Origin of the sequence: Prescottella equi, from assembly GCF_020171745.1 — a bacterium.
Taxonomy (GTDB): domain Bacteria; phylum Actinomycetota; class Actinomycetes; order Mycobacteriales; family Mycobacteriaceae; genus Prescottella; species Prescottella equi_A.
The window spans coordinates 1-55,464 of the sequence record NZ_JAIVAH010000030.1; the positions used below are offsets into that span (position 1 = coordinate 1).

Here is a 55,464-nt window from a genome sequence, read left to right on the forward strand (position 1 = left end):
GTTTTGCGCACTTATCGCGAGTCCCAGCACGGGAAACACGCGACAAGTGCGCAAAACGCGAGGGGTGAGGGGCGGGAACTCGGGTCAGGAGCCCTGACGCAGGATGTACCGCTGGACCTTGCCACTGGGGGTCTTGGGCAGCTGCGGGACGAAGTGCACGGTGCGCGGGTAGGCGTGCGCCGCGAACTTCTTCTTCACCAACTGCTGCAGGTCCTCCTCGAGCTCGTCGGTGCCCTCGACACCCGGCCGCAGCACGACGAACGCCTCGAGCACCTCGCCGCGCAGCTGGTCGGGCATGCCGACGACCGCGGCCTCGACGACGTCGTCGTGCATCACCAGCACGCTCTCGACGTCGAACGGGCCGATGCGGTAGCCGGCCATGATGATCACGTCGTCGTCGCGGGACGAGAAGAAGAACCGGCCCTGCTCGTCGACCTGGCCGGCGTCGCCGGTGATGTACCAGCGGCCGTCCGGCGTGAAGCGGGCCGCGGTCTTCTCCGGGGCGTCGCTGTAGCCGGTGAACCACATGAGCGGGCTGGCATGGGTGTCGATCGCGACGCGGCCGGGGGTGTGCGGCGGGGCGATCTCGTCGGCGTCGTCCGCGAGGACAGCGCAGCTCCAACCGGGCAGCGGACGGCCCATCGAGCCGGGGACGACGTCCTCGCGCAGCCCGTCGGCCCACGCGTTGATGATGAACATGCCGTGCTCGGTCTGCCCGTACTGGTCGCGGACCGTCACACCCAGCTCCGCCTCCGACCACGCGATGACATCGGGCGTGAGCGGCTCGCCGGCCGACGACGCGCGGCGCAGCTGCACCGATTCCGGGACGGGCGTCTCGTCGGCGCGCAGGCTGCGGTACACGGTGGGCGCGGCGGCGAAATTCGTGACGCCGAACCGCTCCATCACCTGCCACGTCAGCGGCGCGGAGAACCCGGCGTGCAGCAGGATGCTGCGGGTACCGGACGCCATCGGGCCGAGCAGCGCGTAGTACAGCCCGTACGCCCAGCCCGGATCGGCGGCGTTCCAGAACACGTCGTCCTCGCGAACGTCGAGTCCCCACTCGATGTAGGAGCGGAACGCGGCGAGCGCGCGGATCGGCACCGGAACACCCTTCGGGGAGCCGGTGGTGCCGCTGGTGAACAAACGAACGATCGGGGCGTCGCCGCCCAGCGCCACCGCCGCACCGCGCGGATCGTCGGCGGAATGCTGCGCGAGCAGGTCGGCGAACCGCAGGACGCCGTCGCCGCCGCCTTCACCCGTGACGACGACCTGCCACGACGGGTTCACCGGCATGTCGTCGCCGGGCGCGAGCTTGTCGAGCTGGTTCTCGTCGGAGATCACGACCTTGGCACCGCTGGCCTCGAGCCGGAACGCAATCGCCGGCGTCGCGAACGCCGTGAACAGCGGGACGTGGACGGCACCGCGTCGCCAGATACCCAGCAGTGCGACGACGAGGTCCGCGGACTTGCCCATCAGCGTGGCGACGCAGTCACCGGGCTCGACCCCGAGGTCGGCGAGGGCAGCCGCGAATCGCGTCGACTGCTCCCGCAGCCAGCCGTACGTCAGATCCGTCGAGGACAGGTCGGACTCGACGACGGTGAATGCCACCGCATCGGCCGGGTGCCGGTCGCACAGCAGTTCCGCCGCGCAGGCCTGCGGGGTGTCGTACAGCGCCAAGAGTTCGCGCACGCGGGCGGTGGTGTCGACGGTCATCGTCACTCCTCGTCGTCGGGGCCCGGTTCACCCCCGGGCCGTCGTGCTCCCTATGCTGCAAGTCACAGCCTCGAACCACTACCCCCGGAAAGGGGTGAAGAGGATGCCGACCGACAGCACGGCCCTGCTTCGACCACGCGACCGCGACGCCCTGCGCACTGAGCTGCGCAAAGTCGCCGGCGCCGGCATCGTTCCCGTCGTTTTCGGCGGCGAGGTCCACGACGGCACCCTGCATCTCGACGAGTTCGTCGGCACCCACACCGACGGCCTGCGCGGCCTGGCGGTGTCGGAGAGTTCGGGCCTCGGCGGACACGTCGTCGCCCGCCGCAACCCCGCGGCGGTGCACGACTACGGCCGCGCCCGCACCATCACCCACCACTACGACGGGCCGGTCCTGGCCGAGGGACTGTGCTCGGTGCTCGCGATGCCGGTCGTCGTCCGCGGGAACTCCCGTGCCGTGATGTACGCCGCGATCCGCGAACGCGTCCAGCTGGGCGACCGCATCGCGGACGTCATGATGCAGGCCGGCCGCCGCCTGGCGAACGAGATCGCGATCCGAGACGAGGTGGACCGCCGGGTGGCGCTGCTCGACGCCGCCGCGGCCGAGGCTCCGGCGCCGGGCGGGGCCGATGCCGAGGAGATCCGCGACGTACACGCGGAGCTGCGCAGCATTGCGCAGACCGTCGACGACCCGGCGCTCCAGGAACAACTCCGCGCATTGTCCAACCGCCTCGCCGGCATCGGGTCCCCGGACGAGACCGAACGCCCCGCGCCGTCGGTCGTGCTGTCCCCGCGCGAGGTGGACGTGCTCAGCCATGCCGCACTCGGCTGCTCGAATGTCGTTATCGCCGAACGCCTGTCGGTGAAGCCCGAGACCGTCAAGAGCTACCTGCGCAGTGCCATGAGCAAGCTCGACGCCCATTCACGTCGCGAGGCCGTGGTGTCGGCGCGGCGGTTGGGGTTGCTTCCGTAGCCGTCGGCAGCTTCGCCAGGAACCTGAACTAGAAATCGAAGCTACCGAAGTCGCCTCCCCCGAAGTCGCCTCCCCCGAAATCGCAGTAGCCCGGACCGGTGAACGACGGCGAGACTCCGTGCTCGCGGTGCTCGTCGATCCACACGGCCGAGACCACGACGTACACTGCCACCAGCACCACGGCGATCGAGCCTCCGATCCACAGCGACACCTGCCCGAGCCTCCGGACCCGGTTCGACGCGCGGCGCGCCCCGTCGCGGTCGCCGTCGGCCCACAGCGGATGCACGTTGAACGCGTGCGTGAAGGCCGCGAACGACAACGGCCAGAAGAAGAGCAGCGCCGCGACGGCCCAGCCGCCGTGGACGGGCGGCCGCCGTTCCGCGAGCGCGTCGGCACCACCGTTCTCGTCATCGGAGCCGTCGAACTCGGTCGAAGCAGGCATTTCGGTCATCGCCGCAGCCTAGGGGTCGGGCGGCCGCCACACCGCATAATTCTGGAACACGTTCCACCTCTGTGCCATACTCGCGACCATGTCAGCGACGCCGATCGAGACGACCACGATCATCCGCACCACCACCGCACAGGAGTTGCTCGATCTGGCGCGGCAGTCCCCCGCCGCCGTCGCGGCGCACGACAAGAAGGCCTGGCTGGAGCTGTTCGCGGACCGGCACGTGGTCGAGGACCCGGTCGGCGGCCGGCCCGTCCTGGGCGGGCTGTACGACCGTCGCAGCCACGTCCGCGGCGGCGATCCCCTCGCGCGTTTCTGGGACACGTTCATCGCACCGAACGACATCGTCTTCCACGTCGAGAACGAGGACATCGTCAGCGGCCTCGATGTGATCCGCGACGTCACGATCGAGACCCGCCTCGGCGGCGGCGTCGTGGCGAGGGCGCCGATGCACCTGGTGTACGAGACCACGCTCGACGAGGGCGCGCCCCGCATCCGACGAATCGCCGCGCACTGGGAAGTGGCGCCGATGTTCGCTCAGGTCGCCGGTGTCGATCGTGCGAAACTCGCTGTCGCAGCGGGTATGAGCGCCCGCATGCTGAAACTGCAGGGCCTCGGAGGGTCGCTCGCGTTCGGTCTCGCGGTCCGCAGCGTCGGCGAACGCGGCAAGCGATCGGTCCGGCGTCTGGTCGCCGACGCCAAGCGGGGCGACCGCACAGCACTCGACCTGCTCGGCGGCCAGGTGGTCGACGACGTCACCAAGGCCATCGCGGCCGGCGACACCGTCACCGCGACCTGCACCGTCGACGGTGAGCATGCGGTGCTGTTCTGCTACCTGAACCGGAAGACGATGCAGGTAGCGCGGGCGGTCGTGTACCGGTAGCCAGGAGCTTCCCTACATGCCGCCCAATACCTCCATCATATTGATTACCGCCGGGCCCAAGATGACGATAAAGATGGTCGGCAGGATGCAGGTCATCAGGGGGAAGAGCACCTTCACCGGGACCTTCATCGCCTTCTCCTCGGCGCTCTGACGGCGCTTGAGGCGCATCTCCGACGCCTGGGTGCGCAGGACGTCGGCAATCGCGACGCCGTATTCGTCGGCTTGGATGACGGCTCGAAGGAATCTCCGCAGGTTCGGCGCCTTCGTTCTGGCCGCAAGGTCGAGATACGCGAGGCGTCTCGACTGCCCCATCTGGATGTCCTGCAGGGTCCGAATGAATTCCTCGGCCAGCGGCCCCCTTCCGTTCTTGGCCGCACGCTGCATGGCCGACTCGAACCCGAGTCCCGCTTCCACTGCGATGGTCATCTGATCGAGAGTGTCTGCCAGTGCGAGTTCGATGGCCGCCTGACGCTCCTGACCGCGGCTGTGCAGGAGTAGTTCGGGAACGAAATACGCCAGTGCGACCGCGGCGACGGCAAAGAGGACCCGCCCGATGCTCTGTGACGAACTCACGGCGACAAGCGCCAGCAAGGCGGCACCTGCCGCGAGGACTAGCTTCATCATCGCTGCCCGCTCGGGAGCCCACATTGCAGGGCGACCGGCAAGAACATGCAGGCGTTCCAGCCTCGCCATCGTCCCTGGCGGCGACAGCAGCTTGGCGAAGCGTGCCGGCGAGATCGAAGGAGCAGTCCCCGACACAGGACTCGGCAATGCCAGCTGTGACTGCAGATTCTGCAGGGCCGGTCCTCGCTCCGAGTCCCGGGCGCCGAGCATCAACCACACCAGCATGCCCAACGCCGCGCCCACCGACAGAGCGGCCACGAGCACCAGTGGTGGAATCACAAACACCTCCCGAAGACAGAGCAGCACTAGAACTTGACCGAGACAACCTTGTTCATCCAGAGTCCACCGGCAGTCAGCATGACGAGACCCACACCGATCATCACGTAACCAACGACGTTGTCGGTCAGCCTCGACAGGTACTCAGGGTTCGAGACCATCAGGAACGCGGTGAGTCCGAAAGGTAGTGCCATCAGCACGTAGGCCGACATCTTTCCCTCTGCAGCAAGGGCTTTCACTTGACGACGGATCTGATTCCGTTCCCGAATGGTGTGGCCCACCTGGTCGAGGACTTCGGCGAGGTCTCCCCCGACTTCCCTGTTGATCGCGATCGCCTGGGCAATCCAATTGAAGTCCTCGCTCTGCATGCGCCGAGCGACGTCGTCGAGCGAGTCACCGAGATCACGTCCCACGCGCGTCTCGTTGACGATTCGAGCGAACTCCTCCGACGTGGGACTCTCCGCTTCCCTCGACACTGCATCGAGTGCTCGCAGCATGCTGTGGCCGGCCCGAAGGTTGCTGGCGAGCAGCTGAAGCGAGTCGTCGAGCTGATCGGCGAAGGCTGCCCGTCTGCGACCCGCCATCACCCGGAGATAGACCTTCGACAACCCCGCGGTAATCGCCGCGAGCAAGAGCGCCAACAGAATTCCCGACACGAGTAGGCCTACTGCCGCAGCGGTCACCGCAGCGGCGCCGACCAGAGCAATGTAGTCACCGGGACGAAGCTTCAGGCCCGCCTCCTGGAGCGCCTGGGTCCGGGCTGCAATGCGCCCGCGTCGACGCAGGTTCTGGTCGATCCACTGCACCAATCGCTCCGCGAATCGGGACAGGACCGATTCCCGGCCCTCCTGCCGACCCCGCCGCTCCGCCGATATCCTGGCGGGCGCTTTGCCGACCACGGCAAGTGCGCCACCTGCAAGTGCCAGATAGCACGCCAGCAGCCCGATCACCATTCCTGTCGAGGACGCTAAGAACCCATGAGCCGCCGAAGTATCGGTCGGTGGTGTCGACGCCGCCGCGGGCAGCGTCACCGGGAACGGGTCACTCACCCGGTGCGCCATTCCGCTTCGCACACTCACCACCACCTGGGTGTCACCGCCGACCTCCGAGCGATACCTGACGACATAGAGGTTCCCCAGCGCGCGGGCCGCCGACTGGTAGATCGCGCCGAGCGCCGCGGTGTCCTCCGCAGTGGCGTACTGACCGCGCGACTCCCGGGCAATCTGCTGCAGCAAAGCGGAATTCGTCTCCGATGTCGACATCTGCACGGTATACAGCGACGCGTGCGACCGGCTCAGCACGGTCGGTATCTCCGACATCGCGTGTGCACTCGACGTGTCGGCGCCGTCGGTCAACAACAGCAGGATGTTGTTGGGTGCTTCGCCCCGATCGAGCATCTCGGCGGCCGCGACCACCGAGTCGGCAATCGCACTGTTACCTCCCGCCCTCAGTCCGTCGATTCTGCGGAGCAGATCCTCGGTGTCCGTCGTCAGTTCCGAGATCACCTGCGGTGTCGAGGAAATCGCGACGACGCCGATGTGCGCTCCGGTCGGCGCCTGCCGCACGAAATCCGAAGCGGCCCGCTTGACGTCGTCGAGTGCCGGGCCGGACATCCCGCCGGACACATCGATCGCGAGGACAATGTCCTGCTCGGATCCCGGCTGCTGTCGGACCTCGATCTCTCGCGGCACGCCGCCCTCGGTGAGCGCGAATGTATCCGGTTCGATGGGCTGCCCCGCGAGACTGGGCGGCGCGAGGATGGAGACCTCGGCGTCGGGCAGTCGGGTGGTGTCGACGGCTGCGACCTGGACTGCATCCGGATCGGCATCGTCCGCACCGGCAGGAATCCCCAACAAACCCACTCCGAGGGCGAGCACCACGGCCACCACGAACCGTCTCATGCCCGCCCCCGGAAGGGCTCTCCCACCCCGAACACACTCGGCGACAGTGCAATACCGAGATCCCGGAACTTGTCGGTGAACCGTGGCCGCACACCCGTGGGCTGAGGTTTGCCGAGGAATCGCCCGCGCGCATCGACCCCGGCGCTGTAGTCGAACAGGAACGCGTCCTGCAGGGTGACGATCTCACCCTCCATGCCCTGCACCTCGGTCACATGGGTGACCCGACGCGTACCGTCCCGCAATCGGGTGAGCTGGACGATCACATCGACCGCCGAGGCGATCTGCTCCCGGATGGCCCGCAACGGCAAATCCATACCGGCCATCAGCACGAGCGTCTCCAGCCGGGCAATGGCGTCGCGCGGCGAGTTCGCATGCACCGTCGACAGCGAGCCGTCATGGCCGGTGTTCATGGCCTGCAGCATGTCCAGACTCTCGCCGCCGCGGCACTCGCCGACCACGATCCGGTCCGGGCGCATACGCAGCGAGTTCCGGACCAGGTCACGGATCGTTACTGCGCCCTTGCCCTCGATGTTCGGCGGGCGGCTCTCGAGCCGCACCACATGGTCCTGCTGGAGCTGGAGCTCGACCGCATCCTCGATCGTGACGATCCGTTCTCCCTCCGGGATGAACGACGACAGCACGTTCAGCAGCGTGGTCTTGCCCGTACCGGTGCCGCCCGACACGATGACGTTCAATCGGGCCTGCACACAGGCGTCCAGCAACTCGGCCATCTCGGGCGAGAGGGTGCCGAACGCGACGAGATCGTCGACCTGGAACGGATCCTTGGAGAACTTTCGGATCGTGAGCGACGAGCCGTTGAACGCCAACGGCGGGATCACGGCATTAACGCGGGAACCGTCGGCCAGACGGGCATCGACCAGCGGCGAGGATTCGTCGATACGACGACCGACCGCGGCCACGATCCGTTCGATCACCCGACGCAGGTGTGCCTCGTCTGCGAACCGGGCGGAGCTGCGGGTGAGGGTGCCGTCACGTTCGACATAGACCATGTCGTGGCTGTTGACCATGATCTCGGTGACCGACGGGTCGTCGAGCAAACGTTGCAACGGACCGTGGCCCAGCACCTCGTCGCCGACCTCGCGTAGCAGTCGCTGCCGCTCGTCGAAGGTGAGCGGCGTCGCCTCCTGCTCGACGATCATGGCTAGTTCCTCACGCACCAGGGTGTGGAGCTGCTCCTCGCTCAACGAGGAATCGTTGAAGCGCGTGCCGATCCGGGTGTACAGGGCCGCACTCGCACGGTCCTTCAATTCCGCTAGCGCGTCCGCCGGCGGCGGGGACGCCTTGGGCCGCACCGGCTTTCCGACTGCGGGCGGTGCGGCGGCTTCGGTGGGTGCAGCACCGCGTACGGCCTCCAGCCGTTGGGACAGTCTCACTTCGCGCCCACCGCCTCCGCTGCCCGGTGGCGCGCACGCTTGCCCTTGGCCGAAGCCGGAACCGGAGCCGGAGCCGGATCGATGCGGCCGACCAAGCGCCACAGCTCTTTCGCGGTGCGGTCCCTACCAGGGTTCTGCAGCAACGGAACACCCCGGTTAGTCGACAGCGCAACGGATTTTGATCGTTTGAGGACAATATCGGCGGGGATCCCGATCGTATTCTGGATGTCCTGGACGGTCAGTCCCTCGCGCCGGTCTGCGAAGTTCAGCACGACGTGCCGCGAGGCCTGAACCAGATTCAGTTCGGTGAGTATCTGCAGTTCCTTGTGCATCCCGCGCACGCTCGGCACGTCCATGCCCGATACCAGCACGACGTCGGTGGCGAGATCGAGCGCCGCGACGGTGTGCTCGAGGAGCCCCGGGGCGGTGTCGACGATCACGTACCGGAACTCGGCCGCCAGCTGGGTCAGGAGCGCGGTCACCTGCTCGCCAGTGATGCTGTCCCCCGCCGCCGGCGAATCGGGTCCGCACAGCGCGTACAGCCCGGTCGAGTGTGGCGTCAATTCGGTTTTGAGGACGATCGAGTCCTGGCTGGCCGGACCCGAGACCGCGTCAGCGAGGCTGTGTTCCGGAACCAGCTGGAGTGCGCTGGCGACGTCTCCGAACTGCACGTCGAGATCGACCAGCACCGTCGAGTGCGGCGCCGCAGCAGCGAGCCCGACAGCCAGATTGGTGGCGACGGTCGTCTTCCCGGTGCCACCCTTCGGGGAGGCAACCACGATGATCTTTCCCTGCACCACCTGCCGCTCCGGAGATGTGCTCGTGCCTTGGCGGCGCGCCAACGCCGCCAGCCCGGCGCGTTCGAGGACCACCCGGATGTCGGAGATCTCAGCTTCCGGCGACATCACATCGCGCACCCCAGCACGCATCGCAGTCAGCCAGACGTCGGTGCCCGCATCACTGGCCAGCACCACCGTCGTGCCAGGTGTCGACTGGTCGATCCGGCTGGCCAGCGAAAGACCCTCCGCTCCAGGAACGTCCGGACCGAGGATCAAGACATCCGGCTGCTCGGTCACACCAAGCCCGGCGAGCTGCATCGGACCGTGAGGAACCGGTTGCGCCGGCAGGACCATCAGGTTGCCGTCCGCTGCGTGATACACGCGGCGAGCGAAATCATCACGGGTGGTTAACAACACGACACGGCTCATCGGAACACTCCTTCCGGGGTGATGATGGATGCCCCCGCCTCGTTGGCGCTGAGCGGTTCGTTGGAGAGCCAAATCGTCCCGTACTCCGCCGCAAACAGGACGCGCTCCGCCATCGGGACATCGACGGCCAGCGACACGAGGAACGCCTCAGTCGGGGCAGGACTCGGCGCCGAATCTACTGCGCTCGAATCCTTCTCGCTAGCCTTGGCCAATGTGCCCTGTACACGCGTCACGCGAACCTTCTGAAACCGCAGGTGCGTTTCGTAGTTCTTGACGGGCGGCGAGAAGGACATGAAGACACCGACGGTGTCGCCTGGCGCGATGTGGCCGCCGAGGGCACGCTGAGGCTCGAGCAGGACCGTCACCTCCTGCATCCCCTCGGGCATACCGCCCTGATCCTGACTGCGGGCCGTCGCGGGATCGGCGAAGCGTGCAGACACCAACTGTTCGCCAGCCAACAAGTCGGTGAGCGCGACCTTACCGGCCAGTTGGTCGAGGCTCGTCACCCGCTCCGGCAGCACCGCCATCTCCGGAAGTTTCTTGACTGCAACCATTCCCACGAGAGACTTCGCGGGAGTGTTCTTGGGAATCGTCTGGGTAACGACGAGCACGTCGACGGTCCGGGTACCCTCGAGCGCGCGAGCATCCGCTCCGCGCACGTACGAGATCAGGGCAATTGTCCCGACGACGGCTAGAACGACCGCACAGACCGCAGCGATGACTCGGGTTCTCAAAGAGGGCTCCTAATCGAGCAAACTGATCGTACTCACGCCGAAATCGTTCCCTCCCGGCGTCAGATCCGAATCGAGACTGACTATTTTCACAAAGGTGCCGATGATTCCACGGCAACTGCCGGTACAGCTGAGAGCACCGTGAACATCGTTGTTCCAGTTGAACTCCGGATTGCCACTTAGCCGATAACCTTGAACCTTGAACGCCGCTAGCCCGACGATGTGGAACCAGCCACCGCTACCGGTTCCGCCTGCAACGTCGTAAATCGGAACCCGGACAACTGCGTTCTGAAACTGCTTGATCGTGTCCTTACAGGGTCCAGGGATGTTGTTGCCGGTGTCGCCCGGGGTCGCGTAGACTGTCGGGTCGATCTTCGCTGGGCAACGGCCATTCGAGCCCTGCAGCCAACCAAAGTTGCCGGGCGCCGCATTTCCCGAGGTTCCGTTGCAGCGCGGGGCCGTGACGTTGTAGGCAACAAGGATCTTCACGTCCAGACTCTTCGAGTCGTCGAAATGACACTTGTGGAACGTGAGCGGCAGTTCAGCCGTCCCACCTAGAGGAAACACACAGCTTGCGGTCGCTGACGCCGATATCTCGCTCCGGTCGAATCCGAGGACCGGAGCGAACACATTCCTCCGACCGGTCAGCCCGTCATCGCCCACCGCCGATGCAGTGACCTTGACCTTCCGCTTCACGCCATCGATCACGGCCGTACTCGCGGCCGACGAACTGTTGACGTTTGCTTGGACCAAGCGAGACACAGAGGGTGTCGAAGGCGTTACCTCACAGTCCGATTCTTGAGCAACAGCAAGTGCTGCCGCGTCGGCCCCATTCTGTAACTGGCGTTTGACAACGTAATTTGCGCCGATATCGATCGATATGGCGGCACAGCCCAAGAGTACGACCACGAGGATCGCGACGAGAACCGCAACCACGCCGCGCTCGTCACCGGATAGTCGAGCCGTCACCCACCGCATCGCATGACTCCCGTGCCGGTCAGTGTCGGCTTACCCGGGAATAGCCCCGTCAAGTACTCGAGTGGATAGCTGATCGTGAGCGTCACGGTGCTTCCACTGGGACAGGACGTGGCCGAACAGCCCTGCGTGCCAGAAGTACTGATGCAGATCTCCGCGTCGGTGATGCCCGGGCTGAACACGCCAGCACCCTTCACGGCAGTCCGAGCGGCCGTTGCGTCCTTCTTGATGGCCATCACCCGGACGCCCTCACGAGCAGCAGCACTGACGGCGTTCTGGACGTTGTACCCCCGCCCGAACTCGATAATGCCCAGGACAAGCGTAATCAAGATCGGCACGACAAGAGCGAACTCGACTGCGGCAACTCCAGAATCGGAATGAAGGCGTTTCATGATCACCCCTTGCAAGTCCAACGATGTCGGCGGCCCCCACACGGGAACCGCCGACATCATCCGTTCGACCAGAGTGACCTAGGTAGCCGGCTCGTCGAAGCTGAAGCCCTCGAACAGGCCACTGATCTTTTCACCGAACGCGAAGACGGCGATGATGATCACCATCGCGATGCCGGCAACCATCAACCCGTACTCGACGGCGGTGGCACCCCGGTCTTCACGGGTCAGACGGTCCTTGGCGTCTAAGCCCATGAGGTACAGGTTCGCGAAGAAGAGGTTCATGAGAGCTCCTGATTTTGGTAGGGGAGAGGATCTCTGTTTGGAGTTTCGAGCGATGTGAAGCAGATCACCTTTCCAGGTAATCTGATCGGCAACTGTAGGGCTTCAAAACCGTACTGGACACCCTTCAAGGTCACGGTTTCATCACGATCATCGGGTCTAGTGAAACACCTGGAACTGGTCTACGATTCAACAAGTCTTCGGCGAGATCGACTGCGCCCCAACGAAAGTATTTTCAACAGCAGGTCGATCGCCCCGATTCCCGGCCCCAGGATCACAAGCGAGATCACCGAAAGAGAGCGCAAACTGACAGTCACAGGTGATCAAAGATGATCGTCGCCACGGGGGCCGCAGCCGCGGCATTGGGCATCCTCGCCGGTTCGCTCGCGAACAGGGCGATCGACCGGGTTCGCTCGGAGACTGCGCAAGTCGAATCGGCCGAGACGTCCACGGACCCAAACCCGTCCAACCCCTCCCCCACACCTGTGACGTCCACCCGGATCGCTGTGGTCGACACGTTCACGCCAAACCGCGACGTCGGCGCACGCAGGATCCTCGTCGAACTCTCCACGGCGCTGCTGTTCGTAGCGGTCACAATGCGTCTCGCAACCCTGGACATGCTCCCGGCAGCTCCGGCGTATCTGTGGTTCACCGCGGTCGGCGTCGCCCTCGCGGTCATCGACATCGACTGCAAGCGCCTGCCGAACTTCCTTGTCGTGCCGTCGTATCCGATCGTATTCGTCTGCCTGACAGCAGCTTCCGCGATTCTGGACGACTGGCCGGCCCTGCAACGCGCCGCGATCGGAGCGGCCGTGCTCTTCGGGTTCTACTTCCTGCTCGCCTTGATCTATCCCGCTGGCATGGGGTTCGGCGACGTCAAACTCGCCGGCGTCATCGGCGCCGTCCTCGCCTATCTCTCCTACGGCACGCTGCTCGTCGGGGCGTTTCTCGCCTTCCTGGTGGCCGCGCTCGTCGGTGTGGTCATCCTGGTGACCCGGCGCGGCCGCATCGGAACGACGATTCCGTTCGGGCCGTACATGATTGCGGCCGCCCTGATCGCGATCCTCGCCGCCGACCCTCTTGCGCGCGCGTATCTGGACTGGGCCGGCGCGGCCTGAACCGGATCAGTCGAGCAGGATCGTCGCGAAGGTCGCAACCTGCGTGAAGCCGACCGTCGCGTACGTGCGACGGGCCCGCTCGTTGTAGGCATTCACGTAGAGGCTGGGTACCCGTCCCAATGCGGTCACGGCGGCCGCCACGGCCGCGGTGCCCGAAGCGCCGATGCCCTCGCCACGGCGCGACGGAGTGACCCACACACCCTGGATCTGTCCCACGGAGGCGGACATGGATCCCACCTCCGCCTTGTACAGCACCTCGCCGTTCTCGAACCGCGCCCACGCACGCCCGGACGCGATCAGGTTCGCGACGCGGCGCCGGTAGTTGCGGCCGCCGTCGTTGGCCCGGGGATCGATGCCCACCTCCTCGATGAACATCGCGATCGCGGCCGGCAGGTACGACTCGAGCTCGTCCATGCGCACCTGACGCACGCGCGGATCGGGCCGTACCGCCGAGTCTCCGTGCAGCGCGAGCAGCGGCTGATCCGAACGGATCTCGCGCGCCGGACCCCATTCCGACTCGAGCATCTCCCACAGCGGCAGGGCCAGCGACGCCCGCCCGACGATCGACGAACACATACGCGGAAACCGGGTGGCCCGGTCCGCGAACGACCTCAGATCATCGGTGTCGCCGAGCAGCGGCACCAGGTTGGCGCCCGCGAAACACAACGACTCGGTGGGCCCGCCACGACTCCACATCTCGCCCTGGAGTGCCCGCGGATCGAGTCCGGACTGCTGGACCCGCGCCGCGACCATGCAGGCCGCCACCGGGTCGGCTTCGAGGACACGCAACACCTGGGCGGTGTCCCGACCACCCAGTTGCCTCGCTCCGAGAAGCTTGAGCACTGACGCACCCCCTTGTGCAGTGGGACCGCTCGGCATGAGTTCTGTCAGCGTCGAACTGTCAGTGCCGGATCTGGAACCCACATTGCCATGAACATGCGCCGGGGTGGAAGGATTTCAGCTGACGGTGACCACCGGCGCGCCGCCGGCCTCCCCGCCCTCCATCTCCTCCGCGATCCGCATCGCTTCCTCGATCAGCGTCTCGACGATCTGCGCCTCCGGGACGGTCTTGATGACCTTGCCCTTGACGAAGATCTGGCCCTTGCCGTTGCCGGACGCCACACCCAGATCAGCCTCGCGGGCCTCGCCGGGACCGTTGACGACGCAGCCCATCACAGCGACGCGCAGCGGGATCTCCATGCCCTCGAGACCTGCGGTCACCTGCTCGGCGAGCGTATAGACGTCGACCTGGGCGCGGCCGCAGGACGGGCACGAGACGATCTCGAGCTTGCGCGGGCGCAGGTTCAGCGACTGCAGGATCTGCGTGCCGACCTTGATCTCCTCCGCCGGCGGCGCCGACAGCGACACTCGGATGGTGTCGCCGATGCCCTCGGACAGCAGCGCACCGAACGCGACCGCGGACTTGATGGTGCCCTGGAACGCCGGGCCGGCCTCGGTCACGCCGAGGTGCAGCGGGTAGTCGCACTGCGCCGCCAGCTGCCGGTACGCCTCGACCATGATCACCGGATCGTTGTGCTTGACGGAGATCTTGATGTCGCCGAAGCCGTGCTCCTCGAACAGGCCCGCCTCCCACAGCGCCGACTCGACCAGCGCCTCCGGGGTGGCCTTGCCGTACTTCTGCATCAGCCGCGGATCGAGCGAACCGGCGTTGACGCCGATCCGGATCGGGATGCCGGCGTCACCGGCCGCCTTCGCGACCTCCTTGACGCGACCGTCGAACTCCTTGATGTTGCCGGGGTTGACGCGCACGGCCGCGCAACCGGCGTCGATCGCCGCGAAGATGTACCGCGGCTGGAAGTGGATGTCGGCGATCACCGGGATCTGGCTCTTCTTCGCGATCGCCGAGAGCGCGTCGGCGTCCTCCTGACGCGGGCACGCGACGCGGACGATGTCGCAACCCGACGCCGTCAGTTCGGCGATCTGCTGCAGGGTCGCGTTGACGTCGTGGGTCTTGGTGGTGCACATCGACTGCACCGACACCGGGTAGTCGCTGCCGACGCCCACGTTGCCGACCATCAGCTGACGGGTCTTGCGTCGCGGTGCGAGAACCGGGGTATCGCTGGGAGCACCTGGCATGCCCAAACCGACGGGGCTGGTCACGTTTCGCCTTCTTTCGTTGGTACGGGGCAAGTCTATCGTTCGACCGGAACGTCGAACCGGGTCACGGGAAGAGCTTGATCGGGTTGACGATGTCGGCCGTGAGCGTCAACAGCATGTATGCGCCACCGATCACCACCACGACGTAGGTGATCGGCATGAGCTTCATGTAGTCGACGGGGCCACCGGCCGCCAGACCGCGCATCTTCCGGATCGAGTTGCGGATCTTCTCGTAGATCGTCACCGCGATGTGCCCGCCGTCGAGCGGCAGCAGCGGCAGCAGGTTGAAGATGCCGAGGAAGAAGTTCAACGTCGCGAGCAGTCCGATGAAGACGTCGATGTAGCCGCGCTCGGCCATCTGCCCGCCGATCACGCTCGCCCCGACCACGCTGATCGGAGTGTCGAGGTCGCGCTCGCCACCGGTCACCGCGTCCCACAGGTCGACGACCTTCGATGGCATCTGCGTCAGCGCGTGCGCGGTCTGGACGAAGATGTCGCCGGTGTACACGATGCTCGCCGGGATCGCGGCCGGCAGCGAGTACTGCACGGTGGTCGGCTGCGCGCCGACGCCGATAGCGCCCACCTCCTGCGAGACCGGCGGCAGCGGCTTCTCCGGGGTGGACCCCGGCGGATTGACCCACCGCTGCACCTGCTCGATCTGCACCGGGATCACCAGCGTCTGCCCGTCCCGGTCGACGGTGAACTCCGCCGTCCCCGACAGCGGTTGCGTCGCCTTCACCACGTCGCCGAACGTCGCCGTCTCCTGGCCGTTCACCGCGGTGATCACGTCGCCGGCACGGATCCCGGCCGCGGCGGCCGGACCGTCGCCCACGCACTCGGAGAGCTCGTAGCCGCCGTCCGGGCCGGCCTGCGTCGGCGACGCGCACACGGTCTTCTCCACCACGGCGCGCGTCTCCGGGTTCGGCAGACCCCAGCCGACGGCCAGCACCACGAGCAGCACGAACCCGAGCAGGAAGTTCATCGCGATGCCGCCCGACATCACGACGATCCGCTTCCACGCCTTCTGCTTGTACATCGCGCGGTCGACCTCGTCGGGCGCGAGCTCGTCCACCGCCGTCATGCCGGCGATGTCACAGAAGCCGCCCGCCGGAATCGCCTTGAGGCCGTACTCGGTCTCGCCGCGGCGGAACGAGAAGATCTTGGGACCGAAGCCGATGTAGTAGCGCCGGACCTTCATGCCGAGCGCCTTGGCGGTCCACATGTGCCCGGCTTCGTGCAGCGCGATGGAGGCGCCGATACCGAGGGCGAAGAGCACTACTCCGATAGCGAAGACCATGCGGTTCTAGCCCTCCTGTTTCACGAACTCGCGCGCGCGGGCTCGGGCCCACCCGTCGGCGGCCAGTACGTCGTCCACGGTAGCGGGCGGCGCGGCCCACTCGCCGCCGGCCGCGAGGACGCGCTCGACGGTACGCACGATCTCCGGAAAACGCAGCGAACCAGTCAGGAAGGCCTCCGCGGCAATCTCGTTGGCAGCGTTGTAGACCGCGGTCATGCAGCCGCCCGCCTTGCCGGCCTGCCGGGCCAGATCGATCGCGGGGAACACCACGGAGTCGACCGGTTCGAACGTCCACGTCGAGGCGGTCCCGAAGTCGCATGCGGCCGCAGCGCCCGGGACCCGGTCCGGCCAGCCGAGCGCGAGCGCGATCGGCAGCTTCATGTCCGGCGGGCTCGCCTGCGCGAGCGTCGAGCCGTCGGTGAACGTCACCATCGAGTGCACGATCGACTGCGGGTGCACGGTGACGTCGATGCGGTCGTAGTCGATCCCGAACAGCAGATGCGTCTCGATCAGCTCGAGCCCCTTGTTCACCAGCGAGGCGGAATTGAGCGTGTTCATCGGGCCCATCGACCACGTGGGGTGGGCGCCGGCCTGCTCCGGGGTGACGTCCTCGAGCGCCGCCGCGGTCCAGCCACGGAACGGGCCGCCCGACGCGGTGAGAACCAACCGGTCCACCTCGTCGGCGCGACCGCCCCGCAGACACTGCGCGAGCGCCGAGTGTTCGGAGTCCACCGGGACGATCTGACCGGGCGCCGCCGCGGCGGTGACGAGCGGACCGCCGGCGACGAGCGACTCCTTGTTCGCGAGGGCCAGGCGTGCACCGGATTCCAGCGCCGCCAGCGTCGGCTCGAGCCCGAGCGACCCGACGAGCGCATTGAGCACGACGTCCGCCTCGGTCGTCCGGACCAGCTCGGTGACCGCGTCCGGACCCGACAGCACACCGGGCACCTCCAACCGGGCCGCAGCGGCGGGGTCGGCCACCGCAACACTGGTCACACCCGTCTCGGCGATCTGACGGGCGAGCAGGTCGATGTTCCCGCCCCCGGCCGCGAGTCCCACCACCTCGAACTTGTCGGGGTTGGCGGCGATGACCTCGAGGGCCTGGGTGCCGATGGAACCGGTGCTGCCGAGCAGCAGTACGCGAGTCGGTTGGGTGTCAGCCACGGATCCATTGTTCCTGACCGAAGCTGAGAGAATCACACAGGATTGGACTTCGTACCGGCGACCGTATTCACGACACCGCCGGGACCCAGGTTCGTACGACGCCCGGTCGTATGCCACGATAAGCGGCGATAGCGCATTCGTAAGATCAGGAGGATCGAGCCGTGGTCGGTACCCAGTTGGACCCCACTTCCAACGACCCCGTCGTCGCCGCGCACGTCGACACCGCCGAGGTTCCCTCGGCCGCATGGGGCTGGAGTGGCGAGGCTCCGCGACTGTTCCGTTTCGCCGGCTGGTTCTTCGCCGCGTTCCTGCTGCTGATGATGATCGGCAACCACCACGGCAAGGTCGAGGACCTGTTCCTGGTCGGCTTCGCCGGCGCGATCGTCTTCATCCTCGTGCGCGACATCGTCCAGCGTCGCAAGCCGCGGTAGTCGACACCGCACAGACATCGTCGAAGGCCCCGCACCTTGCAGGTGCGGGGCCTTCGACGTTCCCAGTGGATCGTCAGGCCGACTCGATAACCGCCTGCCCGGTGGGCGTGCGGAACGATTTCGACGTCGTCACATCGGAGTTCGGGTCCCGCTTGTCGACCGCCCGGAAACGGAATCGCGCCTCACCCGCATCGACATCGAGCAACCCGTAGCCGTGGCTCACCATGTCGACGTGCTTGACATGCGGGTTGTGGGCGCGCCGGTTGAGTTCCTCGGCCCGCGCGGCCTCGATCGGGTCGCCACCACTGCTGCCGAGGTCGTACCCACCGTCCCCGGTGTTGGTGGACGTGACCGACGGCACCACGAACTCGACGCCCGCCCGGCGGGTCCCCGGCGCGTTCACCTGCGCACCGCTCGTGGTGCCCGGGGCGAACCCGGTGTCCCACAGCTCTCCGGCCCACCCGTCGTGGTCGTCGCCGGTCACCAGCACCATGTTCTCGACCGACTGCGCCGCGGTGGACAGGATCTCGGTCCGCTCGGCACCGTACCCGTCCCACGTGTCCAGGTAGCCCCGGGCGCCGTCGTCCTGCACCACCATGCCCATCATCATGCTGGCGTTCGCCACGACCTTCCACCGCGCGTCGGACCCGGTCAGCCCGTCGAGCAGCCAGCTCTTCTGCGTCGCGCCCAGCATGGTCCGGCCCGCCGCCTCGGTGTCCGCACAGGCGGTGGCGTCCGTGTCGCCGCACGGCTGCGCGTCGCGGTACTGCCGGCTGTCCGGCGCGAACAACTCCACCGTCTTGCCCACACGCAGCGAACGGTAGGTCCGCAACGGGTCGTCGGCGAACCGCGGCACCGGCATGTGCTCGAACCAAGCCTGCCACGCCCACTGCTTCTTCTGCTGAAATCCGATCGCACCCTCGATCGGTGAGATGACGGGGAACGTCCACCCGTCCTTGCTGTAGTTGTTGCGGAACTCGTGGTCGTCCCAGATCGGCAGGAAGGCGTGCCGGCTGTGCATCAGCCGCAGGTCGGCGTCGGACCGGTACCGGCGGTACTTGTCCCGCATGCTGTCCAGTCCCTGCGGGAACATGTTGGCGTCGAAGCCGCGGACCCCCGGCATGGTGAACTCGTAGACGTAGTCACCGAGGCACACCACGAAGTCCAGATCCTCCTCGGCGAGGTGCCGGTGCGCCGCGTAGTAGCCCTCCTCGAAGCCCTGGCACGTGAACCAGCCGATGCGGACCGGTTCGTTGGAATCGGCGGGCCGCAGCGTCCGGAACCGGCCGACCGGCGACTCTCCCCCGCTGCCGCGGAACTGGTAATAGTAGGTCTCCCCCGGCGCGAGCCCGGACGCATCGAAATGCACTGTGCCGTCGGCATCCTCGCGGACCTGGACCCGATCGGCGAGAACGGGCGCCGACAGGTCCTCGCGGGTCGACACGATCACCGCCACCTCACCGGCGGCGGCGCCGCTGCTGCCGAACGCCCCCGAGCCGAGGCTGCCACCGACAGAGCCCGCGCTCACCGAACCCGTGCTGACCGAACCGAGACTGCCGCCACCGCCGGCCGCACCGACCCGCGTCCACAGCGTCGCCCCGTCGGTCCGCGGCACACCGGCCATCACTCCGTTCGCGAACTCCGGGTTCCGGATCAGTCCCTGCCCCGCATCGGGAGCCTGGCGCAGGACCGGCGCCGCGAGTGCCTTGGCCGGAAACGCGGCCGCGGCGCCGACCATCGACAGGCCGGTGAGGAAGGCACGGCGAGAGACGTTTCGGTACGGAAAGGACATGGGCCACCTCGGGTTCGCGCGGACACGGGTGGCGCTGACCCTACGTCGCGCGTTTACGCACGTGTGCGTTTTGCGAAACCTGGGTGAACTGCGAGTGTCCGCTCAGCAAACCCGGCCCGAGCGGGCGGCCCCGCGAGGGTCAGGAACCCTCCGCCGCCAACTGCCCGCACGCCGCGGCGATCTCCTGACCGCGGGTGTCGCGGACGGTGCAGGAGACGCCCTGCGCCTGCACGCGCCGCACGAACTCGCGCTCTACCGGCTTGGGGCTGGCGTCCCACTCGCTGCCCGGCGTGGGGTTGAGCGGGATGAGGTTGACGTGCACCAGCGGCCCGAGCGCCTTGTGCAGCTTCTTGCCGAGCATGTCGGCGCGCCACGGCTGGTCGTTGACGTCACGGATGAGGGCGTACTCGATCGACACGCGCCGACCGGACTTGTCGGCGTAGTAACGCGCCGCGTCAAGCACCTCGGCGATGGACCAACGATTGTTGACCGGGACCAGCGTGTCGCGCAGTTCGTCGTCGGGCGTGTGCAGCGACACCGCCAGACGCACCGACATCTCCTCGTCGGCGAGCTTGCGGATCGCGGGGGCCAGTCCAACGGTGGAGACCGTCACCGCGCGCTGCGAGATGCCCAGACCGTTCGGTGCCGGCGACGTGATCCGGCGAACCGCCGCGACGACGCGCTTGTAGTTCGCGAGCGGCTCCCCCATACCCATGAAGACGATGTTCGACAGACGTCCCGGCCCGCCCTCGACGTCACCGTCGCGCAGGGCGGCCGCGGCGGCGCGTACCTGGTCGACGATCTCCGCGGTGGACAGGTTCCGCTGCAGACCACCCTGGCCGGTGGCGCAGAACGGGCAGGCCATGCCACAACCGGCCTGGCTCGAGATGCACAGCGTCGCGCGGTCCGGGTAGCGCATCAGCACGCTCTCGAGCAGCGTCCCGTCGTTCGCCTTCCACAACGTCTTGCGGGTCTGCCCCGCATCGCACGCGACGTGCTTGACCGCGGTCAGCAGCTGCGGGAACAGCGCGGCCCCGACCTTCTCGCGCATATCGGCGGGCAGATCGGTCATCTTGTCCGGATCCGCCTCGAGCCTGCCGTAGTACTGCCGGGCCAGCTGGTCCGCACGGAAACCGGGCAGACCCAGCTCCTTGACGGCCTCCTTGCGCTCGTCGGCGTCGAGGTCGGCGAGGTGGCGCGGCGGCATTCCGCGGCGCGGCGCGTTGAAGACGAGGGGAAGCGAGACAGTCATAGTGCCTGCCATTCTCCCACTGACCACCCGGGGTGTCCGATGCACGTGCGAAACACCACACAGTGGGTGATGATCGACACATGGCCGACAAGCGACGTGAGGACCCCGAGGACGTCCCGGCAACACCGGTGGAGGAGCCCCCGACCACCACCGAAGCCCACGGTCGGCACGAAGGTGCCGGTGGCTTGACCTCGCATGACCAGCACAAACTCGGCCGCACCCGAGCGGCGTCCACCTGGACCGGACTGGTCATCGGCATCGTCGTCGCGATCCTGCTGCTGATTTTCATCCTGCAGAACCTCGACTCGGTGACCTTCCAGCTGTTCACGTGGCACTTCACGCTTCCGGCCGGCATCAGCCTGCTCCTGGCGGCGATCGCGGGCGCCCTCATCATGGCGCTCGCGGGTGGGGTGCGGATCATCCAGATCCGACGCGTCGCCAAGCGCGCCGGCTCCGCGACCGAGCACACGCCACCGGAGTAGCCCGCGCACCCCCGCCGGGGCACGATGGGAGTCACGACACGAGTACGACTTCCTGACGAGGAGCTGCCCCCGTGACGACTCACGCACACCGGCCCGCGCACACGACCATCCGCGCCGACCTCGCCCGTTCCTGGTTGCTGACCGCGGCCACCCGCGCGGACGCGTTCCCTCGGCCCGCCGCCGTCGACGCACTGATCCTCGATCTCGAGGACGCGGTCGCCCCCGTAGACAAGCCGGGTGCCCGGAAATCTGTCGTCGAGTGGCTGAGCGGCGACCACGAGGCATGGGTCCGGATCAACGACGCGACGACACCCCACTGGGCCGACGACCTCGAAGCGCTCGCCGGTCTGCCCGGCCTGTCCGGCGTGATGCTCGCGAAGACGGAGAGCGGCAGTCAGGTCGAAGCCACCCGTGGACGGCTCCCGGAAGGGACCCGGATCGTCGCGCTCATCGAATCCGCGGTGGGACTCGAGGCGACACCCGAGATCGCCCGCGCGGAGGGCACGTTCCGACTGGCGTTCGGCAGCGGCGACTTCCGGCGGGACACCGGGATGAGCGACGACGTCCTCGCGATGACCTACCCGCGCTCACGCCTCGTCATCGCGAGCCGCGCTGCCCGGCTCCCCGGTGGCCCGATCGACGGCCCGACCGTCTCGGCGAACGACACCATCCTGCAACGCGACTGCGAGGCGACGACGTCGCTCGGACTGACGGGCAAGCTGTGCCTGCACCCGGATCAGGCGCCGACCGTCAATCGGGCGCTGAGCCCGAGCGCGCACGACATCACCTGGGCGCGGGACGTGATCGCCGAATTGGGCACGGACGGCGAACACGTGCGCGACGGCAGCGACCTGCCCCGGCTCGCCAAGGCCAAGAAGCTCACCGACCTGGCGCGGGAGTTAGGCCTCGTCTGACCGTCACGCCGAGCAGTTCGACGGCGCCGGCGCCCTGTTGAACCGGTCCGTCATCCAGTCCAGCGCGGACGGCAGGCCCGACATCATCGGCAGCCCGTGACCGATCACGAAGCCCGGGGCGATCGGCGGGATCTCCTCGGTGCGGAACTCCACCGTCGCGCCCCGACCGCACCAGTCGGCGGCCAACTGCGTGGCCTGGGTGTGCGGAATGAGGTCGTCGTTGCGCCCCTGCACGATCAACACCGGACTACTCGGCACCGAACGTCCGATGCGCTGTTCGTCGACGACCGCGCGCACCGCCGGCAGTGAGTCGATGAGTTCGGCGATCGAGCGCCCGTCCTTCGTCCACTCCGTGGTGCGGTGCAGGCCGTACCGAGCGATGGTCTCCGGAACACACTGCGTCGCGATCTCGTCGAGCGCCTGGCGGCCGACGGGATTGAGAGCGTCGTCGATCTCGGCGCGGGCCTCCGGATAACCGGCGTAGATGCTGTTGACCGCGTAACCCAGCAGCCCGGTCGCGAGGCCCCCGTCGAGAGCCGCCGCCACCACACGCAGATCCGCCGGCGGCCCGCCTGCATACGTCCCGCGGACGTTCAGCTCGGGCGCATACGACGGCTGCATCTCGGCCGCCGACGCCGCCGCGCCGCCGCCCTGCGAATAGCCCCAGAACCCGATCGGGTTGTCGTCGCCGATCCTGCTGCCGGGCAGCGCCTTCACGGCCCGCGCGGCGTCGAGCAGGGCGTGTCCCTGCGCGCGCCGGTCGACGTAGCTGTGCATCCCCGGCGTCCCCAGACCCTCGTAGTCGGCGACGACGACGTCGATACCGCGCGACAGCAGCGCGTGCACCTGCAGCACCTCGTACTCGACCGCGAAATCGAGCGGGAAGTTGTAGTGGACGACGTCCGCGAAGAGTTTCGACGGCGCGCACTGGTCGCCCTGCCCCTGTGTTCCGGGCCCGAGAACGACCAGCGGACGGGGACCGGCACCGGTCCACGGCAGGCTCGCGTCGAAATACGTGGCAGACGCCGCGGTCGCGGCGCCGTGAGCGTCCTTGGTGCTGTACATGATTCGGTTCGCACCCGACGGCCACGGGCCCTGCTGGTTCGGAACCGACAGCAGCGGTGGGTACGGCTGAGCGTTGACGACGTTGCCGGGCGCTCCCCCGAGCGCCGCGGCCGGAACCTCGTAGAAGTCCGCCGGCGCGGCTTCCGCCACCCCGGCCGTCGCCGCTGCCGCCAGGCACACGCCCAGAATCAGTGCCGGCCCTCGAATCCCCCGCGGTGTGCGCATGTGACCCACCCCACACGATGACAGCGGATGTTGTCAATACCGCGGGTAACACTTACCTTCTCAGAGGATCAGGCCCGCCGGTGCGGATCGGGTATGGATGCGGTAGCCGACCTCGAGCCCTAGCCCCGGTGTCTCCGCGAGAGCGCGCGCCGCGGTCCGTTCGGTGAATTCGATCCCGAGCACCGCGTGCATCGCATCGCGGTCCGGGAACTCCCAGCGGGTCCGGACACGTCGCATCGCGAATCCCTGGGCCGCGAAGAATCCCTCGACCGCGGCCGGGTCGTAGTGCGGAAGATCGGCGCGCATCCAGTCGCCGTACGGCGGAACGGTGGCATCGAGGTCGACGACGGCCAGCACTCCCCCGGGCCGCAGCACCCGCATCGCCTCGAGAATGCCCGGGCCGCAACCGGGGCCGAAGAAGTACGCGGTGCGCGCGTGCACGACGTCGACCGAGGCGTCGGGCAACGGCAACGCCTCCGCGGAGCCCTGCAGGACGGAGATCGCAAGGTGCCCGTCGACGCGGGCGCGGGCGGAGGCCACGAGCGGCGGATGAGGCTCGACGCCCACCACCGACCGTGCGCGCTCGGCGAAGACCGGCAGATGGAATCCGGCGCCGCATCCGACGTCGAGCACGTCGCGGCCACGCCAGTCGGCCAGGTCCGCGAGGGCCGCGAACACAGCTCCGTCGGCGTCCTGGGCGCGGTTCTCGACCTCGTAGATCGCGGGCCAGTGCCAGATGTTCGGGCTCGGGATCGGTCCCCGAGCCCGTCCACGGACCCCGCGCAAGCGGCTCACACCAGAACGGTGAGGACGAGCCAGGTGACGAACGCCGACGGCAGCAGCGAATCGAGCCGATCCATGATGCCGCCGTGCCCGGGCAGCAGCGTGCCCATGTCCTTGATGCCCAGTTCGCGCTTGACCTGGGACTCGATGAGATCGCCGAGCGTCGCCGTGAACACCAGCGCGACGCCCAGGAGCGCACCGACCAGCGGATTCGCATCGAGGATGAACGTCACGGTCAGCACGCCGCCGATCACGCAGAACACCAGCGAGCCCGCGAAGCCCTCCCAGGACTTCTTCGGACTGATCGCCGGGACCATCGGATGCTTGCCGAAGAACACCCCGGCGACGTAGCCGCCGACGTCGGAGCACACCACGACGATCATCAGGCAGAGCACGCGGGCTGCACCGTCGTCCTGCAACACCATCAGCGTCGCGAATGACGCGAGCAGGGGGATCCAGGCGGCGACGAACACCGCGACCGCAGTGTCCCGCAGGAAGTTACGTGGGGTGGCCGCCAGTCCGCGATCAAACAGCCGCCACACCATCGTCACCAGCACCGTGCCGGCGAACGCCCCCAGCACACCCGTAGTGCCGTACGGCCAGCTCAGCCAGATGACCGCCTGCCCGCCCAGCAGCAGGGGAATCAGCGGCACGTGGATGTCGGCCTCGCGCAGACGCTTGGCGACCTCCCACGTCGCGACAGCCATCGCAACCGCGACGACGCCGATCCACACCAGAGGTGCGTACGCGAGGATCAAGATCAACGCGACGCCGAGGCCGCCGCCGACGGCGATCGCGGCAGGCAGGTTGCGTCCGGCTTTGGAGGCCGGGGCGGCTGTCGCCGCGGGGGAACCGTCAGCTTTCCCCACGGCTAGACCTCCATCAATTCGGCTTCCTTGTGCTTCACCAGCTCGTCGATCTGGCTGACGTAGCGCGACGTGGTCTTGTCGAGTTCCTTCTCGGCCCGACCGACCTCGTCCTCGCCCGCCTCGCCGTCCTTCTGGATGCGTGCGAGCTCGTCCATCGTCTTGCGACGGACGTTGCGAATCGACACCTTGGCGTCCTCGCCCTTGCTCTTGGCCTGCTTCACGAACTCACGACGCCGTTCCTCGGTGAGCTGCGGAATCGAGATGCGGATGATGCTGCCGTCGTTGCTGGGGTTGACGCCCAGATCGGAGTTGCGGATCGCGTTCTCGATCGGCGCGAGCTGAGACGCCTCGTAAGGCTTGATGATGACCATCCGGGCCTCGGGCACGTTGATGCCCGCCAGCTGCGTGATGGGCGTCATCGAGCCGTAGTACTCGACGACGATCCGGTTGAACATGCCCGGGTTGGCGCGACCGGTACGAATGGAACCGAGGTCGTCCTTCGCAACCGTGATGGCCTTCTCCATCTTCTCCTCGGCCTCGAAGAGAGCTTCATCAATCACGGCTGTTCCTCCGTCTCGTATCCATCGCGGTCGCGTGCGTTGCGATCCATGATCACATTGCCCGTCGTCATGACTTGACCAGTGTTCCGATCTTCTCACCGGACACAGCGCGCGCGATATTGCCGCGCGTCAACAGGTTGAAGACCATCATCGGCATCTGATTGTCCATGCAGAGGCTGAACGCGGTCGCGTCGGCGACCTTCAGGCCCTTCTCGATGACCTCACGGTGGGTGACCTCGGAGTACATGGTGGCGTCCGGATCGAGCCGCGGGTCCGCCGTGTAGACACCGTCGACCGCCTTGGCCATCAGGACCACCTCCGCTCCGATCTCGAGGGCGCGCTGCGCTGCCGTCGTGTCGGTCGAGAAGTACGGCATACCCATGCCGGCGCCGAAGATCACGACGCGCCCCTTCTCGAGGTGGCGGCGCGCACGCAGCGGCAGGTACGGCTCGGCGACCTGACCCATCGTGATGGCGGTCTGCACGCGCGTGTCGATCCCCTGCTTCTCCAGGAAGTCTTGCAGCGCAAGGCAGTTCATGACCGTGCCGAGCATGCCCATGTAGTCCGAGCGCGCGCGGTCGAGACCGCGCTGCTGCAGTTCGGCACCGCGGAAGAAGTTGCCACCACCGATGACGACTGCCACCTGCACACCCGAACGGACGACCTCGGCGATCTGTTCCGCGACGGTCGTCACCACGTCGGGATCGAGACCCACCTCGCCGCCGCCGAACATTTCGCCGCCGAGCTTGAGAAGCACACGTCGGAATCCTGGACGTTCGTCGGCCGGTGCGGTCATAATTCTCCCTCGGTTCCTGCAGATAGTTCGGTTCTAGAAGTACTACGGTTCAGCGGCGCGCGAAGCCTGTGCTCCGCGGGCGCCGAGTACCCGGGACCGTCCGGCGAAGCCGCCAGAACAGGCCCTATCATCCTGCCTCATTCATCCGTGGGCGCCCCAGTCGACCCACCCACCGCGCAGATCGGCCCCGCACGGATCGGATGGGGCGGAACGTCGGTTCGGAAGTGCCCGAACCGACGACCGCACCCAACCGGCCGGCGGGGCCGATGTGGGAGTGCGACTAGCTGGCGCCGACCTCGAACCGCGCGAAGCGGGTGATCGTGGCGCCGGCCTCGTCCAGGAGAGCCTTGACGGTCTTCTTGGAGTCGGTGACCGAGGACTGCTCGGTCAGGACGACGTCCTTGTAGTAGCCGTTGACGCGACCCTCGACGATCTTCGGGAGCGCAGCCTCGGGCTTGCCCTCCTCCTTGGCCGTCTGCTCGGCGATACGACGCTCGCCCTCGACGACGTCCGCGGGGACCTCGTCGCGGGTGACGTACTTGGCCTTGAGCGCAGCAACCTGCATGGCAGCACCGCGAGCGGCGTCGGCAGCAGCCTCGCCCTCACCGGTGTACTCGACGAGCACGCCGACGCCCGGGGGCAGGTCCGACGCACGCTTGTGCAGGTAGGTGGCGACCGGGCCGTCGAATGCGACGTAGCGGCGCAGCTCGAGCTTCTCGCCGATCTTCGCGGACAGCTCCTGGACCAGGGTCTCGACGGTCTTGCCGTCGACGTCGACAGCCTTGAGGCCCTCGAGGTCGGCCGGCTTGGCGGCGGCAGCAGCGGCAACGACCTTGTCGGCCAGCTCCTGGAACTCCGCGTTCTTCGCGACGAAGTCGGTCTCGGCGTTGATCTCGATCATGACGCCGTCGCGAGCCGCGACCAGGCCCTCGGCCGTGGTGCGCTCGGCGCGCTTGCCCACGTCCTTGGCACCCTTGATGCGCAGCAGCTCGACAGCCTTGTCGAAGTCGCCGTCGGTCTCGGTGAGCGCGTTCTTGCAGTCCATCATGCCGGAGCCGGTGAGCTCACGGAGCCGCTTGACGTCGGCGGCGGTGTAGTTCGCCATGGGGCGATCCTCCTCGGATGAGTTTCGGATGCCAGGCTCTGCGGTTCGCGCCGGAACCTGGCGAAGCAGGTGAGCGAAACGGCCCCGACCGGATAGGTCGGGGCCGAATCGACTTAGGACTGCTGAGCGTCCGCGGCGGGCGCCTCGGCCGGAGCCTCGGCCTCGGCCTCTGCGGCCGGAGCAGCCTGCGAGAGGAGCTCCTGCTCCCACTCGGCGAGCGGCTCGCCCGTGCCGGCCTCCGGCTTGGCGTCCTTGTCGGCGCCGGCGCCGGCGCGAGCCTGCAGGCCCTCGGCGACGGCCGAGGCGACGACCTTGGTCAGCAGGGCGGCGCTACGGATCGCATCGTCGTTGCCCGGGATCGGGTAGTCGACGACGTCGGGGTCGCAGTTGGTGTCCAGGATCGCGATGACCGGGATGTTCAGCTTGCGCGCCTCGCCGACGGCGATGTGCTCCTTGTTGGTGTCGACGACCCAGATGGCCGACGGAACCTTGGCCATGTCACGGATGCCGCCGAGGGTGCGGTCGAGCTTGGTCATCTCACGCGTGAGCATGAGGATTTCCTTCTTGGTGCGACCCTCGAAGCCACCGGTCTGCTCCATCGACTCGAGCTCCTTCAGGCGCTGCAGGCGCTTGTGGACGGTCGAGAAGTTGGTGAGCATGCCGCCGAGCCAACGCTGGTTGACGTAGGGCATTCCGACGCGAGTGGCCTCACCCGCGATGGACTCCTGCGCCTGCTTCTTGGTACCGACGAACAGGATGGTGCCGCCGTGCGCGACAGTCTGCTTGACGAACTCGTACGCCTTGTCGATGTACGTCAGCGTCTGCTGCAGGTCGATGATGTAGATGCCGTTGCGGTCGGTGAAGATGAATCGCTTCATCTTCGGGTTCCAACGGCGGGTCTGGTGCCCGAAGTGTGCGCCGCTGTCGAGCAGCTGCCTCATGGTCACAACAGCCATGGCTGTGTACCTCTTCTTTCGTATGCCGGTTGTCGCAGGGATCGGTGACCCCTGCCCTGGCGCCCGCCCGGTGTCGGACCTGCACGGAGACAGGACCAGCCGACAGCCGGTTTTGTGCGCGGGCGCGCGAAGTCGGACTGTGCGTGCACAGACCGCCCGACAAGTGTACGGCGTCGATCTCCACCGTCCTAACCGGCCGGTCCGGGACCGTTCCACCGGCACCGAGCGCCCCGCACGCACTCGGAAATCTGTGGATGAGCATTTCCTTCATCCACAATCCACTCCGCGGCACCCCGGACTGCGGTCCCGTCGAGTTGGCTCGCTCCATGGCCTCGACGACGACCCTGCGGGCACTGCTCAGCATCGCGCTCTTCCTGGTGCTGTGCCCGGTCGCGGCGGCGAGCCCGGGCACGGCCGCGCCAGTGCGTGCGCAGGACCCGGCGGCGGCAACCGCCCCGAGTCGCGCGCAGTTCGGCTGGCCGTTGCGCCCGCGCCCGCGGGTCGTGCGGCCGTTCGACCTGCCGGAGCACAACTGGCTTCCCGGCCACCGCGGCGTCGACCTCGCCGCGGTGCCGGGCCAGCCCGTCCTCGCCGCGGGAGCCGGCACCGTCGCGTTCGCGGGCACGGTCGCCGGCAAGCCGGTCGTCTCGGTCGACCACCCCGGCGGGCTGCGCACCACCTACGAACCGGTCGAAGCCACCGTGTCCGCGGGCCGACGCGTCGAACGCGGCGCGGTCCTGGGCGCCGTCGCCCCCGGGCATCCCGAATGCGCCGCGGCGGCGTGCCTGCACTGGGGGCTCCGCCGGGACCGCACCTACCTCGACCCGCTTCCACTGGTCCGGGCGGTACGCATGCGGCTGCTGCCGATCGGCGATGCCGGTCAGGCCCGCGGGTGAGCCTGGTCGTGCACCGTGCGCAGCCGCGCCACCGAGACATGGGTGTAGAGCTGGGTCGTGGCAAGACTCGAATGCCCCAGCAACTCCTGCACGACGCGCAGGTCCGCACCGCCCTCGAGGAGATGGGTGGCCGCCGAGTGCCGCAGACCGTGCGGCGCGAGATCCGGGGCACCGGGCACCGCCTGCACAACGTCGTGCACCACCTCCCGCGCCTGCCGCTGGTCGAGCCGCCCACCCCGGCGGCCGAGCAGCAGCGCGTCACCCGAGCGCTCGTTCTCCAGTACCGGGCGCCCGATACGCAACCATGCCTCGATCGCGTCCTCGGCCGGCCGGCCGAACGGAACCACCCGCTCCTTGTCTCCCTTGCCGAGGACCCGCAGGACCCGGCGATCGTGGTCGATGTCGCCGAGGTCGAGCCCGCACAGCTCGCCGACGCGAATTCCCGTCGAGTACAGCAGCTCCACGATCAGACGGTCTCGTACGGCCACCGGGTCCTCCTGCGCGGCACCGGATTCCGCCGCACCCATGGCTTCCGCCGCCTGTTCCTGACGCAGCACAGGCGGCAGCGTGCGGTGCGCCTTGGGGGCGACGAGACGTACACCGGGGTCGACCGACATCCGCCCGGTACGTTCGGCCCACGCCGTGAATCCCTTCGCCGACGACGTCCGCCGCGCGAGCGTCGTCCGTGCGGTCCCCGCCGTCGCCTGTGCCGCGAGCCAGGCCCGCAGCACCCGCAGGTCCAGGTCCGCGAGCACCGCGTCGGGCCGATCCCGCGAGAGGAAGTCGAACAGGCTCGCCACGTCCGCGCGGTAGGCGCGGACGGTGTGCTCGGATCGCCCCCGCTCGAGACGCAGGTACTCGTCGTAGTCGTCGAGGTGCACCCGCAGCGGGTGGGGCAGTTGTGCGTCCGACGACCGGGAGACCATGCCGTCAACCGTCGCTGCGCCCACCGGATTTCGCAAGCGCCCGCGCCGGTAGGGTGCTCGCGTGAAACGAGCGATTCCCATTCCCATGTTGTGCGTCCTGGCCCTACTCTCGGCGATCGCTCCCCTGGCCACCGACATGTACCTCCCGGCGTTGCCCTCGATGACGGGCGCCCTCGACACGTCGGACACGAGCGTGCAGCTCACGCTCGCGACCTTCATGGCCGGACTCGGTGTAGGCCAGTTGATCATCGGGCCGCTGTCCGACGGCCTCGGCCGGCGGAAGCTCCTCATCCTCGGGACCGTGCTCTGCGCGATCAGCGGAGTGCTGTGTGCGATCGCCCCCACCGTGGAGATCCTCATCGCGGCGCGCCTGCTACAGGGTTTCAGCGGCGGCGCCGGAATCGTGTTGGCCCGCGCCGTGATCGCGGACCGCGCGAAGGGCGACGTCGCGGCCCGGCTGTTCAGCATCATGATGATCATCGGCGGCGTCGCGCCCGTCGTCGCCCCGCTGATGGGCGGCGCCCTGCTCGGCCCGATCGGGTGGCGCGGCATCTTCTGGGTTCTCGCCGGAGCGTCGATCGTGATGTTCCTGGGCGTGCTGTTCCTGGTGCCCGAGACGCTGCCGAAGGAACGCCGGCACGGCGGTGGGCTCGCGGCACTGACGCGGAACATGACCTACGTGGTGCGCAACCGGGTCTACGTGGGCTACGCCCTGACGTTCGCGTTCGGCTTCGGCGCCCTGTTCTCGTACATCTCGGCGTCGTCGTTCGTGGTCCAGGAAGTGATGGGACTTTCTCCCGGCCAGTTCTCGATCGTGTTCGCGATCAACTCGGCGGGCATCGTCGCGGGCAGCATCGTCAACACCAAGCTCATCGGGACGTACCAGGCCCGCCAGTTGCTGACGTTCGGTGTGGGCCTGCTGCTCGCGTCGGGCGTGCTGCTCCTGCTCGCGACCACTCTCGGCGGTACTCGGATCTGGCTGGTCCTGCCGCTGCTGTTCGGTGTGGTCACCAGCATCGGTTTCATCATGGGCAATGCCACGGCGCTCGCTCAGGGACAGGTCCCGGAGGCCGCCGGCACCGGATCGGCGCTCATGGGCGCGTGCCAGTTCGGGCTCGCCGCCGTCGTGTCGCCCCTGGTCGGGATCGGCGGCACCGCGGTGCCGATGGCGATCGCGATCGTCGCGTCGGGCGCGGTCGCGATGACCGCACTGAAAACCCTGGCCCGCACCCCGTAGGCCGCGGGCCGGGACGCGTTCAGTTCGCGCTCGCCTCCGCCGCCGCCAACTCCGACTTCCACACGCGGAAGCCTTCCTCGGTACGCCCACGCCGCCAGTACCCGGAGATCGAGGCCGACGCCGCGGGCACCCCGCGCTCCTTACGGATGTACGGGCGCAGGCCGTGCATGACGGCGTCGGCCTCGCCGTGGATGAAGACGTGGACATCGCCCGGCAGCCACGGCATGGCGCGGACCGCAGCCACCAGCGGCGCGTTCACTCCGGCGATGTCGCCCCCCGCCTCGTCCGAGGCGGTGCCGCGGTGGATCCAGGTGATCTCGACGTCCGGCCCGGCCGGCAACGCGACCTCGTCGTCCGCGCCGGACACCTCGACGAACACCCGGGCCACCGCGTCGGGCGCCAGCGCCGCGACCGCGGTCGAGATCGCCGGAAGGGCCGACTCGTCGCCCGCGATGAGATGCCAGTCGGCGTCCCGGCGCGGCGCGTATGCCCCACCCGGCCCCCGCACGGTCACCGTCGCGCCGGGCTGCACGGACGCGGCCCACGGCCCCGCGACGCCCTCGTCACCGTGGACGACGAAGTCGATCGCGATCTCCCGCGCCGCCGGGTCGACGGACCGGACCGTGTAGGTGCGGAGCACCGTGTCGTCGCCCGTCCCGAACTCGATCTTGACGTAGGAATCGGTGAACTCGGACGGCTCGAACGTGTCGAATCCGGGATCCCCCAGCACGACTCGCACCATGTGCGGCCCGATCTGCTCGGATCGCACCACCGTCAGCGTCGACGTCTTTCTTGCCACTGCAACACTCCTCGAAATCACAAACAGTCTATGGTTAGCGTTACCTAACCATAGACTGTTTGTGATTGCCGGACGATCAGCGACCGTGCGGACGCGCCATCGTCAGTCGCTGCACCCACCCGTGCGTGGGCCAGACCTTGAGTCCCGCCCGATCCGGCGTCACCCGCGTGCCGACGAACGCGGCCTCGAGCTCGGGGTCGGGCGCGCCCGTGAATCGGAACTGCTGATCGGTGGTCGCTCCCACCTGATTCCAGGAACGCACCCGGTACACGGCGCGAACGATGTTGTCCGCGAACACGATCACGGGCAGGTCCGGGACGTTGCGCGCCGCCGCACCGGCGGGCCAGGGGCCGCGCGCCGCCTCGTATACGTCCTCGGCGGACAGCGACCGATCGGCGGCGGCCGGGACCCGCACCAGCGCACCCGGGACCGGGAGGCCGGGCGCCGGCAACGCGGAGTACTGGACCGCCAGCTCCTCCACCGACATCGCGCGGCGTTCGAGATCGGCGGGCTCACCCGCCAGGTTGGTCAGAACGGGATTGCCGGAACGACGTTCGAGCAGCCGGAGCGCGTCGGTCACGACGTGAACCGCCTCACGGGCTTCTGCGGCCGCGTCGTGGGCGGTTTCGATCCGGTGCCGCAATACGATGTGGTCCACGGAGTGCCCGGCCGCGTAGATGTCACGGATCCGCTGGGTCCAGGCGCTGCGCGCCTCGTCGCGGTCCGGTTCCCCCACGGTCTCCGAGTCCAGCGTTCCGGCCTCGCCCAGCGCGTCCCAGTCGTGCGAGTAGACCTTGTTACCGCGGCCGACACCGACGTAGAAGATCGAATTGTCCCGCGGGTCCCGCAACGCGTACACGTACAGCCCGAGGTTCTCGACGACACGGGGCGAGAGCGGATTCGGGGCCGGCTTCCGCTCGCGCGGTTCGGCGGTGAGCACCCTCATCACTGCGAGGCGCAGCGCGTCGGAGATCGCCACGCCGCCGACGGCGGGCCCGTCGAACAGGACACTGGACGCGTCCCGCACCGAGCTGAACGTCCGTCCCGCGTTGTTCCCCAGTGCACCCACCACGGCGGCGAACTCGGCGAGACGCGCCTTGGGGTCGACGACCACTCCACTCACCTCGGCGTTCGTGAGGAAGTCGCGGATTCCCGGCGCAGCCAGGAGCACACGGGTGATGTCATCGGGGACTGTCCAGACGGTAGCCATGACGCGACTTTAGGCGATCGCACGAGCCGACGCGGTATGCCTTGTCGTCCAACGGCCGCATGTCCGCTTCCTGGCGGCCGCACGACGGTCGGGCCGACCCGCGTACGCCCGATATCGGCCGCTGCGAGGAATTTTCCGTCACACTCGATGGGTGACCCGACCAGCGGAGTCGACCGAAGACCGTGCCACGCGCGCCGAGCGCCTGGTCGGCTACAGCTACCGCATGCCGGACTTCTACGAGGTCGGGCGGGAGAAGGTGCGTGAGTACGCAGCCGCGGTGCAGAATGCTCACCCCGCACACTACGACGAGCAGGCCGCCCGGGAACTCGGACACAGCGCTCTCGTCGCACCGCTCACCTTCGTGTCGGTGATCGGCATGATCGCGCAGAAGTACCTCTTCGAGCAGATCGTCCCGGGATTCGATCTGAGCCAGATCCTGCAGACGGACCAGAAGCTAGTGTTCCACCGCCCGATCCGGGCCGGTGACCGCCTCACCGTCGACGTCTCCCTGGAGTCGTTCCGCCAGACGGCGGGCAGCGACATCATCGTGACCAAGAACGAGGTCCTCGACGACGCCGGTGCGCCGGTCGTCACGACGCTGACCACTCTCGTGGGACGAACCGGCGACACCTCCGATCCCTCGCGCATCCAGCGCATCAAGGACGTGATGATGCGCGAGGCGTGACCGGTCGGCCTCATCCGCGCCGGAACCACCCCGAATCGTCCGAGCCGACGAACCCGTCCAACTCGAGTACCGGCAGAACCGCGCGCACCCGCTCGATCGGAACGCCCGACTCCTCGGCAAGTTCCCGAGTACCGCGGGCTCCGCTGGCCGGCAGCGCCTCGTAGACCGTCGCCGCGTCGCCCTCGAGAACGTCCAGGGCGCGGGACGGCCCGCTGCCGTCGCCGTCGACCCCGATCGGGCCCGCCTCCTCGACGACGTCCGCGGCACTCGCGACCAGCCGCGCCTCGCCCTCCCGGATCATCCGGTGGCACCCGGTCGACGCCGCCGACGTCACCGGCCCCGGCACCGCAAGCACCGGACGTCCCAGCCGCCGACCCCAACTCGCCGTGTTCCGGGCCCCGCTGCGCCAGCCCGCCTCCACCACGACGACCGCCTCGGACAGCCCGGCCACCAGGCGGTTTCGGGCCAGGAAGCGGTAGCGGGCGGGCGTCGTTCCCGGCGGGTACTCGCTGATCACCGCGCCGTCGCGGGCGATCTGCTGCAGCAGGCGACCGTGCCTGGCCGGATAGGCGCGATCGACGCCGCACGCGAGCACCGCGACGGTCAGGCCGCCCGAGCCGAGTGCCGCCCGGTGCGCGGCGGCATCGACCCCGAATGCCGCACCGGACACGATCGTCCAGCCGTCGGCCGCGAGGTCACCGGCGATCTCGGCAGTCACGTGCTCCCCGTAGGAACTGGCTGCCCGGGTGCCCACCACCGCCACCGACCGGGCCACCAAGTCGTCCACCGACCGGTCGCCGAGCACCCACAACGCCAACGGTGCACCGTCGTCACGCCCCGGCCCGAGCCCGTCGAAGGCGAGCAGCCGCCACCGCGGCCACTCGTCGTCGTCCGGGGTGACGAGTCGACCGCCCATCGACCGCAGCAGGTCCAGGTCGCGGGCCGCGGTGTCCAGGTGCGCCCGCGCCGACGTCCGCCGGTCCAGGAAGCTCGACAGATCCCGCTCCCGCACCGCCCGCGCGGCGTCCACCGGCCCCACCGCGGCCACCAACTGGGCCAGCGGCGGGCACGATCCCTGTACCACCTTCGACAGGTACGCCCAGGCCAGCAGCCGTGGATCGTGCCCGGTCATGCCGCACCCCGGTCCCGGAATCCGAGGGCGGTGGTGACCTGGTCGGTTCCCGGCGCATCGAGACCGGCGAGGTCGGCCAGTGTCCACGCGACGCGGAGCGCGCGGTCCGCCCCGCGGGCCGTGATCACACCCTTGCTCAGCAATCGTTCCAGAGGCGCAACGGCCTCGCGCGGCAGTCGGAACCGTTGCCGCAAGGCCGGTCCCGGCACCTCGGCATTGGTGCGCCAACCGTATTGCTGCCAGCGTGCGGTGGCGGCCGCACGTGCGTCGGCGACGCGGCCACGCACCGCTGCCGTGCTCTCGCCCACCTCGTCCATCAGTGCGCCGGTAGCCACCGCGTTCATCCGGATCCGCAGATCCACCCGGTCGAGCAGCGGCCCCGACAGCCGCCCCAGGTAACGGCGACGGATCGTCGGCGCGCAGACGCAGTCGACCTCCCTCGCAGGGGCACACGGGCACGGATTCGCGGCGAGCACCAACTGGAACCGTGCCGGGTAACGGGCAACGCCGTCGCGCCGCGCGATCCGCACCTCGCCGTCCTCGAGTGGCGTCCGCAGCGCCTCGAGCGCCTTCGTCCCCATCTCGGCGCACTCGTCGAGGAACAAGACGCCGCGGTGCGCGCGGCTGACCGCGCCGGGCTTCGCCATCCCGCTGCCGCCGCCGACGAGCGCGCTCACCGACGACGTGTGGTGCGGCGCGATGAACGGCGGTTCGGTGACGAGCGGGCGATCCGACGTGAGCAGTCCCGCGACCGAGTGAATGGCGGTGACCTCCAATGCCTCCGGGTTCGACAGCGCGGGCAGGATGCCCGGAAGTCGTTGCGCCAGCATCGTCTTCCCGATCCCCGGCGGCCCGGTCAGCATCAGGTGGTGCGCGCCGGCCGCGGCGACCTCGATCGCCCACCGCGCGTCCGGCTGGCCGACCACCTCGCTGAGATCGCCCCGCGTCGAGGTGGTTGCCGCAGCGAAGGGTGCTGGACCGGCGAGGTGTCCCTTGCCCTGCAGCCACTCCGTGACCGCGGTCAGGTGATCCGCACCCAACACCTCGATCCCGTCCACCAGTCCGGCCTCGGCCAGCGCCGACAGCGGCACGACCACCGCCGACCAGCCCGCGTTCTTCGCGGCGAGCACCGCGGGCAACACCCCACGCACCGTCCGCAACCGGCCGTCGAGCGCAAGTTCGCCCAACAACACAGTTCTCTCCAGCCGCTTGCGCGGAATCTGACGCGCCGCGTCGAGTACCGCGCACGCGAGCGCCAGGTCGTACACGCTGCCGACCTTCGGCAGGGTCGCCGGCGACAATGCGAGCGTCACCCGCGATTCCGGCCATTTCGCACCCGAATTAGTCACCGCGGCCCGCACCCGGTCCCGCGACTCCTGCAGCGCCGTGTCCGGAAGTCCGACCAGGTGCACCCCCGGCAACCCGCGTCCGATGTCCGCCTCGATCTCCACGATCTGGCCGTCGACCCCGGTCACCGCCACCGAATGCGCGCGACCGAGTGCCATCAGAACACCGCCGTGAGGTGCGTGACCTCGGGCTCGCGTCGCCGATCGACGAGCACCGCGACGACATCGAACCGCACGTGCGGCCAGTGCTGCTCGGATTCGGCCAGCCAGCGCTGGGCCAGCATCCGAATGCGGCGTTGCTTGGCGTACGTCACCGCTTCGGCCGGACTGCCGAATCCCAGGCCGGACCGCGTCTTCACCTCCACGAACACGATCGTGTCGCCGTCCACCGCCACCAGGTCCAGCTCGCCGTGACGGCACCGCCAGTTGCGGTCGAGGATCTGCAGACCCGCCGCGGTCAATACCGACGCGGCCAATTCCTCCCCCATCGCGCCCAGCGCGAGATTGCGTGCCATCCGGGCATCCCCCTCACCCGGCCGGAACCTCCCGCCGGTGAAGTCGACTGTGCCCGCTCGCGCCGACACGACCGGACGCCGAACAGGGCCGACACGATTGCCCTGTGGATGAAGCAAGTGCTGTGGACGAATCGCGGTCGTTGCGCCGGACCAGGGAGAGTTCATACGGTTGATCTGTGCGGTGCGCGTTCGAGGGCGGAAACCTCGACGGGAGATTCCTCCACGTCGAAGAACACGAGATGAGCGCGTTCCGAGGCCATCCGACATGCTCCCCCGACCAGTCGGCCGAGCAGATTCGTAGCCACGGGCGCTGCGTGTACGTGCGCACCGAGCGGGCCGTCGAACGGGACGGAACGTCCTGGGTCGTCTTCGTGCACTACGGGGACTGGACGAACTTCGAGCCGTACCGCGGCAGCCTCACGTCGGACGATCGTTCCTGATGCGCCGAAGGGCCGCGCACCCCGATCGGAGTGCGCGGCCCTTCGAGGGTTCTCGCCTAGCCCAGGCCGTTGTCCGGCAGCCTGAGGTCGGACTTCTCCAACTCCTCGATGTTCACGTCCTTGAACGTGATGACACGCACGTACTTCACGAACCGAGCCGGCCGGTACATGTCCCACACCCACGCGTCGGACATCCGCACCTCGAAGTAGATCTCGCCGTCGGCGCTGTGCGGCAGCAGTTCCACAGAGTTCGCGAGATAGAACCGGCGCTCGGTCTCCACGACGTACGAGAACTGCCCGACGATGTCCCGGTACTCGCGGTACAGCGACAGTTCCATCTCGGTTTCGTACTTCTCGAGATCCTCGGCACTCATCGGCCTCGACGTCCTCCTGCGTTGTTGTGAACACTCATCATTCCGTACCTATCCCGTCGCACCGAAAGCGCGGCCCGTCGCGGCCTTGAATGCGCGGCTCGCCGCGGCGACATTCGCGTAGGACATCCGGTGCTCGCGGCACGGGCCCAGCTCGTTCAGGGCGGCCGTGTGCACCGCCGTCCCGTATCCCTTGTGGCCGGCGAAACCATAGCCTGGTAGCTCGTCGTCGAGCTCGACCATCGTGCGGTCGCGGGTGACCTTGGCGAGGATGCTGGCCGCAGCGATGCACGCGGCCGCGGCGTCGCCACCGATCACCGGCAGCGACGGCGCCGGCAGCCCCGGCACCCGGAAGCCGTCGGTGAGCACGTAGCCGGGCGCGACGGACAGCCCGGCGACGGCACGGCGCATCCCCTCGATGTTCGCGACGTGCACCCCGATCCGGTCGATCTCCGCGGCGGGGATCTCCACGACACTCCAGGCGACGGCGAGGCGCTTGATCACCGGGAAGAGTTCGTCCCGGACCTTCTCGGTCAGCTTCTTCGAATCGTCGAGTCGGGCAAGCGCCGCGTGCGGCTTGGGGCCCAGGACGCACGCGGCGACGACCAGCGGTCCCGCGCACGCGCCCCGGCCGGCCTCGTCGACGCCGGCGACCGGACCCAGTCCGCTTCGGACCAGCGCAGACTCCATCGTCCGCAAGCCGGACGCTCTGCGAATGACGGTTCTCGGTGGCCAGGTACTCACTGCTGCTGGATGTCGGGGGACGGAATCGATCCCCAGCGGGACGGCGGCAGGACGATGAATGTCGCCTTGCCGATCACATTGTCCACCGGAACGGTGCCCTGCATCTCGTCGGAGACGTGGTAGCGCGAATCCGCCGAGTTGCTGCGGTTGTCGCCCATCACCCACAGGTGTCCCTCGGGGACGGTGACGGGACCGAAGCAGCGCCCGGACTTCACGGCGGTGTCGCACGTCTGCACGCCGGGGATGAACGGGAAGTCCATCGTGATGTACGGCTCGTCGAGGGGCTTGCCGTCGACCAGCACGCGCCCCTGATCGTCACAGCACTCCACGGTCTGCCCGCCCGTCGCGATGACGCGCTTGACGAGATCGTTCTCGTCCGGAGGAACCAGGCCGACCAGCGAGCCCACCTCCTGCAGCCCGCGAACCACGACGTTGTCCGACCGCGTCGACGTGTACCCCTCGGACCACGACTCCGGGCCGCGGAAGACGACGACGTCGCCGGGTTCCGGGTCGCCGAAGCGATAGCTGATCTTCTCGACGACGATGCGGTCGCCCGTGCACCCGGGGCACCCGTGCAGCGTCGGCTCCATCGACTCGGACGGAATGAGGTAGACGCGCGCGATGAATGTCTGCAGGAGGAAGCTCAGCAGCAGCGCGACGACGATGAGGATCGGGATCTCACGCCAGAACGATCGGGGTTTCTTGTCTTTCCCCTTGCGTCTGCGGGACCGTCCCCCGGTCTGCTCCTGCTCGGTCTCTCCCGGCGTCACGTCCGGATCCTGCGGTGCATCTGCCACTGAGACAGATTAGCCCGACACCGCGTGAAAACGGTGCCGGGCCAATCGAAGAAGCTCAGAGCGTCGAAGCTCAGCGCTTTTCCTTGATCTTCGCAGCCTTGCCGCGGAGGTCGCGCAGGTAGTACAGCTTGGCGCGACGGACGTCACCGCGGGTGAGGACCTCGATCTCGGCGAGGTTGGGGCTGTGGACCGGGAAGGTGCGCTCGACGCCGACGCCGAAGGAAACCTTGCGGACCGTGAAGGTCTCGCGCACGCCGCCGCCCTGGCGACGGATCACGACGCCCTTGAAGACCTGCACGCGCTCCTTCGAGCCCTCGATGACCTTGACGTGCACGTTCAGGGTGTCACCGGCGCGGAACTCCGGAATGTCGTTGCGGAGGGACTTGGCGTCCAGGAAATCCAAGGTGTTCATGGGTGTTCCATCCTTGCGTTTTCGCAGGAGCAGAGGAACCGAGCGGCGGTAGCTCGACTGGTTCGTGCTCAGATCAAGTTGAGTCGCCTTCGCCAGGCAACCTGACCATTGTGCCAGACGCCTCGCCGTGCGCGGAAATCGGCGCCGGTGCAGCCTGGACTATCCGTTCGAGCTCCGCCTCGGTCGCGGTGAGGGCGTGTTCGACGCTCGGTTTGCCGGCGACGAGGTCCTGTACGTAGATCTTCGCGCGGATGATCGGACGCCGGAAGCGCTTCTCCCGTTCGATCGCGCGCCGCATGCGACGCGGCCTCGAGACGTACCGCCACCGCGCCCACGGCGCACCCGGACGGCTCAACCGGATCGCCCCGACCAACAGGATCGGGAAGACGAACAGCCCGACCAGCCCGGTCCAGATCTTCCCCTTCAGGATCACGATCGCCGCAATCGCCAGGTTCACCAGCACCAGGACGATCAGCGCCGCCCGCACCGCGATGTGCCGGTCCTCCCGGAACTCGGTGATGTCGAGCAGTTCCAGCGGCTGGAAACCGAGCAGCAGCAGACCGGTAACCGCGAGCGCGACGAACACCGCGTCGACGGACGCTCGCCCCTGATCCGACCAGTACACATCCTTGAGGTAGAAGATCAGCGCGAACTCGTCGAGGACGAGCGCCGCCCCGATCCCGAAGAACGTCGCCAGCACGGCACCGGTCGCCTGCGTCGCCGTCTCGTACAGCGCGATCAGACCGATTCCGGACGCGAACATCGTCACGACCCCGAACACGACGTGGTGGATGTGCTGACCGCCGGGCGTGATGTTGCCCGGCCACCAACGCACCTGGGCCCGGATCATCCGCACGCTGAGCCGGATGAAGATGAACGCGAGCAGGAAGCCGATCAAGAAGAACAGCAGCGGGAGCCGCCCGTTGGCGACGATCTCCCGATCCAGCCAGTGCTGCATCAGGACGGTCCGGGTCCACGGACGATGCATCGGAACCCGATGTGGCAGGTGGACGTCTCCTCGGTCTCACCCTGACGCGCCGCGGGCCGATACCGCAGGCAGTAGTTGGGGGCGCACAGATGCGACCCGCCCTTGATGACACGGCGGGGGTACACCTCGCCGGCCTGCACCTCACCGATCTCGACCCGCGGATTGCGGGGGATGCAGCACGACGATGCGGGCGCGACGTTCTTGCCCGACGCGCTGTGGTCCGCGGTGTGGAAGTCGGTGGTCCACTCCCATACGTTGCCCGCGACGTCGACGAGGCCGTAGCCGTTGGGCCGGAAAGTCCCGACCGGTGACGTGCCGACGAAGCCGTCCTCGGCGAGGTTCTCCCACGGGAACTGCCCCTGCCACGTATTCGCCTGGTGCCGGCCACTCGGGGTGAACTCGTCCCCCCACGCGAAGGTCTTGCGGTCGAGGCCGCCGCGGGCGGCGAACTCCCACTCCGCCTCGGTGGGCAACTCCTTGCCCGCCCACGCGGCGTACGCCTGCGCGTCCGTGTACGAGACGTGAGTGACGGGATGGCGCTCGCGGCCGCCGACGTTGCTGCCCGGGCCCTCGGGGTGCCGCCAGTCCGCGCCGGGAACCCACGACCACCACTGCTGGTAGTCGTCGAGCGAGACCGGGTGTGCGGGCGGGGTGAAGACGAGCGACCCGGGAACGAGCAGCGCGGGATCCGCGTCCGGATAGTCGGCGGGATCGGGCGCGATCTCGGCCGTCGTGACGTGGCCGGTGTCCTTCACGAAACGCCGGAACTCGGCGACCGTCACCTGGTGTGTGTCCATCCAGAATCCGTCGACACCGACCTCGTGGACGGGGCGCTCCTCGGGATAGAAGTCCTCGGAGCCCATCCAGAACGTCCCGGCGGGGATCCACACCATGTTCTTCGGCGCACGGAACGATTCGGTCCGGGTCGACGCGAGCGGCTGCATGGCTCACGAGCATTCCACCTGCAAGGGCGCCGCGAAAGCCGGAGTCTCATCCGGCGTTTCACCCGCAACGGGTGGCGAACCGGACCGATGACCGTGCCACGATCCGAGTATGAACGCCGCTATCGGGGACGTACTCCCCCTCGCGATCGGTGTCGCGATCAGTCCGATCCCGATCATCGCGACAATCCTGATGCTGCTCGCGCCCCGCGCAGGCAGCACCGCGACGGCGTTCCTCGCCGGTTGGATCGCCGGAATCGCCGTCGGGTACGCGGTCTTCGTGGCGATCGGCAGCGCCGTCGATCTGTCGTCGAGTTCGGACGGCAACGCGGTCACCGCGACCGTCCGCGTCGTGCTGGGCCTGCTCCTGCTCGGACTGGCCGTCAAGCAGTGGCGGAACCGCCCGGCCCCGGGCGAGGAACCGACCATGCCGGGGTGGCTGGCCGCCATCGACAAGGTCACGCCCGGGAAGGCGTTCGCGCTCGGGATCGGGCTGGCGGCGGTGAACCCGAAGAATCTGTTGCTGATCATCGGGGCCGCGGTCGCGGTCACCAGACTCGGTGTCGGCGCCGGGGCGATGGTGGTCACCGGCGTCGTGTTCACGGTCCTCGCCGCGAGCACCGTCGCCGTTCCCGTGATCGGCTACTTCACGATGCGCGAGCGCGCGACTGCGTGGTTGAACGGGCTCAAGGGATGGCTCACCGCCAACAACGCCGCGGTGATGGCGGTGCTGCTGCTCGTGATCGGCACGTCCCTGCTCGGCAAGGGCATCGGCGGCTACTGACGAGGACGGACGCCGACAGGCGCCCCGGTCACTGCGGGGGCGCCCGTCGTGCAGTGTCACTTGTTGCCGAAGCCCGCCTTGCGCAGCGCGTCGGCCATCGAACCGCTCGCCGGACGCTCGTCACGACGGTCGCGGCCCTGACCACCCTGGCGCTGACCACCCTGGCCACGCTGTCCACCCTGGCCACGCTGCCCCTGACCGCCACCGCGTTGCCCGCCCTGGCGCGGACCGCGCGGGCCCTGGCCACCATTCGGACCGGCGGCAGCGCCGACCTCGTCGTCGAGGCGCAGCGTCAACCCGATGCGCTGGCGCTCCACGTCGACCTCGAGCACCTTGACCTTGACGACATCGCCGGACTTGACGACCTCACGCGGGTCGCTGACGAACGTGCGCGACATCGCCGACACGTGCACCAGTCCGTCCTGGTGCACGCCCACATCCACGAAGGCACCGAAGGCGGCAACGTTGGTGACGACGCCCTCGAGCACCATGCCGGGCTTCAGGTGCGCGACCTTCTCGATGCCGGCCGCGAACGTCGCCGTCTTGAACTCGGGGCGCGGGTCACGTCCGGGCTTGTCGAGTTCGGCGATGATGTCGGTGACCGTCGGCAGGCCGAACTTCTCGTCGACGAAGTCGGCCGGACGCAGCTTCGTCAGGACCGCGGTGTTACCGATCAGGTCGCCCACCGCCGACCCGGAGGACTGCACGATCCGGCGCACCACCGGGTACGCCTCCGGATGCACGCTGGACGCGTCGAGCGGGTCATCGCCGTTCGGGATCCGCAGGAAGCCGGCGCACTGTTCGAACGCCTTCGGGCCGAGACGCGGCACGTCCTTGAGTCCCTTGCGGCTGCGGAACGGACCGTTCTGGTCGCGGTAGGCGACGATGCTCTCCGCGAGCGAGCCGGCGATGCCCGACACCCGGGACAGCAGCGGCACCGACGCGGTGTTGACGTCGACGCCGACCGCGTTGACGGCGTCCTCGACGACCGCGCCCAGCGAGCGCGCCAGCATCGTCTCGGACACGTCGTGCTGGTACTGCCCGACGCCGATCGACTTGGGGTCGATCTTCACGAGTTCGGCGAGCGGGTCCTGCAGGCGGCGTGCGATCGACACGGCGCCGCGGATCGAGACGTCCAGGTCGGGCAGTTCCTGCGAGCCGTACGCCGACGCCGAGTACACCGACGCGCCGGCCTCGGAGACCATCACCTTGGTGAGGCCGGCCTGGGGGAACTTCGAGATCAGCTCGGCGGCAAGCGCATCCGTCTCGCGCGAAGCGGTGCCGTTGCCGATCGCGACGAGGTCGACCCCATGCTTGGCGGCCAGCGCGGCGAGCGTCGCGAGCGACTGGTCCCACTTGTTGTGCGGCTGGTGCGGGTAGATCGTGTCGTGCGCGACGACCTTGCCGGTGGCGTCGACGACCGCGACCTTGGTGCCGGTGCGGAAACCGGGATCCAGCCCCATCGTGGCGCGCGTGCCGGCCGGCGCCGCCAGCAGCAGGTCCTTGAGGTTGGCCGCGAACACGTCGACGGCGTCCTTCTCGGCGGACTGCCGCAGGCGCATACGGGTGTCGATGCCGAGGGTGATGAGCATCTTGGTTTTCCACGCCCAGCGCACGGTGTCGAGCAGCCAGCGGTCGGCCGGACGCCCCCGGTCGGCGATCTCGAACCGGGTTGCGATCCGGCCCTCGTACACGCTGGTCTCGCCGGGCTCGAGCGGCTCACGATCGGAGGCGAGGGTCAGGGACAGCACCTCTTCCTTCTCCCCGCGGAACATCGCGAGGATCCGGTGCGAGGGCAGCTTCTCGAACGGCTCGGAGAACTCGAAGTAGTCGGCGAACTTGGCGCCCTCGGTCTCCTTGCCCTTGCGGACCGTCGACTCGACCTGGCCGCGGGTCCACATCAGCTCACGCAGTTCACCGACCAGGTCGGCGTCCTCGGCGAACCGTTCGACGAGGATCGCGCGGGCGCCGTCGAGCTGCTCGGCGTCGTATCCGGCGGGGTCGGTCGTCGGATCGCCGATCAGCGCATCCGCGACCGGTTCGTGGCCGGCCTCGCGCGCGATCTGCGCCTTGGTCCGCCGCTTCGGCTTGTACGGCAGGTAGATGTCCTCGAGGCGGGCCTTGGTGTCGGCGAGCATGATCTGCTGCTCGAGCTGGGCGTCGAGCTTGTCCTGCGAGCGGATCGATTCGAGGATCGCGACGCGGCGCTCGTCGAGCTCACGCAGGTAGCGCAGGCGTTCCTCGAGCTGGCGCAGCTGGGCGTCGTCGAGACCGCCGGTGACCTCCTTGCGGTACCGCGCGATGAACGGAACCGTCGCCCCGCCGTCGAGGAGGTCGACCGCCGCGGCGACCTGACTCTCCCGTACATCGAGCTCTTCGGCGATACGCTGGTTCACAGATTTGAGAGCAGTCGTCACGGCGATCGACCCTACCGCTAGCCTGTCGTGAGCGTCGGCAACGAGGCCGCCCGCTGTGATCTACCTGGAGGACCCCGATGGCGAGGGTGCTGTGGCGCCTCGCGGCGGCCTGCGCGACCGCTCTGGTGGTCGGGGGCTGCATGTTCACCCACGACCCGAACGACCCGGCGGCGGCGCTGGAGAGCGCTACCGTGCATGCGGTCGCCGAGATGCCGTCGGGCACGCTCGAGGAGCGGATGACCCGGGCGGTCGACGACGCCCTCGCCCGCGGCGCCGACGTCTCGATCGCTCTGCTCGACCGTCGCGACGGCACCTACTCTGCCGTCGCGGACGCCGCGTCCTTCCCCACCGCGTCGGTCGCCAAGCTGTTCATCGCCGACGACGTGCTGTTCCGCGAATCGCGCGCCGAATTCGAGTTGACGTCCGAGGAACACGAGTTGATCGGCCTGATGCTCGAGCGCTCCGACGACGACGCCGCGAACACGCTGTGGAACGAGTACGGCGGGCCCGAGATCGTCGAGGACGTCGTCGGCCGATACCACCTCACCGCGACCACCACCCCGTACGACGACAACTGGTGGAACACCGAGACCACCCCCGCCGACCTCGTCGACTACTACGCCGGACTGCTCGACGGGCGCGGCGGACTCGACGACGGTCGGCGCACCGAGATCCTCGATCATCTCCACGCGTCCGAGGCCACCTCTACCGAGGGCTACGACCAACGCTTCGGCCTGCCCGACGGCCTGAGCGGGGAAACCTCGCTCGCAGTCAAACAGGGCTGGATGTGCTGCGTCGACGACCGCTGGACCCACGTGTCGACGGGCATCGCGGGTGCCGACGACCGCTACGTGCTGGTCGTCGTCTCCCGTGAGGACCTGGACTACGGCGACGACGACGCCGACTACCCCGACACGTCCCTGACGGCGGCCGTCGACGACGCCAGCGCGACCCACGCGCGCGAGACCATCACCGACGTTGTCCGAACAGTGTTCCCGCTGAGGCGAATCGCCTAGATCGCGATTCGGTGTCCGTGGATGTCGCGCGCATCGAGCCCGGTCGGCAGGCCTGTTCCGTACAGCGAAAGAACGTCGGTCGTGCCACGAAGCGCGTCGACGACGCCGCGGGCCGGCGAGACGAACAGCTGCGGGTAGTCGATCTCACCGAGCGCCGGATCGACGTTCCAGGCAAGCCGCTCCGTGCCGAGCGAGAACTCCGCGTCGACACCCGACTTGTTGCCGCGTGGATCCTGGCGATGCCACTCTCCCTCGAGATGGATGGCGACCAACCCGTGCAGTACGTGGCCCTCGTCATGCGAGAGGCGTTGGTAGCAGAGACCGGTCGGAACGCCTTCGGATCGCAGGAGTGCGGCCAGCAGATGCGATTTCGCGTAGCACAGGCCTACCCGCGCTTCGAGAACGTCGTTCGCGGTCAGTGTCACCCGCGGGTCCCGGACGTCGTACGAATGTCCGACCCGGTCCCGAACCCAATCGAACGCGGCCTCGGCGAACGGCACGTCGCCACCCGCTCGCTCCCGCAGCCGACGCGCCAGCGACCGGACCGCCGGCGACTGGGCCTGGACGATCCCGTCGTCTCCGAGATAGGTATCCGGGGTGGCAGCTTCCAGCGCGAGGTAGGTGTTCGACACGCCCGGAACTCTAGAGCGAACGGTCCACCGTCGCATCGCCTTTTCCGGTGTGGTCTCTCTTCGGTGCGCCCCGCACTAGCTGCGCCCGGCGCCCACCAGGTCGTCGGCGGCGATCACCTCTCGGGCGGCCCGCTCCCCCGACCGCACCGCGCCGTCGACCCATCCGCACATCACCGCCGAACTCTCGGTGCCGGCCCAGTGGATCCGCCCACACGGTGACCGCAGCGCGGGACCGAATTCGGTGAGCACCCCGGTGGGCGCGTGGCTGAGCATGCCGCCGCCGGAATAGCGTTCGGCACTCCAGTCCTGCTCGATGAAGTCGATCGGCGTGGCCGCGTCGCTGCCGAACCGCTCGACCAGGGCCCCGACGACGGCCGTCCGCCGCTCCGACGCGGTGAGCCTGCCCAGTTCCCGTGCGCGGGGCCCCTCGACGATCACACACAGCACCCCCGGCCGCGGCGCGTCGGTGCCGGCATCGATCGTCACCATCGCGGGCGAGTCGGGCGCGGCCGACTGTCCGGACAGTCCGTCGGCCCGCCAGAACGGTTCGTCGTAGACGACCGAGATCTTCCGGATGGCTCCGCTCGGCATGCGCTGATGCAGGAACGTCCGATCGACCGGGAGCAGCGGCTCGTACCGGATCTGCCCGGCCACCGCGAGCGGCACCGCAACGACGGCCCGGCGCGCCCGGACCGACACGTGGTCGGTGGTCACGGTCACCCCGGAATCGTCCTGCGCGATCGTCTGCACCGGCCGCGAAAGATGCAGAGACCGGCCGAGTTCCGCGGCCATCGGCCGGTAGATCGCCCCCATGCCGCCGACCGGGCGGGAATCCTGCGCCGCGTCGGCGACACCGAGGACGAACCCCGGACCGCCGCCGGACGCCATCTGATACAGCACGAACAGGAACGACACCTCGGACGCCGCGGACGTGTAGCAGCCGGCGATCGCCATCTCGAGCAGCTGGTGGGCCGGCTTCGACAGCACGTTGTCGTCGAGCCATTTCGCGAGGCTGATCCGATCCCATTCGGCGGCCCGCTTGGCCTCCCACGGCGCGTCGAGCGGGATGGTCTTGCACAGTTCGCCGAGTTCGAGGAACACGGTCCCGAGGTTCGCGACCGCCCACGGGCTCATCGTCATCGGGATCGTGCCCTGATAGCGGTACTTCTTACCGTCGACCATCATCATCGCGTCGCCGCCGGTGTACTGCTTGTAGGCGGGCACGCCGAATTCGGTCATCAGCGCGCGGATGCGGTCCTGGCCGGGGCCGATCCACGCCCCGCCTCGGTCGATCCAGGTTCCGTCGTCCCGGGTCTCGGTGAAGGTCCGCCCACCGATCCGGTCCCGCGCCTCCAGCAGCACGACGGAGCGGCCCGCCTGTTTCAGGCGCAGGGCCGCGGTCAAACCCGCGAACCCAGCCCCTATGACGCAATAGTCGACATCAGTCATCGCCGGTCACCTCGAGTTCCTGCCTACTCGCGTGACCGACCCCAGGTCAAAGGGCCGGCGAAACCGATCGGGAACCGATCAGGAAAGGAGATCAGGACGACGCTCGGCCGTCCGCTGCAGCGACTGTGCGCGACGCCAGGCCGCGACCTTCGCGTGATCCCCGGACAGGAGGATCGGCGGGACGTCGAGTCCACGCCAGCTGACCGGACGGGTGTAGCTGGGGCCCTCGAGCAGCCCGTCGGAGAACGAATCCTCTTCGTGGGACTGCTGATTGCCGAGCACACCGGGCAGCAACCGGACGACGGCCTCGACCATGACGAGGACCGCGGCCTCGCCGCCGATGAGCACGTAGTCGCCGATCGAGACTTCCTCGACCCGCACCCGGCGGGCGGCGTCGTCGAACACGCGCTGGTCGATGCCTTCGTAGCGCCCACACGCGAAGACCAGGTGCTTCTCTTCCGCCCAACGGTGGGCGGTGGCCTGGGTGAACGGGACCCCGGCGGGGGTCGGAACGACGAGAAGTGCCTCGGAGTCCGGTTCGCCGTCCTCGTCGGTGAGGACCTCGTCGAGCGCGTCGCCCCACACGGTCGGCTTCATGACCATGCCCGGCCCGCCGCCGTACGGAGAATCGTCGACGGCCTTGTGCACGTCGTGGGTCCAGCGGCGCAGGTCGTGGACACCGACGGAGATGAGTCCCTTGTCGATCGCCTTGCCGAGCAGCGCCGCGCGGAGCGGCTCGAGGTACTCGGGGAAGATCGTGACTACGTCGAGACGCACGGTGGTTCGGTCACTCCTCGTTGCGGCTGTCGCCGAAGTCGGGGTCCAGCAGGCCCTCCGGCGGATCGATCTCGATGATGCCGTCGGCGATCGAGATGGTCGGCACGATCGCCGTGACGAACGGAATCAACAGCTCGCCCGACGTCTGACCTTCCGGGCGAATGGACAGCAATTCGCCTGCGGCGGAATGCAATACCTCGATCACGGTGCCCACCGGCGTGCCGGCGTCGGGGCGTCCGGCGGCGATCCGCACGGTCAGGCCCTCGAGCTCGTGATCGTAGAACTCGTCCGGATCGTCGGACGGGGTGAGGTCAGCGGTGTCGATCACGAAGAGCGTGCCGCGCAGGTCGTCCGCGGCGGTGCGATCGGCTACGCCCTCGAGGCGCAGCAGAAGCCGCCCGGAATGCTCCCGGGCGGCTTCCACCGTGTATGTGTGCAGCTTGTTCTCGCGCGGCTTGCGACCACGCAGTTCGGCACCGACGGTGAAGCGCTCCTCGGGTTCGTCGGTACGAACCTCGACGACCAGCTCCCCCTTGATGCCGTGCGACTTGGCGACGCGGCCTACGACGAGTTCCACTGCGTCCTACAGATCGGTGTCGACGACGTCGACGCGGATTCCACGACCACCGATACCGGAGACCAGGGTCCGCAGGGCGGTCGCGGTACGACCACCGCGACCGATCACCTTACCGAGATCGTCGGGGTGCACATGCACCTCGACGGTGCGTCCCCGACGCCCCGTGTTCAGCTCGACGCGAACGTCGTCGGGGTTGGCGACGATCCCACGGACGAGATGCTCGACGGCATCGGCGACGACGGCGCTCATTACTCGGCAGCCTCGGCGTCAGCGGCAGGAGCCTCGGCTGCGTCTTCCTTGGCAGCCTTCTTCTTCTTGGGGGTGACGGCCTCGGCGACCGGCTCGTTCTCGGCCTGCGCCAGCGCAGCCTGGAACAGCTCCAGCTTGGACGGCTTGGCTTCCTTGACCTTCAGGGTGCCCTCGGTGCCCGGCAGGCCCTTGAACTTCTGCCAGTCACCCGTGATCTTCAGCAGGTTCTCGACCGGCTCGGTCGGCTGCGCGCCGACACCCAGCCAGTACTGAGCGCGCTCCGAATCGATCTCGATCAGCGACGGCTCTTCCTTGGGGTGGTACTTGCCGATGGTCTCGATCGCACGGCCGTCGCGGCGGGTGCGAGAGTCCGCGACGATGATCCGGTACTGCGCGTTGCGGATCTTGCCGAGGCGGGTGAGCTTGATCTTGACAGCCATGAGCTGCGTATCTCCTTCAGTGCGCACACGAGTGCACACGTGTCACGTGCAATTCGGCGACCCACCAGGGTGGTGAGTCCGGTTTTGCCTCTTTCCTGTGACCGTCGCGCGGTACGTAACCGGATGCGACGAACAGCGGTTGATTCTGCCAGACGACCCACCGGGAACGAAAACCTAGTCCGCCCGGCCACTCCTCTGCAGCTCAGGTGACCAGAACCACCCGGCACCCCTACGGGGCCACGCCACACCTCGGGTACCGTCGAAGTGTGGCCCGAACCCGTCGAAAGAGCCGACCCGCTCTGATCCTGCTGGTCGTCGTCGCATCCGTCGGATGCCTTGCGCTCGGCTGGTGGCAGTGGATGCGATTCGAAGCCGTCGGTGGCACCGGTCAGAACCTCGGCTACGCGTTCCAGTGGCCTCTCTTCGCGGCATTCGTGGTGTACGCCTACCGACGCTTCGTGCAGCTCGAGGACAACGACGGCGAGAGCCCCGACACCGCGAAGGACGAGCCGACCGAGGTCCCCGAGGGACTCCTTCCGGAACGTCCGAAGGCCGCCACCGACACCACCGATCTCGACGACTCCGACGCCCGGCAGATGCTCGAGTACAACGATTACCTCGCCGAGCTCTCCGCTCGCGAGCCCGATAGGAGCGACAAGTGAGCGGCGGCCCCCACGAGACCACCCCACAGCAGACCACCGCGCCGGCGGCGCCCACGCAGCAGGACAACAAGAAGATCGCGTCGGCCCTGCTCCGCTACCGCGTTCTCGCGTACGCGACCGGCATCTGGCTCCTCGTCCTCACGGCCGAGATGGTCGCAAAGTACATCTTCGGGGTCGACAACCTCCCCACCTGGATCGCGATCGTCCACGGCTGGGTCTACTTCGTGTACCTGATCCTCACCATCGACCTCGCGGTCAAGGTGCGCTGGCCCGCGGGCCGCACGATCGGCACGCTGCTCGCCGGCACCATCCCGTTCCTGTCGTTCTTCGTCGAGCACTGGCGCACCCAGCAGGTCAAGAAGGACTTCGGCGTCTGAGCGGATCCGCCGCACCGACCTACACGAAAGGCCCGTCCGAGCGGACGGGCCTTTCGTGTGTCTGCAGGAGACGCGGCTAGCCGCGAGCCAATGCCGCGAGTGCCGGCACCAGCTGCGCCAGTGCGCGGCCGCGGTGCGACGCGGCATCCTTCTCCGCGGGCGACAGCTGCGCCGACGTCCGCTGTTCGCCCTCGGGCTCGAAGACGGGGTCGTAACCGAACCCGTTGTCGCCGCGGGGCTCACGCACGATCTGCCCGCGCCACTCGCCCCGCACCACGACGGTGTCCTGTCCGGGGATCGCGAGCGCACACGCGGACACGAACGCCGCGCCGCGTCGCTCGTCGGGCACGTCCGCGAGCTGACCGAGCAGCAGCGCGGTGTTGGCGTCGTCGTCGCCGTGACGACCGCTCCAACGCGCCGACAGCACGCCCGGCATCCCGTTCAGGGCATCGACCTCGAGACCCGAGTCGTCGGCGACGCACGGCAGCCCGGTGGCGGCGGCGCCGTCGACGGCCTTGACGATCGCGTTGGCCTCGAACGTCGCGCCGGTCTCCGGAGTCTCGGGGAACGCCGGCACCTCGTCGAGTCCGATCACCTCGAGACCCTCGATACCGGCGGCCGCGAGCACCCGGCGGAGCTCACCGAGCTTCTTGGCGTTGCGGCTGGCGACCAGGATCTTCCCGCTCAACTGCCGAACGCCTTCTTCTTGGGCTCGCCGGCCTTGGGCTCGGGAAGCTCGCCCGGGTACGGCTCGGCGAGCGCGGCCTGCTGGATCGCGAACAGCTGTTCGCAGCCGGCCAGCGCGGAGTCGAGCAGCTTGTCGAGCGTCGAGCGCGGGAACGTGGCGCCCTCGCCCGTGCCCTGGATCTCGACCAGCGTGGCCGTGTCGGTCGCGACGACGTTCATGTCGACCTCGGCGCGGGAGTCCTCCTCGTACGGCAGGTCCAGCCGGACCCGGCCGTCGACGACGCCGACGCTGACCGCGGCGATCGCGCACGAGATCGGCTGCGGGTCCGCCAGGCGACCCGCGGCACGCAGGTACGTCACGGCGTCGACGAGCGCGACGTAGGCGCCGGTGATGGCGGCGGTGCGGGTGCCACCGTCGGCCTGCAGCACGTCGCAGTCGATGGCGATGGTGTTCTCACCGATCGCGGCGAGGTCGATGCACGCGCGGAGCGAGCGGCCGACCAGGCGGCTGATCTCCTGCGTGCGGCCACCGACCTTGCCCTTGACCGATTCGCGGCCGCTGCGGGTGTGGGTGGCCGCGGGCAGCATCGCGTACTCGGCGGTGAGCCAGCCCAGCCCCGAGCCCCTGCGCCAGCGCGGCACACCCTCCTCGACACTCGCGGTGCACATGACCCGCGTGTTGCCGAATTCGACCAGCACCGAACCTGCGGGATGCTTGGTGAAACCGCGGGTGATCCGAACCTCGCGGAGCTCGTCGTCCGTCCTACCGTCTTCTCGTGTCGTCACGACCGAGAGCCTAGTCGGGGTCAGACGGTGTAGACGTCCCCGGCCGACACCGCGTGCACCGGTCCGGAGAACTCGGCCTTCGCCTCGGCGATGACGTCCTCGCGGGACGTCCACGGCGGGATGTGGGTGAGCAGCAGTTCGCCGACGCCGGCGCGGGTCGCGACCTGTCCGGCCTCGGTGCCGGAGAGGTGGATGCCCTCGGGACGATCCGGGCTGTGCGTCCACGACGCCTCGGACAGCAGCACGTCGGCGCCGCGGGCGAGATCGACGACGGCATCGCACATGCCGGTGTCACCGGTGTACGCGAGGACGCGTCCGGCCTTGCTGGTGACGCGGAAGCCGTAGGACTCCGGCGGATGGTTCACCCGGAACGCCTGGACCGCGATCTCACCGATCTCGGCGACGTGCCCGTCGGACCAGCTGCGCAGGTCGATGGTGTCGGAGATGTCGTCGAGCTCGCCGCCGCACTCGGCGGAGGCGACCCCGATGCGGCACGCACTGTCGGTGGGGCCGTAGACGACGGCCCGCCCGCTCGGCGGGGTGGGATGGTAGCGCCGCCACACCAACAGCCCGGGCATGTCGAGACAGTGGTCGGCGTGCAGGTGCGACAGCAGGATCGTGGCCTCGCCGGGATCGGCATGCTTCTGCAGGGCGCCGAGGACACCGGGTCCGAAATCCATGACGACCGGCGGGGTGCCGGGAGCGGTCAACAAGTAGCCCGAAGCAGCCGAGTCGGGTCCGGAGACGCTGCCCGAACATCCCAGGACCGTAATGCGCATGCAAACTATGCTGCCACGCCCACCCGGATCTCAAAAAGCTTCGGGCACTTTCGGCGGCGTCAACTCACATCCGACGCGCGATTGTGATGCGCCGACACGCTGGTCGACGGTGTGACGGCCGAGTCAGCGCAGCGGCCGCACCGCCCCGGCGGAACCGATCGGCCCGGCCGCCGGATCGGTCTTGCGCCGGGCATCGGCGGACAGGATCCACGCGGCGACGACGCCGCCGATCGCGCCGAACAGGTGGCCCTGCCAGGAGATCCCGTACTGCCCGGGCAGCACGCCCCACAGCATGCCGCCGTAGACGAACAGCACCACGACACCGAGCACGATCTGCCCGAAACTGCGGGTGAAGATGCCGCGCACCAGCAGGAACGTGAGCCAGCCGAACACCAGCACGGACGCGCCGAGGTGCGCTGTTCCGACACCACCGGTCAGCCACGTGCCGAGGCCGCCGATCACCCAGATGATCCCGGTCGCGGCGAGGCCGCGGCCGATGCCCGACATCAGCACCAGGAACCCGAGGATCAGCAGCGGCACCGTGTTGGCCAGCAGGTGTCCCCACCCGTAGTGCAGCATGGGCGCGAACAGGATTCCCCACAGCCCGTCGAGGGTGCGCGGCTCGATCCCCCACTGGTCCAGGGGGTTGTTGCGCGCGATCGTGTCGAAGGCCTCCAGGACGTACAGGACGATCGCGAACCCGCCGATGGTCATCGCGGCCCGCTGCCAGAGCGGCCGCGGGACTCGCGGAGGGTTCACGCGTACATCGGATCCGGTGGTCACGAATTCGAGCGTACCGACCACCACCGACCGACGGCCGGTGTCGGACGGTCCCGCCCGCTAGCCGGAGGTCCCGAACGCCGACGGGAACACGTCCCGGTAGCTCGGGATCCCGGCGACGGTGGTGGCCGCGAGGATCGCGTCCACGATCGCGCGTTCGACGCACCGCGCGGCCGCGGTGCACACCGCGTCGAGGATCGGCAGTTCGCACGGGAACGCCGCGGGGACACCGTCGGGCAACGGCGTCTCGTGGGTTCCGGTGGCGAGGGCGAAGATCGTGTCGCCGTCGAGCGGCGAGTGCGCGGGCCGGATCGCGCGGGCCATGCCGTCGTGGCCCGCGACCGCGACCCGGCGGCACGACGCCTTCGACAGTTTCGCGTCGGTGGCGACCACGCCGATGGTCGTGTTGAGCACCGTGGCCTTCTCGGCCAGCGCGTTCGCGGCGGCGAGTTCCGCGGAGGACGGCAGACGCATGCCGCGCCGTTCGGCGTCCGCGAGCGACAGCCCCCACGGCAGGCCCGTCTCGGGATCCCACACCGAGCCCACCGGGTTGGCGACCAGCAGCGCCGACACCGTGATCCCGTCGGCCGGGCCGCCCTCGATGACCGCGCTGGCGGTGCCGACGCCACCCTTGAGCACACCGGCCCGGGCGCCGGTGCCGGCGCCGACGCAGCCGGTCGCGACGGTCGTGCCCGCGCGGTCCGCGGCGCGGTAGCCGAACTCGACGGTGGGCCGGATGCGCCAGTCACCGACCGGAAGATCGAAGACGACCGCGCCGGGCACGATCGGGACGACCTGCCCGGGGGCGCCCATCGGGATGCCGTGCTCGTGCTCCTCGAGCCACCGCATGACGCCGTCGGCGGCGGCCAGTCCGTACGCGCTGCCGCCG

Annotated in this window: 61 protein-coding genes (1 of these 61 only partly in view); 14 read left to right on the forward strand and 47 right to left on the reverse strand. The window is 68.5% G+C overall.

Annotated features, from left to right (window positions below):
* Nucleotides 1-84: 84 nt before the first annotated feature.
* A complete protein-coding gene (locus LCL87_RS23840; protein WP_225023928.1) occupies nt 85-1,713 on the reverse strand; it encodes an AMP-binding protein in 1,629 nt (542 codons plus the stop codon).
* A gap of 103 nt (nt 1,714-1,816) precedes the next feature.
* Between LCL87_RS23840 and LCL87_RS23845 the strand changes: the two genes are divergently transcribed.
* Nucleotides 1,817-2,686 (forward strand): helix-turn-helix domain-containing protein, encoded by an 870-nt coding sequence (locus tag LCL87_RS23845; protein WP_225023929.1) that lies wholly within the window; start codon nt 1,817-1,819, stop codon nt 2,684-2,686.
* Nucleotides 2,687-2,714: 28 nt separating this feature from the next.
* On the opposite strand, the gene LCL87_RS23850 is transcribed toward LCL87_RS23845, so the two are convergent.
* Complete coding sequence (locus LCL87_RS23850) at nt 2,715-3,137, reverse strand: CD225/dispanin family protein (protein WP_225023930.1); 423 nt, start codon at nt 3,135-3,137, stop codon at nt 2,715-2,717.
* Nucleotides 3,138-3,216: 79 nt separating this feature from the next.
* Between LCL87_RS23850 and LCL87_RS23855 the strand changes: the two genes are divergently transcribed.
* Nucleotides 3,217-4,017, forward strand: a complete 801-nt coding sequence (locus LCL87_RS23855; protein WP_225023931.1) for a nuclear transport factor 2 family protein — start codon at nt 3,217-3,219, stop codon at nt 4,015-4,017.
* A 12-nt stretch (nt 4,018-4,029) separates the two neighbouring features.
* Here the strand turns inward: LCL87_RS23855 and LCL87_RS23860 are convergent, their stop codons facing one another.
* From LCL87_RS23860 to LCL87_RS23895, 8 genes are all read right to left on the reverse strand, one after another.
* Nucleotides 4,030-4,920 carry a type II secretion system F family protein gene (locus LCL87_RS23860; protein ID WP_225023932.1) on the reverse strand — a complete coding sequence of 297 codons (891 nt, stop codon included), beginning with the start codon at nt 4,918-4,920 and terminating at the stop codon, nt 4,030-4,032.
* 26 nt (nt 4,921-4,946) lie between these two features.
* Nucleotides 4,947-6,818 carry a type II secretion system F family protein gene (locus LCL87_RS23865; RefSeq protein ID WP_225023933.1) on the reverse strand — a complete coding sequence of 624 codons (1,872 nt, stop codon included), beginning with the start codon at nt 6,816-6,818 and terminating at the stop codon, nt 4,947-4,949.
* A complete protein-coding gene (locus LCL87_RS23870; RefSeq protein WP_225023934.1) occupies nt 6,815-8,023 on the reverse strand; it encodes a TadA family conjugal transfer-associated ATPase in 1,209 nt (402 codons plus the stop codon). The genes LCL87_RS23865 and LCL87_RS23870 overlap by 4 nt, the downstream gene beginning before the upstream one ends.
* A gap of 185 nt (nt 8,024-8,208) precedes the next feature.
* Entirely contained in the window at nt 8,209-9,420 is a 1,212-nt protein-coding gene (locus LCL87_RS23875; protein ID WP_225023935.1) for an AAA family ATPase, read from the reverse strand.
* Nucleotides 9,417-10,079 (reverse strand): RcpC/CpaB family pilus assembly protein, encoded by a 663-nt coding sequence (gene cpaB, locus LCL87_RS23880; protein WP_225023936.1) that lies wholly within the window; start codon nt 10,077-10,079, stop codon nt 9,417-9,419. The genes LCL87_RS23875 and cpaB overlap by 4 nt, the downstream gene beginning before the upstream one ends.
* 84 nt (nt 10,080-10,163) lie before the next feature.
* Nucleotides 10,164-11,087 carry a pilus assembly protein TadG-related protein gene (locus tag LCL87_RS23885; protein WP_510850850.1) on the reverse strand — a complete coding sequence of 308 codons (924 nt, stop codon included), beginning with the start codon at nt 11,085-11,087 and terminating at the stop codon, nt 10,164-10,166.
* Between the two features lie 29 nt (nt 11,088-11,116).
* Entirely contained in the window at nt 11,117-11,518 is a 402-nt protein-coding gene (locus tag LCL87_RS23890; RefSeq protein ID WP_225023938.1) for a TadE/TadG family type IV pilus assembly protein, read from the reverse strand.
* 78 nt (nt 11,519-11,596) lie between these two features.
* Nucleotides 11,597-11,800 carry a Flp family type IVb pilin gene (locus LCL87_RS23895; RefSeq protein ID WP_225023939.1) on the reverse strand — a complete coding sequence of 68 codons (204 nt, stop codon included), beginning with the start codon at nt 11,798-11,800 and terminating at the stop codon, nt 11,597-11,599.
* A gap of 326 nt (nt 11,801-12,126) precedes the next feature.
* Between LCL87_RS23895 and LCL87_RS23900 the strand changes: the two genes are divergently transcribed.
* Complete coding sequence (locus tag LCL87_RS23900) at nt 12,127-12,915, forward strand: prepilin peptidase (RefSeq protein WP_225023940.1); 789 nt, start codon at nt 12,127-12,129, stop codon at nt 12,913-12,915.
* Between the two features lie 6 nt (nt 12,916-12,921).
* Here LCL87_RS23900 and LCL87_RS23905 read toward each other — a convergent pair whose 3' ends face one another.
* The 4 genes from LCL87_RS23905 to dxr all read right to left on the reverse strand — a co-directional run bounded on the left by LCL87_RS23905 (nt 12,922) and on the right by dxr (nt 17,494).
* A complete protein-coding gene (locus LCL87_RS23905; RefSeq protein ID WP_225023941.1) occupies nt 12,922-13,758 on the reverse strand; it encodes a GNAT family N-acetyltransferase in 837 nt (278 codons plus the stop codon).
* Nucleotides 13,759-13,872: 114 nt separating this feature from the next.
* Nucleotides 13,873-15,036 (reverse strand): flavodoxin-dependent (E)-4-hydroxy-3-methylbut-2-enyl-diphosphate synthase, encoded by a 1,164-nt coding sequence (gene ispG, locus LCL87_RS23910; protein WP_225023942.1) that lies wholly within the window; start codon nt 15,034-15,036, stop codon nt 13,873-13,875.
* Nucleotides 15,037-15,097: 61 nt separating this feature from the next.
* Nucleotides 15,098-16,330, reverse strand: a complete 1,233-nt coding sequence (locus tag LCL87_RS23915) for a site-2 protease family protein (RefSeq protein ID WP_225023943.1) — start codon at nt 16,328-16,330, stop codon at nt 15,098-15,100.
* Nucleotides 16,331-16,336: 6 nt separating this feature from the next.
* A complete protein-coding gene (gene dxr / locus LCL87_RS23920; RefSeq protein WP_225023944.1) occupies nt 16,337-17,494 on the reverse strand; it encodes a 1-deoxy-D-xylulose-5-phosphate reductoisomerase in 1,158 nt (385 codons plus the stop codon).
* A 161-nt stretch (nt 17,495-17,655) separates the two neighbouring features.
* Between dxr and LCL87_RS23925 the strand changes: the two genes are divergently transcribed.
* The gene (locus tag LCL87_RS23925; protein ID WP_225023945.1) at nt 17,656-17,925 is read left to right on the forward strand and encodes a DUF2631 domain-containing protein; all 270 of its coding nucleotides are present in this window, start codon (nt 17,656-17,658) and stop codon (nt 17,923-17,925) included.
* 73 nt (nt 17,926-17,998) lie between these two features.
* On the opposite strand, the gene LCL87_RS23930 is transcribed toward LCL87_RS23925, so the two are convergent.
* Entirely contained in the window at nt 17,999-19,717 is a 1,719-nt protein-coding gene (locus tag LCL87_RS23930; protein WP_225023946.1) for an alkaline phosphatase D family protein, read from the reverse strand.
* Between the two features lie 139 nt (nt 19,718-19,856).
* The gene (gene rlmN / locus LCL87_RS23935; RefSeq protein ID WP_225023947.1) at nt 19,857-20,969 is read right to left on the reverse strand and encodes a dual-specificity RNA methyltransferase RlmN; all 1,113 of its coding nucleotides are present in this window, start codon (nt 20,967-20,969) and stop codon (nt 19,857-19,859) included.
* 80 nt (nt 20,970-21,049) lie between these two features.
* On the opposite strand from rlmN, the gene LCL87_RS23940 reads away from it, so the two are divergent.
* Together LCL87_RS23940 and LCL87_RS23945 are read left to right on the forward strand one after the other, a co-directional pair.
* Nucleotides 21,050-21,451: a lipopolysaccharide assembly protein LapA domain-containing protein gene (locus LCL87_RS23940; RefSeq protein ID WP_225023948.1), complete on the forward strand. Its 402-nt coding sequence runs from the start codon at nt 21,050-21,052 to the stop codon at nt 21,449-21,451.
* A gap of 71 nt (nt 21,452-21,522) precedes the next feature.
* Nucleotides 21,523-22,365, forward strand: coding sequence for an HpcH/HpaI aldolase/citrate lyase family protein (locus LCL87_RS23945; RefSeq protein ID WP_225023949.1), 843 nt, complete (start codon nt 21,523-21,525; stop codon nt 22,363-22,365).
* 3 nt (nt 22,366-22,368) lie between these two features.
* Here LCL87_RS23945 and LCL87_RS23950 read toward each other — a convergent pair whose 3' ends face one another.
* From LCL87_RS23950 to rpsB, 7 genes are all read right to left on the reverse strand, one after another.
* Entirely contained in the window at nt 22,369-23,655 is a 1,287-nt protein-coding gene (locus LCL87_RS23950) for a lipase family protein (RefSeq protein ID WP_225023950.1), read from the reverse strand.
* A gap of 60 nt (nt 23,656-23,715) precedes the next feature.
* Nucleotides 23,716-24,450: a class I SAM-dependent methyltransferase gene (locus LCL87_RS23955; RefSeq protein ID WP_225023951.1), complete on the reverse strand. Its 735-nt coding sequence runs from the start codon at nt 24,448-24,450 to the stop codon at nt 23,716-23,718.
* The gene (locus LCL87_RS23960) at nt 24,447-25,307 is read right to left on the reverse strand and encodes a phosphatidate cytidylyltransferase (protein ID WP_225023952.1); all 861 of its coding nucleotides are present in this window, start codon (nt 25,305-25,307) and stop codon (nt 24,447-24,449) included. The genes LCL87_RS23955 and LCL87_RS23960 overlap by 4 nt, the downstream gene beginning before the upstream one ends.
* A gap of 2 nt (nt 25,308-25,309) precedes the next feature.
* Nucleotides 25,310-25,867, reverse strand: a complete 558-nt coding sequence (frr, locus tag LCL87_RS23965) for a ribosome recycling factor (RefSeq protein ID WP_225023953.1) — start codon at nt 25,865-25,867, stop codon at nt 25,310-25,312.
* Between the two features lie 67 nt (nt 25,868-25,934).
* Nucleotides 25,935-26,663, reverse strand: a complete 729-nt coding sequence (gene pyrH / locus LCL87_RS23970) for a UMP kinase (RefSeq protein WP_225023954.1) — start codon at nt 26,661-26,663, stop codon at nt 25,935-25,937.
* A gap of 280 nt (nt 26,664-26,943) precedes the next feature.
* Complete coding sequence (gene tsf / locus LCL87_RS23975) at nt 26,944-27,768, reverse strand: translation elongation factor Ts (RefSeq protein WP_225023955.1); 825 nt, start codon at nt 27,766-27,768, stop codon at nt 26,944-26,946.
* Nucleotides 27,769-27,881: 113 nt separating this feature from the next.
* Entirely contained in the window at nt 27,882-28,724 is an 843-nt protein-coding gene (gene rpsB / locus LCL87_RS23980) for a 30S ribosomal protein S2 (protein ID WP_225023956.1), read from the reverse strand.
* Between the two features lie 326 nt (nt 28,725-29,050).
* On the opposite strand from rpsB, the gene LCL87_RS23985 reads away from it, so the two are divergent.
* Nucleotides 29,051-29,620, forward strand: coding sequence for a M23 family metallopeptidase (locus LCL87_RS23985; protein WP_225024002.1), 570 nt, complete (start codon nt 29,051-29,053; stop codon nt 29,618-29,620).
* On the opposite strand, the gene LCL87_RS23990 is transcribed toward LCL87_RS23985, so the two are convergent.
* Entirely contained in the window at nt 29,605-30,546 is a 942-nt protein-coding gene (locus LCL87_RS23990) for a tyrosine recombinase XerC (protein ID WP_225023957.1), read from the reverse strand. The two genes, LCL87_RS23985 and LCL87_RS23990, sit on opposite strands and share 16 nt — an antisense overlap.
* 85 nt (nt 30,547-30,631) lie before the next feature.
* Here LCL87_RS23990 and LCL87_RS23995 point away from each other — a divergent pair, with 85 nt between their 5' ends.
* Complete coding sequence (locus LCL87_RS23995) at nt 30,632-31,783, forward strand: multidrug effflux MFS transporter (RefSeq protein ID WP_225024003.1); 1,152 nt, start codon at nt 30,632-30,634, stop codon at nt 31,781-31,783.
* A gap of 19 nt (nt 31,784-31,802) precedes the next feature.
* On the opposite strand, the gene LCL87_RS24000 is transcribed toward LCL87_RS23995, so the two are convergent.
* Both LCL87_RS24000 and LCL87_RS24005 read right to left on the reverse strand, forming a co-directional pair.
* Nucleotides 31,803-32,582, reverse strand: coding sequence for a siderophore-interacting protein (locus LCL87_RS24000; RefSeq protein ID WP_225023958.1), 780 nt, complete (start codon nt 32,580-32,582; stop codon nt 31,803-31,805).
* 76 nt (nt 32,583-32,658) lie between these two features.
* Nucleotides 32,659-33,792, reverse strand: coding sequence for a GIY-YIG nuclease family protein (locus LCL87_RS24005; protein ID WP_225023959.1), 1,134 nt, complete (start codon nt 33,790-33,792; stop codon nt 32,659-32,661).
* Between the two features lie 151 nt (nt 33,793-33,943).
* Between LCL87_RS24005 and hadA the strand changes: the two genes are divergently transcribed.
* Nucleotides 33,944-34,477, forward strand: coding sequence for a (3R)-hydroxyacyl-ACP dehydratase subunit HadA (gene hadA, locus LCL87_RS24010; RefSeq protein WP_225023960.1), 534 nt, complete (start codon nt 33,944-33,946; stop codon nt 34,475-34,477).
* Between the two features lie 10 nt (nt 34,478-34,487).
* Here the strand turns inward: hadA and dprA are convergent, their stop codons facing one another.
* From dprA to LCL87_RS24025, 3 genes are read right to left on the reverse strand one after another with little or no spacing between them, the layout of a single operon-like run.
* Nucleotides 34,488-35,609, reverse strand: coding sequence for a DNA-processing protein DprA (gene dprA, locus LCL87_RS24015; RefSeq protein WP_225023961.1), 1,122 nt, complete (start codon nt 35,607-35,609; stop codon nt 34,488-34,490).
* Entirely contained in the window at nt 35,606-37,114 is a 1,509-nt protein-coding gene (locus LCL87_RS24020) for a YifB family Mg chelatase-like AAA ATPase (RefSeq protein WP_225023962.1), read from the reverse strand. Before LCL87_RS24020 ends, dprA begins: the two co-directional genes overlap by 4 nt.
* Nucleotides 37,114-37,470 carry a YraN family protein gene (locus LCL87_RS24025; RefSeq protein WP_225023963.1) on the reverse strand — a complete coding sequence of 119 codons (357 nt, stop codon included), beginning with the start codon at nt 37,468-37,470 and terminating at the stop codon, nt 37,114-37,116. The genes LCL87_RS24020 and LCL87_RS24025 overlap by 1 nt, the downstream gene beginning before the upstream one ends.
* A 239-nt stretch (nt 37,471-37,709) precedes the next feature.
* Here LCL87_RS24025 and LCL87_RS24030 point away from each other — a divergent pair, with 239 nt between their 5' ends.
* Nucleotides 37,710-37,910 (forward strand): hypothetical protein, encoded by a 201-nt coding sequence (locus LCL87_RS24030; RefSeq protein WP_225023964.1) that lies wholly within the window; start codon nt 37,710-37,712, stop codon nt 37,908-37,910.
* A 56-nt stretch (nt 37,911-37,966) separates the two neighbouring features.
* Here LCL87_RS24030 and LCL87_RS24035 read toward each other — a convergent pair whose 3' ends face one another.
* From LCL87_RS24035 to LCL87_RS24060, 6 genes are all read right to left on the reverse strand, one after another.
* A complete protein-coding gene (locus LCL87_RS24035) occupies nt 37,967-38,284 on the reverse strand; it encodes a DUF2469 domain-containing protein (RefSeq protein WP_005513927.1) in 318 nt (105 codons plus the stop codon).
* A 48-nt stretch (nt 38,285-38,332) separates the two neighbouring features.
* Complete coding sequence (locus LCL87_RS24040) at nt 38,333-39,025, reverse strand: ribonuclease HII (RefSeq protein ID WP_225023965.1); 693 nt, start codon at nt 39,023-39,025, stop codon at nt 38,333-38,335.
* Complete coding sequence (gene lepB, locus LCL87_RS24045; RefSeq protein WP_225024004.1) at nt 39,022-39,795, reverse strand: signal peptidase I; 774 nt, start codon at nt 39,793-39,795, stop codon at nt 39,022-39,024. The genes LCL87_RS24040 and lepB overlap by 4 nt, the downstream gene beginning before the upstream one ends.
* 97 nt (nt 39,796-39,892) lie before the next feature.
* Nucleotides 39,893-40,234, reverse strand: coding sequence for a 50S ribosomal protein L19 (gene rplS / locus LCL87_RS24050; protein ID WP_225023966.1), 342 nt, complete (start codon nt 40,232-40,234; stop codon nt 39,893-39,895).
* Nucleotides 40,235-40,307: 73 nt separating this feature from the next.
* Nucleotides 40,308-41,192 (reverse strand): hypothetical protein, encoded by an 885-nt coding sequence (locus LCL87_RS24055; protein ID WP_225023967.1) that lies wholly within the window; start codon nt 41,190-41,192, stop codon nt 40,308-40,310.
* A complete protein-coding gene (locus LCL87_RS24060) occupies nt 41,192-42,166 on the reverse strand; it encodes a formylglycine-generating enzyme family protein (RefSeq protein WP_510850851.1) in 975 nt (324 codons plus the stop codon). The genes LCL87_RS24055 and LCL87_RS24060 overlap by 1 nt, the downstream gene beginning before the upstream one ends.
* 109 nt (nt 42,167-42,275) lie before the next feature.
* On the opposite strand from LCL87_RS24060, the gene LCL87_RS24065 reads away from it, so the two are divergent.
* Complete coding sequence (locus LCL87_RS24065; protein ID WP_225023968.1) at nt 42,276-42,947, forward strand: GAP family protein; 672 nt, start codon at nt 42,276-42,278, stop codon at nt 42,945-42,947.
* A gap of 56 nt (nt 42,948-43,003) precedes the next feature.
* Here LCL87_RS24065 and LCL87_RS24070 read toward each other — a convergent pair whose 3' ends face one another.
* Nucleotides 43,004-45,364, reverse strand: a complete 2,361-nt coding sequence (locus tag LCL87_RS24070; RefSeq protein WP_225023969.1) for a Tex family protein — start codon at nt 45,362-45,364, stop codon at nt 43,004-43,006.
* Nucleotides 45,365-45,441: 77 nt separating this feature from the next.
* On the opposite strand from LCL87_RS24070, the gene LCL87_RS24075 reads away from it, so the two are divergent.
* Nucleotides 45,442-46,380 (forward strand): serine hydrolase family protein, encoded by a 939-nt coding sequence (locus LCL87_RS24075; protein WP_225023970.1) that lies wholly within the window; start codon nt 45,442-45,444, stop codon nt 46,378-46,380.
* On the opposite strand, the gene LCL87_RS24080 is transcribed toward LCL87_RS24075, so the two are convergent.
* The 6 genes from LCL87_RS24080 to rpsP form a co-directional block, all read right to left on the reverse strand.
* The gene (locus LCL87_RS24080; RefSeq protein WP_225023971.1) at nt 46,377-47,012 is read right to left on the reverse strand and encodes a transglutaminase-like domain-containing protein; all 636 of its coding nucleotides are present in this window, start codon (nt 47,010-47,012) and stop codon (nt 46,377-46,379) included. The two genes, LCL87_RS24075 and LCL87_RS24080, sit on opposite strands and share 4 nt — an antisense overlap.
* 75 nt (nt 47,013-47,087) lie before the next feature.
* Nucleotides 47,088-48,461, reverse strand: a complete 1,374-nt coding sequence (locus LCL87_RS24085; protein ID WP_225023972.1) for an FAD-dependent oxidoreductase — start codon at nt 48,459-48,461, stop codon at nt 47,088-47,090.
* A gap of 78 nt (nt 48,462-48,539) precedes the next feature.
* A complete protein-coding gene (gene trmD / locus LCL87_RS24090) occupies nt 48,540-49,238 on the reverse strand; it encodes a tRNA (guanosine(37)-N1)-methyltransferase TrmD (RefSeq protein WP_225023973.1) in 699 nt (232 codons plus the stop codon).
* Between the two features lie 10 nt (nt 49,239-49,248).
* Nucleotides 49,249-49,815, reverse strand: a complete 567-nt coding sequence (rimM, locus tag LCL87_RS24095) for a ribosome maturation factor RimM (RefSeq protein WP_225023974.1) — start codon at nt 49,813-49,815, stop codon at nt 49,249-49,251.
* A 6-nt stretch (nt 49,816-49,821) separates the two neighbouring features.
* Complete coding sequence (locus LCL87_RS24100) at nt 49,822-50,064, reverse strand: RNA-binding protein (protein WP_225023975.1); 243 nt, start codon at nt 50,062-50,064, stop codon at nt 49,822-49,824.
* The gene (gene rpsP / locus LCL87_RS24105; protein WP_225023976.1) at nt 50,064-50,504 is read right to left on the reverse strand and encodes a 30S ribosomal protein S16; all 441 of its coding nucleotides are present in this window, start codon (nt 50,502-50,504) and stop codon (nt 50,064-50,066) included. The genes LCL87_RS24100 and rpsP overlap by 1 nt, the downstream gene beginning before the upstream one ends.
* A 266-nt stretch (nt 50,505-50,770) precedes the next feature.
* Here rpsP and LCL87_RS24110 point away from each other — a divergent pair, with 266 nt between their 5' ends.
* Nucleotides 50,771-51,166, forward strand: a complete 396-nt coding sequence (locus LCL87_RS24110) for a transcriptional regulator (protein ID WP_225023977.1) — start codon at nt 50,771-50,773, stop codon at nt 51,164-51,166.
* A complete protein-coding gene (locus LCL87_RS24115) occupies nt 51,163-51,543 on the forward strand; it encodes a DUF3817 domain-containing protein (protein ID WP_510850852.1) in 381 nt (126 codons plus the stop codon). Before LCL87_RS24110 ends, LCL87_RS24115 begins: the two co-directional genes overlap by 4 nt.
* Before the next feature lie 76 nt (nt 51,544-51,619).
* Here the strand turns inward: LCL87_RS24115 and rdgB are convergent, their stop codons facing one another.
* The 5 genes from rdgB to LCL87_RS24140 form a co-directional block, all read right to left on the reverse strand.
* Nucleotides 51,620-52,231 (reverse strand): RdgB/HAM1 family non-canonical purine NTP pyrophosphatase, encoded by a 612-nt coding sequence (gene rdgB / locus LCL87_RS24120; protein ID WP_225023978.1) that lies wholly within the window; start codon nt 52,229-52,231, stop codon nt 51,620-51,622.
* Entirely contained in the window at nt 52,228-53,016 is a 789-nt protein-coding gene (rph, locus tag LCL87_RS24125; protein WP_225023979.1) for a ribonuclease PH, read from the reverse strand. The genes rdgB and rph overlap by 4 nt, the downstream gene beginning before the upstream one ends.
* Nucleotides 53,017-53,036: 20 nt before the next feature.
* Nucleotides 53,037-53,795, reverse strand: coding sequence for a cyclic nucleotide-degrading phosphodiesterase (locus LCL87_RS24130; RefSeq protein ID WP_225023980.1), 759 nt, complete (start codon nt 53,793-53,795; stop codon nt 53,037-53,039).
* Nucleotides 53,796-53,918: 123 nt separating this feature from the next.
* Nucleotides 53,919-54,602, reverse strand: a complete 684-nt coding sequence (locus tag LCL87_RS24135; protein ID WP_510850853.1) for a rhomboid family intramembrane serine protease — start codon at nt 54,600-54,602, stop codon at nt 53,919-53,921.
* A 33-nt stretch (nt 54,603-54,635) separates the two neighbouring features.
* Nucleotides 54,636-55,464, reverse strand: the 3' portion of a protein-coding gene (locus tag LCL87_RS24140; protein ID WP_225023981.1) for a P1 family peptidase. Its footprint extends 260 nt past the window's final position; the window shows 829 of its 1,089 coding nt (coding positions 261-1,089); its start codon lies beyond the right edge, outside the window; its stop codon occupies nt 54,636-54,638.

What these genes read in the sequence shown, in the direction of transcription:
- LCL87_RS24020 (WP_225023962.1), bottom strand. Translation starts at nt 37,114, where the DNA reads ATGGCACTCGGTCGCGCGCATTCGGTGGCGGTGACCGGGGTCGACGGC.
- rpsP (WP_225023976.1), bottom strand. Translation starts at nt 50,504, where the DNA reads ATGGCTGTCAAGATCAAGCTCACCCGCCTCGGCAAGATCCGCAACGCG.
- LCL87_RS24025 (WP_225023963.1), bottom strand. Translation starts at nt 37,470, where the DNA reads ATGGCACGCAATCTCGCGCTGGGCGCGATGGGGGAGGAATTGGCCGCG.
- LCL87_RS23990 (WP_225023957.1), bottom strand. Translation starts at nt 30,546, where the DNA reads ATGGTCTCCCGGTCGTCGGACGCACAACTGCCCCACCCGCTGCGGGTG.
- LCL87_RS23900 (WP_225023940.1), top strand. Translation starts at nt 12,127, where the DNA reads ATGATCGTCGCCACGGGGGCCGCAGCCGCGGCATTGGGCATCCTCGCC.
- LCL87_RS23995 (WP_225024003.1), top strand. Translation starts at nt 30,632, where the DNA reads ATGTTGTGCGTCCTGGCCCTACTCTCGGCGATCGCTCCCCTGGCCACC.
- LCL87_RS23985 (WP_225024002.1), top strand. Translation starts at nt 29,051, where the DNA reads ATGGCCTCGACGACGACCCTGCGGGCACTGCTCAGCATCGCGCTCTTC.
- rplS (WP_225023966.1), bottom strand. Translation starts at nt 40,234, where the DNA reads ATGAACACCTTGGATTTCCTGGACGCCAAGTCCCTCCGCAACGACATT.
- LCL87_RS24130 (WP_225023980.1), bottom strand. Translation starts at nt 53,795, where the DNA reads ATGCGCATTACGGTCCTGGGATGTTCGGGCAGCGTCTCCGGACCCGAC.
- LCL87_RS24030 (WP_225023964.1), top strand. Translation starts at nt 37,710, where the DNA reads ATGAGCGCGTTCCGAGGCCATCCGACATGCTCCCCCGACCAGTCGGCC.
- LCL87_RS23895 (WP_225023939.1), bottom strand. Translation starts at nt 11,800, where the DNA reads ATGAACCTCTTCTTCGCGAACCTGTACCTCATGGGCTTAGACGCCAAG.
- LCL87_RS24085 (WP_225023972.1), bottom strand. Translation starts at nt 48,461, where the DNA reads ATGACTGATGTCGACTATTGCGTCATAGGGGCTGGGTTCGCGGGTTTG.
- LCL87_RS23930 (WP_225023946.1), bottom strand. Translation starts at nt 19,717, where the DNA reads ATGTCCTTTCCGTACCGAAACGTCTCTCGCCGTGCCTTCCTCACCGGC.
- LCL87_RS23855 (WP_225023931.1), top strand. Translation starts at nt 3,217, where the DNA reads ATGTCAGCGACGCCGATCGAGACGACCACGATCATCCGCACCACCACC.
- LCL87_RS23850 (WP_225023930.1), bottom strand. Translation starts at nt 3,137, where the DNA reads ATGACCGAAATGCCTGCTTCGACCGAGTTCGACGGCTCCGATGACGAG.
- LCL87_RS23915 (WP_225023943.1), bottom strand. Translation starts at nt 16,330, where the DNA reads ATGGTCTTCGCTATCGGAGTAGTGCTCTTCGCCCTCGGTATCGGCGCC.
- LCL87_RS24100 (WP_225023975.1), bottom strand. Translation starts at nt 50,064, where the DNA reads ATGAGCGCCGTCGTCGCCGATGCCGTCGAGCATCTCGTCCGTGGGATC.
- LCL87_RS23845 (WP_225023929.1), top strand. Translation starts at nt 1,817, where the DNA reads ATGCCGACCGACAGCACGGCCCTGCTTCGACCACGCGACCGCGACGCC.
- LCL87_RS23840 (WP_225023928.1), bottom strand. Translation starts at nt 1,713, where the DNA reads ATGACCGTCGACACCACCGCCCGCGTGCGCGAACTCTTGGCGCTGTAC.
- LCL87_RS23875 (WP_225023935.1), bottom strand. Translation starts at nt 9,420, where the DNA reads ATGAGCCGTGTCGTGTTGTTAACCACCCGTGATGATTTCGCTCGCCGC.
- rlmN (WP_225023947.1), bottom strand. Translation starts at nt 20,969, where the DNA reads ATGACTGTCTCGCTTCCCCTCGTCTTCAACGCGCCGCGCCGCGGAATG.
- rpsB (WP_225023956.1), bottom strand. Translation starts at nt 28,724, where the DNA reads ATGGCTGTTGTGACCATGAGGCAGCTGCTCGACAGCGGCGCACACTTC.
- pyrH (WP_225023954.1), bottom strand. Translation starts at nt 26,663, where the DNA reads ATGACCGCACCGGCCGACGAACGTCCAGGATTCCGACGTGTGCTTCTC.
- LCL87_RS23890 (WP_225023938.1), bottom strand. Translation starts at nt 11,518, where the DNA reads ATGAAACGCCTTCATTCCGATTCTGGAGTTGCCGCAGTCGAGTTCGCT.
- tsf (WP_225023955.1), bottom strand. Translation starts at nt 27,768, where the DNA reads ATGGCGAACTACACCGCCGCCGACGTCAAGCGGCTCCGTGAGCTCACC.
- LCL87_RS24005 (WP_225023959.1), bottom strand. Translation starts at nt 33,792, where the DNA reads ATGGCTACCGTCTGGACAGTCCCCGATGACATCACCCGTGTGCTCCTG.
- LCL87_RS24060 (WP_510850851.1), bottom strand. Translation starts at nt 42,166, where the DNA reads ATGCAGCCGCTCGCGTCGACCCGGACCGAATCGTTCCGTGCGCCGAAG.
- LCL87_RS24035 (WP_005513927.1), bottom strand. Translation starts at nt 38,284, where the DNA reads ATGAGTGCCGAGGATCTCGAGAAGTACGAAACCGAGATGGAACTGTCG.
- LCL87_RS23950 (WP_225023950.1), bottom strand. Translation starts at nt 23,655, where the DNA reads ATGCGCACACCGCGGGGGATTCGAGGGCCGGCACTGATTCTGGGCGTG.
- LCL87_RS24075 (WP_225023970.1), top strand. Translation starts at nt 45,442, where the DNA reads ATGGCGAGGGTGCTGTGGCGCCTCGCGGCGGCCTGCGCGACCGCTCTG.
- LCL87_RS23865 (WP_225023933.1), bottom strand. Translation starts at nt 6,818, where the DNA reads ATGAGACGGTTCGTGGTGGCCGTGGTGCTCGCCCTCGGAGTGGGTTTG.
- LCL87_RS24065 (WP_225023968.1), top strand. Translation starts at nt 42,276, where the DNA reads ATGAACGCCGCTATCGGGGACGTACTCCCCCTCGCGATCGGTGTCGCG.
- dprA (WP_225023961.1), bottom strand. Translation starts at nt 35,609, where the DNA reads ATGACCGGGCACGATCCACGGCTGCTGGCCTGGGCGTACCTGTCGAAG.
- LCL87_RS23940 (WP_225023948.1), top strand. Translation starts at nt 21,050, where the DNA reads ATGGCCGACAAGCGACGTGAGGACCCCGAGGACGTCCCGGCAACACCG.
- LCL87_RS24055 (WP_225023967.1), bottom strand. Translation starts at nt 41,192, where the DNA reads ATGCAGCACTGGCTGGATCGGGAGATCGTCGCCAACGGGCGGCTCCCG.